A 57,671-nucleotide genomic window follows, 5' to 3' on the forward strand; every position below is an offset into this window, starting at 1 on the left:
CTGCGCTCGAGCAGGGTTACACGATGTCCGCGCAGGGCGGCAATGCGTGCGGCTTCCATCCCGGCAGGCCCGGCACCGACCACGACCAGATGCTTAGGCGTTGAGGTGGGGCTGATAACGTATTCGAATTCATGGCCGGTCATGGGGTTGACCGCGCATTTGACCCGCTCGTTGATGAAGATCTGGCTGACGCACACGTAGCAGTAGATGCACGGGCGGATGCTGGCCTCCTGATCGTTGAGCAGCTTGTTCGGCAGCTCCGGATCGGCCAACAGCTTGCGGGCCATGGCAATAAAGTCGCAGTCGCCGCGTTTCAGTGCCGCTTCACCGGCCTCCGGTTCGATGCGCCCTACGGCAATCACCGGCACTTGCACGCTGCGTTTGATTGTCCCAGTCCACTCCAGGAATCCGTTGGGCTTTTGAACCAGTGGTGCCTCGGTGAACACCACGCCACTGGTGATGCGTGCACTGGCGGACACACTGACCGCATCGACCCCAGCGGCCTCTGCCATGCGCGCCACAGCCGTCGCGTCGTCCAGAGTGATGCCGCCAGGGGTGTGCAGCTCTTCTGCGTCCAGACGCAACCACACCGCAAAGTCGTTGCCGACCCTGGCGCGTACTGCCGCGATGATTTCCAATAGCAGCCGCGCACGGTTCTCCAATGAGCCGCCGTACTCGTCTTCGCGCCGGTTGTAATAGCTTGAGAGGAAGCCGGCAATGATGTAACCGTGGGCCGCGTGCAGTTCTACGCCGTCGAAGCCGGCGCGTTTGGCCCGGTCGGCAGCCAACGCAAACCAGTCGATCATTTGCGCGATATCGGCGCTGTCCATCACCCTGATCGGTGAGCCTTCGGCGCGACGTTTCATGGAGCTGACAAAGTTGGCCAGCTCCTCGGGTGTCAGCGCCTCCATCATGTCGCTTTGCAGCACGGGCGGTACTGAAGGCACCCACAGTTGCCGACCTTCGGCCATGTCGCGCACCGAGGTCTTGCCGGCGTGTTGAAGTTGCATGGCGATTTTTGCGCCGTGCTGGTGGACGCGTTCGGCGAGGCGGCTTAAACCGGGGATGAAGTCATCGCTGGACACGCCGACCTGGAACGGCTCGGCGGTCCCGGCCGGAAACGCCACAGAGCACACGCCCATGATCAGCAGTCCGGCGCCGCCTCGGGCGCGGGCTTCGTAATAGGCTTGAATCCGTTCGCCGCACTGGCCGTCGGCTTCGGCAAAATTGGAACCCATGGGCGCCATGATGATGCGGTTGCGCAGCTCAAGAGAGCCAATACGACCGGGTGCCAGCAACTGAGAGTATTTTGTCATTGTTATTTCAGCCCGAGCGGGTGTCTGGAAGGGGGTACGGCCGCCCGCAGGCAGCCGTGAGTCATGCGTGGTTCGCGGTGATGATTCAGCCGCGTAGAAATTCCAGGCACGCCTTGTTGAAGAGTTCACGGTGTTCAACCTGCACCCAGTGGCCGCACTGGTTGAGCATGATAAAGTGTGCTTTGGGAGCGTGATTCAGCACTTTAAGCGCGCCACTTGCAGGGTTGAAATTGTCATCGGTGCCCCAGAACCCCAGGATCGGTGCTTGCAGCTCCTCCAGTCGTTCGGTCATGTTCGGCACCATCATGGTGGTGAACAGATTGCGCGGTTGGTGCACGGCCACGGCCACACGTTCAGCCAGCAGGCTGTCATCCAGCTGCGAGCTGTCGAACAATTGCAGGCTCATGATCCGGCGCATTTGCTCGATGCCCAGGGGGCCAGCGTTGTACAACTCGACCATGCGTTGAATGCCGATCATCTTGAAGTAGGTTTCGCGATCTTCAACGCCGCCTGGGGCCATAAGGATCAGTTTTTCGACGCGCTCCGGTTCCGCCAGCGCCAGGCCCAGGGCAATTGCACCGCCCAGGGAATTGCCGAGCAGGGTTGCGCGCTTTACCCCGACCGCCTTGAGAAACCCCGACATGGCATTGACGAAAAATTCCAGGTTGTACTGGGCATCTTCAGGCTTGTCGGAGCGACCGAACCCCGGCAAGTCCACCACCAGATTGCGAAAACCTGCGGCAGCAAACTGCGGGTAGTTGCCTTTGAAATTGCTGTAGCCACTGGCACCCGGACCGCTACCGTGCAGCCACAACACCACCGGGCCGCTGCCTTCATCGAGAAAGTGCAGGCGCAGGCCGCTGTCCAGTGTCACAAAGTGGCCGATGGGCAGTGGAAGGTCTTGTTCTGTCATCACTCAATCTCCAAAAGTCAGGCAGTGGCCGCATCAGCCAGCGATGCTGGGGTTGGGGTCTTGTTCATCAGGTAGTTGCGATAGCGTGGCAAGGCCATGGCCAGAAACAACGAAGCCAGCACCAGCAGCGAGACGCAAGAGGCCAGGGCGTAGCGCAGGCCTTCGTTGCCCAGGCTATGGGCGAAACCGTCACTGAGCATGCCGATCAGCAGCGGACCGACGCCCACCCCGAGCAAGGTCATGGACATCACAAAAATCGCGGTGGCCTGGGCCAGTCGAGTTGCCGGGAACAGATGAGAAATGGCGCCCAGGCAGGGTGTTGCCCACCACGTCCCGAAAAAGCTGAACACGCTGTAAAACAGAAAGGCGGTGGGTACAGGGGTACTCCCCACATAAAACGCGGTGCCAACCGGCCACAAAAAGTAAGTCAGGGCGAACGGGATGCTGATCAGCGTGCCCAGCAGCGGAACGCCGATCTGCCAGCCTTTGTCACGGCGCGCCAGACGGTCACACAAAATGCCGCAGGTGAGGGTGCCAAATGTGGCCCCGGCGCCACCTGCCACACCGGCCAGCAGCCCGGCGTCCTGCAGGCTCAAACCGTGGGAGCGGATCAGAAAGCTTGGGCTCCAGGTGCCGATGGCATAACCGGCGATGGCAGCAGAGCCGCCGGTGAGCACAATCCAGAGGAAAGAAGGGGTCTGGAACAGCTCGCGCACCGTGACGGCCCAGTTCGCCTGCGCCACTTGATTGGGGCTGACCAGCATTGCAGGTTTCGGCGCCCGTACGGTGAGCAGCAACAGCAACCCGAGAAAAATCCCCGGCGCGCCGATCACTACAAATGCAAAACGCCAGCCGTAATGTTGAGCGATCCAGCCGCCCAGCCCCAGCCCGAAAATCGCCCCCAGGCTTGAGCCCAGCATCAGTACCGACAGAGCGGTAGAACGGCGTTCAGGCGGATACAGGTCCGAGACCATTGCCATTGACGGGGCGGTGCCACCGGCCTCACCGATCGCTACCCCGATCCTGGCCACCACCAGCATCGCAAAGCTGGCCGCAAAGCCGCAGAAAATGGTCATCACGCTCCAGGCAATACAGCTGAATGCGATGACTTTCTTGCGTCCGATACGGTCTGACAGTCGCCCCAGAGGAAAGCCGAAGAGGGTGTAAAACACCGCAAAGGTCACCCCTGAAAGCAGGCCTATACCGGTGTCGGAAATGCCGAATTCGGCTTTAACCGGCTCGATCAAAATGGCCATCAGCAGCCGGTCGATGTAGTTGAAGATATAGATGGCAGCCAAAACGCCTAGTGCGTAGTGAGTTCGCCAGGTGGGGCGCAAGGGTATGGACACGACGGGCTCTCCCGGTTTTTGTTCTAGTGGTTCCGTTATTCCATGAAGCGCGTGGCGAGTACATCGTCCATTTAGACCAGCCGGTCATCTTGTCGCCGCTGACGAGCGCCGCGAGGCTGCGTAGCAGTCGTAGAGTCAGCTTTCACGGTGAATCAGACAAACCGCGTGTGCCGGTTTTACGACCGCTTCGCGCTCGGACGTAGCCTCGTTCTACTCGTCAACGGCTACGAGGCGGGGTAAGCGTGAGTCTGTAGCAGCTGACGAGCCGTGCGAGGCTGCGTCCGGCTGCGCAGCAGTCGTAGAGTCAGCTTTCACGGTGAATCAGACAAACCGCGTGTGCCGGTTTTACGACCGCTTCGAGCTCGGACGTAGCCTCGTTCTACTCGTCAACTGCTACGAGGCGGGGAAAGCGTGAGTTTGTAGCAGCTGACGAGCCGTGCGAGGCTGCGACCGGCTGCGCAGCAGTCGTAGAGTCAGCTTTCACGGTTAATCAGGCAAACCGCGCGCTCCGGATTTGCGACCGCTTCGCGCTCGAACGTAGCCTCGTTCTACTCGTCAACGGCTACGAGGCGGGGTAAGCGTGAGTCTGTAGCAGCTGACGAGCCGTGCGAGGCTGCGACCGGCTGCGCAGCAGTCGTAGAGTCAGCTTTCACGGTTAATCAGGCAGACCGCACGCTCCGGATTTGCGACCGCTTCGCGCTCGAACGTAGCCTCGTTCTACTCGTCAACTGCTACGGAGCGGGAAGGGCGGCGAAAACCGTAGCAGCTGACGAGCCGTGCGAGGCTGCGTCCGGCTGCGCAGCAGTCGTAGAGTCAGCTTTCACGGTGAATCTGGAAAAAGCGGGGGGGGGCAGGTTTGGCGGTCGCTACGCAACCGGACGTAGCCTCGTTCTACTCGTCAACGGCTACGGAGCGGGTAATGCGCCAACACGGTGTGAGTGCTGCTTAGTCCCATCGGACGATGTTCAGCTTTTTTCTCCAGTCAATGATTGGTCCCATACACCGCCCAGTCTTAAGGGCGGTCCGGAATCGGGCAGGCGGGAGAACTCTATGAAATTGCTGAATAAAGTGGCGTTTGTAACGGGCGCAGGTCAAGGCATGGGGCGGGCCATCGTGCGTCATTTTGCCGAGCAGGGGGCAAAGGTTGTCGCAGCCGACATCAATCTGGACGCCGCACGCCAAAGCATTGAAGGGCTGGGCGACAGCGCTCTTGCCGTCAGCTGCAACGTCGCCGACAGCGATTCTGTCGCCACCGCGATGGCTGCCGTTCACGCGCACTTCGGTAGCCTCGATGTGCTGGTCAATAACGCAGGCATCGGTTCGATTGATGCGTTCGCGCAAACACCGGACGAGAACTGGCAGCGCGTTATCGGCGTCAACCTTACCGGGACCTTCTTCTGCAGTCGTGAAGCCGTAAAACTGATGCTTCAGGCCGCCACCCCCGGTGTGGTGATCAATATCTCCAGCACCTCCGCCCTGACGGGTGAAGGTCCAAGCCATTACTGCGCGGCCAAGGCTGGCGTAATGGGCCTGACCCGCAGCATGGCCCGCGAACTGGCAGGCAATGGCATTCGCGTCAACACCATCGTTCCCGGCCCGACCAACACCCCGATGATGGCTGACATCCCGGAAGACTGGATGCAAAGCATGCTCAAGGCCATCCCTCTGGGTCGCATGGGTGAGACCGATGAAATCGCTCGCGTCGCGGCCTTCTTGGCCAGTGATGACGCGGCCTTCATTACCGGGCAAAACCTGGCGGTCAACGGCGGCATGGCGTTTATCTAAACGCCGGGCACAGCAATGGGAGAGCAGGTCATGGGTACTCGTTTACACAACAAGATTGCATTTATCACCGGTGCCGGTTCCGGGATTGGCGCCGCCACGGCACTGCGGTTCGCCGAAGAGGGCGCCCTGGTGGTGCTTTGCGGTCGTCGCATCGAGCCGCTGCAAGCGGTCGCCGCACACATTCGCGACAGCGGTGGCCGTGCGGAATGCGCGGTGGCCGATGTCAGCAATGAAGCCGCCTATGTCGCCGCCATCAGCGAGGCGGCACAACGCCATGGCCGGCTGGATATTTTGGTCAATAATGCGATGGCCTACAGCTGGGGTGCGATTGACAGCACCTCCACCGCTGACTGGCACTCCAACTTTGCGACCACCGTGGACGGCACCTTCTGGGGTACGCGTACGGCGATGGGCCTGATGCGTGCTCAGGGCAGCGGCTCAATCATCAATCTGGCCTCGATCTGCGGCCAGTTCGGTACGCCATGGATGGCTGGCTACAGTGCAGCCAAGGCCGCGGTGATCAATTTCAGCCGCGCCGCCGCCAGCGAAGGCGCCAGCCACAACATTCGGTGCAACGTGGTCAGCCCGGGCGTGGTAGAGACGCCCGCCACGGCCGGCATGCTCACCGACGACAAGACCCGCACCAATACCGAAAAACTGATCCCGCTCAGGCGCGTCGGCCAACCCGTGGAAGTGGCCAACGCCATTCTGTTTTTGGCCAGCGACGAAGCCTCGTATATCACCGGCGCCTGCTTGCCGGTCGATGGCGGGCGCAGCAGCGAGCTGTACACGGTATTGGAATAAGGACCCTTTTATGGAACAGAACGCCTTGCTAGCCCGTCTTGACCGGCTGGAGTCGATTGAAGAAATTCGCCAGTTGGCCGGCAAATATTCGTTGTCGCTGGACATGCGCGACCTCGATGCCCACGTCAATCTGTTTGCCGAAGACATTCGTGTCGGTCGCGAAAAAACCGGGCGTGCACACCTCAAAGCCTGGGTCGATGACACGTTGCGTGACCAGTTCCATGGCACCTCGCATCACCTGGGCCAGCACCTCATCGAGTTCATCGACCCTGATCACGCCGTGGGTGTGGTGTATTCCAAGAACGAGCACGAGACCGGCCCCGAGTGGGTCACCATGCAAATGCTCTATTGGGATGACTACGAGCGGATGCAGGGGCGCTGGTATTTCCGCCGCCGCTTGCCGTGCTACTGGTACGCCAGTGACCTCAACAAGCCGCCGATCGGCACGCAAAAAATGCGTTGGCCGGGGCGCGAACCCTACGCCGGTACTTTCCACGACCTGTTCCCGTCCTGGACCGAGTTCTGGGCCCATCGCCCAGACAAGGACCAACTGCCCCAAGTGGCGACAGCGGCACCGGTCGAACACTTTCTTGCCACCCTGCGCCGAGGGGCTGGCGCACCGAAAATTCGCGTGCGCTGAGGACTATCCATGAGCATTTTGTTTGAACCTGTGCGCCTCGGTGAGCTTGAACTGGCCAACCGTATTGTCATGGCACCGATGACCCGCAGTCGTGCGGATCAGTACGGCGTGCCCACCCCTGAGATGGTTGAGTACTACCGCCAGCGTGCGTCGGCCGGGCTGATCGTCGCCGAGGGCACCGCGCCTTCTGCCAACGGCCTGGGCTATTGCCGGACCCCGGCGATTTACAACGAGCAACAGATCGCGGCCTGGAAGGCTGTGACCGACGCGGTACACGCCGAAGGCGGCCTGATTGTGCTGCAACTGATGCACGTCGGCCGTGCTTCCAGCGCCCACAACAAACCGGCCGGGGCCGCTACGGTTGCGCCTTCGCCCTTGCGCGCACGTACTCAGTTGTTTACCGACACCGCCGGCATGGTCGATACCGACGAGCCCCAGGCCTTGTCCCTGCAAGATATCGCCCTGGTGATCGAGGAGTATCGCCAGGCTGCATTGAATGCGCGCGAAGCTGGGTTTGACGGGGTTGAGTTGCACTGCACCAGCGGTTACCTGCCGATGCAGTTCATGGCGTCGGGCAGCAACCTGCGTGAAGACCAGTACGGTGGCAGTGTCGACAACCGCGTGCGCTTCCCGGCTCAGGTGCTGGCGGCCATGGCTTCAGCCATTGGTGCCGGGCGTGTGGCGCTGCGCCTGTGTCCGGGCAACCCATTCAATGACATCGATGACGAAGACCCGTTGGCCACCGCAGTAGCCCTGTGCAAGGCCGCCGAGCCTATGGGCCTGGCTTACGTGCACATCATGCGTTCGCCTCTGGCCGAACTGGATGCCTTTGCCCTGGCCCAGCGCCATTGCAGCAACGGCCTGATCCTGAATGACGGGTTTGACGGTGAGTCGGCCGAGGCTGCACTGCAGGCCGGGCAGGGTGACGCGGTGTCGTTTGCCCGTCACTTTATTGCCAATCCTGATCTGGTGGAGCGTCTGCGCAAGGGGCTGCCTCTGGCCCGCTTCGACCGCAAGACTTTGTACTCGCCGGGCCCCGAAGGGTACAGCGATTACCCGCTGGGCGAGGCGGTGGCGCAATGAACGACATGTCACGAATCAGCGCTCTAACTGCATCCAGGCAGCAGCCCGTGCCACGGGAGCACACTCAGGCATTGCTCGATGTACGTGCAGCGGCCAGTGCCCAGATTAAACCGTCAGACCTGTACACCCTGGCTGATCGTCTTGAAGCTCAGGCGCAGGCCTTGCCTGGGCACTGCTTTCTGATCGACGGCGAGCAGCGCTTCAGTTACGCCACCGTGAATGCACAAGCCGATCGCATGGCTCACGTGTTCTACGCCAAGGGCCTGCGCCCCGGTGACGTGTGCGCCATTGCCATGGAGAACCGTCCGCAGTTTTTCTTCAGCTGGTTCGGGCTGGTCAAACTCGGTGTCGTGGTGGCGTTTATCAATACCCAGGTCAATGGCAAGCCGCTGGTGCATGCCTTGCAATCCATCGCTGCCAAGGCAGTCGTGGTGGGCGAAGAGTGCCTGGCTAACCTGTTGAACACTGAAGGCTTGCCAGACGTACCGCTGTGGTTGGTCGAAGACCCGTCCAACCCTTTTGAGGGTGCGTTGCCAACCTGTGTCGACAGCCAGTTTGGCGAGCAGATCGCCCGTGCGTCGGGCACTGCATTTACCCGTGAAGTGCGCGCCGGGATTACGGCTGAAACCACTACGTTGCTGATTTTTACCTCAGGCACCACGGGCCTGCCCAAGGCGGCCCGTTACAGCCATATGCGCTGGATGTCGTCGGGTGACGTAATGGAAGTCACCCTGGGCGCCACCTGCGACGACGTGTTTTATTGCTGCCTGCCGCTGTACCACGGCGCGGCGGCTACTTCGGTGACGTCCACGGCGTTGCGCGTGGGCGCGAGCATCGTGGTGCGGCGCAGGTTCAGTGTGCGTGAGTTCTGGCCTGATGTGCGCCGTAACCGCATCACCGTGTTCCAGTACATCGGCGAGATCTGCCGTTATCTGCTCAATCAGCCCGTGGCGGCCGGCGAGCGTGAGCACAGTTTGCGCTACATGCTCGGTGCAGGCCTGACGCCTGAATCCTGGCAGCGCTGGCTTGAGCGTTTCGGTCCGGTCCAGGTCTTTGAAGGCTGGGGCGCCACCGAAGCCAACGCCAACCTGATCAATGTCGACAACTACGTGGGATCGTGCGGGCGAGTGCCGGACTGGAGCCGCACCAATCTGCGCCTGGTGCGCTACGACGTTGAAAGCGAGAGCCATCCGCGGGACGAAAACGGTTTTTATCAGCTGTGCCAACCCGGTGAATTGGGTGAGGCGATGGGCTTTATCGTTGACCACCCGCAGATTGGCGGCGGGCGTTTCGAGGGGTATACCAGCGTAGCTGCCAGCGAGAGCAAAATCCGCCGAAATGTGTTTCAAACCGGTGACGCCTACTGGAGTTCGGGCGATCTGTTGCGCTATGACGACGACGGCTATTTCTATTTCGTCGACCGTATTGGCGACACTTTTCGTTGGAAAAGCGAGAACGTTTCGACGCTTGAAGTGGCAGATACGCTCAGTGACATGCCAGGGCTTGAGCTGATCAACGTATACGGCGTTCAGGTGCCTGAGCACGAAGGTCGCGCCGGGATGGCAGCGATTCTGATGCAACCGGGGCATGCGTTTGATCCGCAGGCTTTCTTTGATCTGACTCAAGCCCGGTTGCCACGTTATGCGGCGCCGATGTTTGTACGGGTTTCGGCGGCGGCAGACCTGACCAGTACTTTCAAGTTGCGCAAGGTTGACCTGCAGCGCCAGGGCTACGCACCGGGTTTGTTTGCCGATCCGCTGTTTGTGCGTGACGAAAGCACCGGCACTTATCAGCCGTATTCGCTGCAAGTACTGGCCCGTGCCGGTTTGCTGCCTTTTGCAGGCCGCAGCCATGAGTGAATTCGACGTTCAAGGGCATGAATGGCGTGACGGTCTGCGTTACCCGTGGCCACAGGCTCCGGTCAGCGGCCAGGTGCAGGAAGTCGCCGAGGGCGTGCTGTGGCTGCGCATGCCGCTGCCGTTCGGGCTTGATCACATCAACCTGTATTTGCTGCGCCATGGTGACGGCTGGGTCGCGGTCGATACGGGCCTCAACAGCGATCAATGCCGCGAAGTGTGGGAGCGCGTATTTGTAGAGGTGCTCTCGGGTTTGCCGCTCAAGGCGGTGATCTGCACGCATTTTCACAGCGATCACACCGGCGTGGTCGGTTGGTTGGCCGAGCGTTTCCACTGTCCCGTATTGATGACTCGGGGTGAGTTTCAGGCACTGCATCACGGCCCGCCAAAAGCCGCTGAGCCGGACTGGGCGTTTCTCGATTTTTATCAAAAGGCCGGGTTCAGTTCAGAGCGCGCCACATCGTTACTGCCACTGATCCAGGGCGAGCACTTTCGTCCGCAACTGGTCGCCGGTTTTACCCGTTTGAGCCATGGCAGCCGGCTCACCATCGGCGGTCGCCGTTGGGAGGTGGTGATGGGTAACGGGCATTCACCGGAGCATGCGTGCCTGTACGCGCCGGACGATGGGTTGCTGATTTCGGGCGATCAAGTGTTGCCCCGTATTACCTCGACCATTGCGGTGTATGTCCCGGAACCAGAAGCCAATCCATTGCGTGACTGGCTGGACTCCATCGAACGGCTGCGCGTGATCCCCGACAGCGTGCTGGTGCTGCCGGCCCATGAGCGGCCGTTTTTCAATCTGCATCTGCGACTGGATCAGTTGCGCGATCACCATCTCAAACATTTGCAGCAGTTGCTCCAGGCCTGCGAGGAACCGCGCACGGCGCTGGAAATGATGGCGGTGTTGTTTAAGAAACTGTCAGGTCGTTTTGACGAACTGATGGCGCTTGGGGAGACGTTGGCTCACGCCAATTACCTTATGGCCGAGGGGGCGCTCGTTCGTGAGGAACAAGGAGGGCTGCATCGTTATCGGGTAGCCCCGACAGGAGTCGTGAAGTTCGACCCGCTTGAGTTGTTTTGAGCAGTGGCTATAGGCGCGGTATGCAGAACGCAATGACGCTTGAACCCATCGAGGCGGCCACCGAGTCGTCAATCAGGAGAGGCAGAGTGATCAATAAAAACAACAATAAATATCAAGGGCCGCGCCCGCACAGCTATCAGGTCAGTGGCCTGGCTGTCGCTGTGGCACTGGTGTCCAGTCCGCTGTGGGCAGGGGAAACCATCGAGTTCGATGACGGCACCACTATTGATTGGACGGTCACCACAAGCTACGGCATCGGCATGCGCCTGGGGCATCCCAGCGACAGGCTGATGGGAATTAACGCCGATGATCCGAACCGCAACTTCGAGCAGCACAGCCTCACCACCAACCGTGTGGGCGCGCTGGGCGAGATGATCCTGCGCAAGGACAACTATGGTGCCGTCGTGCGCGCCAGCACCTTTTACGACGATGTGTACCACCGTAAAAATGACAACGACTCACCGGCCACGGTCAACAAGTACGGCAGCAATGACGAGTTTACCAGCGACACGCGCTACTACAGCGGTGGCCGCACTAAGTTGCTCGACGCCTACGTGTTCGGCGGCTGGCGTTTTGAGAACGACACCATGCTCGACGTCAAGGCGGGTCGCCACATCGAGTCGTGGGGCGAGAGCCTTTACTACCCTGGCGTGAACGGCGTACAAAACCCGTCCGATGCGGTCAAGGCGGCTCAGCCAGGGGTCGAGGTCAAAGAGGTTTTGCTGCCGGTCGGGCAATTCTCGGCGTCCTACCGGATCAATCCTGAAATTACCCTGGGCGGCTACGTGCAGTATGAGTGGAAGGGCACTGAACTGCCGCCGGTGGGCAGCTTCTTGTCGACCTCCGACGTGATTGGCCCGGGCCGCGAGTTTTTGTACATGGGGGCCAATAAAGTGCCGTACCTGGGCACCGATGAGCCCCGTGACAGTGGTCAATGGGGTGCTCAGATACGTTACCGCCCGGTCACGGACCTTGAAGTGTCGCTGTTCCATGTGGTGTACCACGATAAAAACCCGGCCACTGCGCTGGTGGGCTGGGACCCGATTCCGGCTGGCGCTGGTGGCCTGGCTTACAAGGCCAACGGCTATCGGGTCAAATACTTTGAAGACATCAAGCTGACCGGCATCAGTGCCACCACCAAGCTGGGTGACGTGCAACTCGGTGCCGAGTGGTCGTATCGCGACGGTGCGCCGGTGATGGTCAATACCGGGTTGGGGCCGGTGCCTGCCAAGGGCAAGGGCCAACAGTTCCAGTTGTCGGCGATGCGAATTCTGGGTGACCGTCCATGGGCCAGCCAAACCACGTTGACCGGTGAAATCGTCACTGTGCGTGCCGACCACGCGGATGCAACTTCGGCAGCGCCCAACCTTGAAGGTGTAGGGCTGTTGCCGTCACTGGTGCCGTCTGTTCAGCCGTCCAATGACTACACCTACAAGACCGGCAGTGCGTGGCGTACCCGCTCATCGAGCGCGTACACCGTGGGGGCTTCGTTCAGTTATCCGGGTGTGTTCCAGGGCTGGGACCTTGAAGTTCCGTTCACTTACTCGGACGTTTTCAGCGGTGCTGCACCGATGTCGGGGACTATCGCCGGGGTGGCCGGGGATCGACGCCTGAGCGCAGGCACGACCTTCAAGTACCTGAGCAACCTGGAAGTATCGCTCAAATACATCGGGTATCTGGGTTCGCCCGATCCGATCAACCGGCCGCTTGCTGACCGTGACTACGCCACGTTCTCTATGAAATACACCTTCTAAAACACGCCCCTGTAGTCGCTGCCGCAGGCTGTGAAGGGTTGCCTGGCAACCCGTTTCCTTGAAGGCCCTTAGGTCCTCATCGCAGCCTTCGGCAGCGACTACAAAGTTGGATGAACTGACTAAAGAGAGATAACCATGGGTCTTAAAGGTCACGCGGCCATTGTGGGCAGCGCACAGTACAAACCTGAGAAATACGCCACGGCGCCGCGCATGTTCCATCTGGAGCAAGTGGCTGATTTGGCGGCCCAGGCGTTGCGCGATGCCGGTTTGCAGGCATCCGATATCGACGGGCTGGTGATTAATGGTCCGCAATTTCATGAGGCTTCGGTGTTTGTACCGGCCATGGCCGCTGAATACCTGGGCTTGCGCCTCAATTTTGCCGAAGTCGTCGACCTTGGCGGCTGTACCTCAGTAGGTATGGTCTGGCGCGCAGCGGCCGCCATTGAACTGGGTTTGTGCCAGGCGGTGCTGTGCGTATTGCCGGCACGCATGGCGCCTATGGGCCCGGATGAAGACGCCAGCTGGATGGCCCGGGCCATGCGCTTTGGTGGCCACAGCACGGCGTTTGGCGCTCCCGAAGCCGAGTTTGACTTGCCTTACGGTCACATGGGCCAGAACACCGGTTACGCGATGATTGCCCAGCGTTATGCCGCGCAATATGGCTATGACCCTCGGGCGATGGCAAAAATCGCGGTGGATCAGCGCACCAATGCACAGTACAACCCGGATGCCATGTTTTACGGTCAGCCGTTGACCATCGAGCAAGTACTGGCCAGCAAAAAGGTAGCCGACCCGTTGCACGTGCTGGAAATCGTCATGCCCGTGGCGGGTGGTGCAGCCATGATCATCGCTTCTAAAGAAGTGGCTGCCCGCGCTCGTAAACGACCGTCCTGGATCACCGGTTTTGGTGAACACCTGGCGTTCAAATCGCCGTCTTATGCCCAGGACATGCTGCAAACCCCAATCGGACCTGCTTCGCGCCGTGCGTTTGAGATGGCGGGGATCAAGCCTGCGAATGTAGACGCGGCACAAATCTACGATTGCTACACCATCACCGCCTTGCTGACCCTGGAAGACGCCGGTTTTTGCGCCAAGGGTGAAGGCATGAGTTTTGTGCGTGAGCACGACTTGACCTGGCGCGGCGATTTCCCGATGAACACCCACGGCGGTCAGCTCAGCTTTGGCCAGGCCGGTTCAGCGGGCGGCATGAGCCAGGTGATCGAAGCCGTGACGCAAATTGCGGGTGAGGCGGGTGAACGCCAGCTCAAGCAATGCGACACGGTTTATGTCTCAGGCACCGGCGGGGTGATGAGTGAGCAGGGCGCATTGATACTTCAGGGAGCATGAATCCGATGTCGAATAACAAACCAATGCCGGTGCCAACCGAGATCTCTGCACCGTTCTGGGAAGGCCTGAAGGCTGAGCGCCTGTTGATTCAGCAATGCAACGAATGCAGTCATTGGGTGTTTTACCCGCGCCGGCATTGTCCGGCGTGTTTGACTCATTCACTGGCCTGGCGTGAAGTCAGTGGCGGGGCAACGCTGTATAGCTTCACCGTAACGCGTATCGCAACTTTGCCGGACTTCGCGGATGAGATGCCGCAAATGCTGGCGGTGGTCGAGCTGGATCAGGGTGTTCGTATGAACACCAACCTGGTGGGACTGGACGAGTCCGAAGTGAAGATCGGCATGCGCCTGCAACCTGTGTATGCCGAGATAGACGGCAAGGGTAATCGGCTGCTGCGCTTTACAGGTGTCGATAAGGATGCTGATGCCCTCAAGGCGTTGCGAGCGGTTGAGCAACCGGCGCAAGAACAGGTCGCCACCGTGCGCCAGATTGCTCTGGATGACGAGGCGGCGCTGCAGGCCCTGGTCAGCGAGGAATTCAGCCCGTGGAGCAATCAGGTGGTGGTCGATCAGGCCTTGATTGACACCTTTGCCCAGCTGTCCGGGGATGACTACTGGATCCACACCGACCCTGAGCGTGCGCGCAAGCAAAGCCCGTTTGGCGGCACCATTGCCCATGGTGCGCTGGTGCAGATCCTGCAGTCGCGCATGAAGCTGAATCTGGGTTACGAGATCACCGGTTTCAGCAACATGATCAACTACGGATCGGATCGTCTGCGTTTCCCGGCACCGGTGCCCGCAGGCTCGACGATTCATGCCCGGGCACGGGTCAAGCGGGTGGAGCGGGTCAAAAGCGGCACTCAACTGACCCTTGAACTCAATACCCACGTGCTGGGCAGCGAGCGGCCGTCGGTGATCAATGAGCTGGTGATTCTCTATATGTAATCCCGTGGGAGCGAGCCTGCTCGCGAAAGCGATCATCCAGTCAACACGCTTTCGCGAGCAGGCTCGCTCCCACTGTTTTATGTGTGTTGCGCCAATCGAGCTTTAGTCTCAACGGACGATGAGCCCCGGCGCCATCCTTCCCATACTGCCCTCAGCCAATAAATACAGGCATTGAGGAGCAGGCACATGATCGACATTCGTGGTTTGAGCTACTTCGTTGCAGAGTCCCGGGACCCCGTCCAGTGGCAGCGTTATGCCCAGGACGTACTCGGGATGATGGTCAGCGAAGCACCCGCCGGCGGCGTGTACGTGAAGATGGATGAGCGTCCGTTTCGCATGCTGATCGTGCCTGGTGGCGAGTCGCGCTATCTGGCATCCGGCTGGGAACTGGCCAGCGAAAAGGCATTCAATGCTGCCATCCAGGTGCTGGATCAAGCCGATGTCAGCTGGCGCCCGGGCACCGCAGAACAATGCGATCAGCGCGGTGTGCAAGCGCTGCTGCATGTCACCGACCCTTCGGGCAACCGCCATGAATTGAGCTGGGGCCATCGCTCCGATTGCCAACCCTTTGTCTCGCCTCAAGGTGTACCGGGCTTTATCACGGGTGAAATGGGCCTGGGCCACACCGTGCTGCCCGCGCCAAATTTCGATGCCACCCTGGCGTTTGCCAAGGACGTGCTGGGCTTTGAACTGTCGGATATTTTCAACTTTCGTCCCGACCCTTCGGCACCACCGGTGCGCATCCACTTTCTGCATTGCAAAAACAGCCGTCACCACAGCCTGGCCCTGGCCGAATACCCGGTGCCATCGGGCTGCGTGCATGTGATGGTCGAGGTCGAGTCCATGACCGAAGTGGGCCGCGCCCACGATCGGCGTATCGCTCACAACGTGCCGTTGTCGGCCACTTTGGGTCAGCACCTGAACGACCGCATGACCTCTTTTTACATGAAAACACCTTCGGGCTTTGACCTGGAGTACGGCTATGGCGGCTTGCTGGTGGATTGGCAAGACCACAGCGCTTTTGAATTCACCCGGGTAAGCCTGTGGGGCCACGATTTTTCCGTCGGCCAAGAACAGTAAGGAGTCACGATGAACAAGCAAATGACAGCGGCAGACGTGGTTGGCCAGTTGCGCGACGGCATGACCATCGGCTTTGGCGGCTGGGGCCCGCGGCGCAAGCCCATGGCGATTGTGCGCGAGATCCTGCGCTCGGACGTCAAGGACCTGACCGTGGTGGCCTATGGCGGCCCTGAAGTCGGCATGCTCTGCGCTGCGGGCAAGGTCAAGAAACTGGTGTTCGGCTTTGCCACCCTCGATGCGATCCCTCTTGAAGCCTACTTTCGCAAGGCCCGCGAGGCCGGCGAGCTGGAGCTGATGGAGCTGGACGAAGGCATGCTGCAATGGGGCCTGCGCGCCGCGGGCATGCGCTTGCCGTTTTTGCCGACCCGTTGCGGGCTGGCCACGGATGTCAGCCGCCTGAATCCTCAAATCAAGCAGGTGCAGTCGCCTTATGACGATGGCGAGGTGCTGCTGGCCATGCCGGCGCTGAATCTGGACATCGCCTTTTTGCATGTCAACGTTGCCGACCGGCTGGGTAATACCCTGGTTACCGGCCCTGACCCGTATTTCGACCATCTGTTCGCCCGTGCCGCCAAGCAGTGCTTTGTGTCTTGCGAGCGGATTGAGCAGCGCTTGAGCCTGGATGCTGCACAGGCCCGCTTCAATACCTTTGAACGCTACCTGGTCAGCGGCGTAGTGCATGCACCGTTTGGCGCGCACCCGACCTCGTGTCCGTCCGACTACGGCTGGGACATGAGCCATTTGAAACGCTACAGCGCCAGCGCCGCCGAAGAAGGTGGCTGGGAAGGTTATGTAGCCGAGTTCGTGACCCCGGGCGAAAGTGCCTATCAGGCCAGCAATGGCGGTGTCGATCGCCTGAGCGCTTTGCCGCTGCCAGTGTTTTAAGGAGTTTTGACATGACTGCTACTAACGAATTTACCCTGGCTGAATTGTTGATCGTGGCCGCCTGTGAAGCCTGGCGCGGCAACGGCGAAGTGATTGCTTCGGGCCTGGGCGTGATCCCGCGCCTGGGTGCGAGTCTGGCCAAACTGACCCATAGCCCTGAACTGCTGATGACCGACAGTGAGGCATTCCTGGTGGAAGAGCCGATCCCGCTGGGCCCCCGTGGTGATTATGTGCCGCGCTACTCGGGCTACCTGTCGTTCGAGCGGGTGTTCGAATGCGTGTGGGGTGGACGCCGACACGCGATGATCGGTCCGACCCAGATCGACCGCTGGGGCCAGACCAACCTGTCGTGCATTGGCGATTATCAAAAACCCAAGGTGGCAATGCTCGGGGTGCGCGGTTTGCCGGGCAACAGCATCAACCATATCAACTCGTTTTTCGTGCCTTCCCATAACACCCGGGCTTTTGTTTCGGGTGAAGTCGACATGGTCTCGGGTGTCGGTTTTAAGGACGAGCGTTGGGAAGAAGGTATGCGCCGCGACCTGATGGATATCCGCCTGATCGTTACCGACCTGTGCGTGATGGACTTCGGCGGGCCGGATCGCGCCGTGCAAGTACGTTCCCTGCACCCGGGCGTGAGCTTTGAAGAGGTACAGGAAAAAACCGGCTTCCCGCTGCTCAAGGCTGCTGACCTCAAGCAAACCGTGGCGCCCACGACGGAGCAACTGGCGCTGATCCGTCGTCTGGACCCCCATGACTATCGCGCAGCTGCGCTCAAGGGTAATCCGCCCGGCATTCGCCAGGCCTGAAGGCAAGGAATTCACATGAGCCGCGATAGCGAATTTGTACAGCGGGCTGATACCGCTGTGTATGAAACCGAAGAGCCGGTGCTGTATGGGGTGGCCGATGGTATTGCCACGCTGACCATGAACCGGCCCACGGTAAATAATGCGCAAAACTCGCAGATGACCTATGCCCTGGACGATGCCTTTCGCCGCGCCGTGAATGACGACGCGGTGAAGGTCATTGTGCTGCGCGGCAATGGTAAACACTTCTCTGCGGGGCACGATATCGGCACGCCTGGGCGTGATATCAACAAGTCCTTCGACCGGGCCAGCCTGTGGTGGGATCACACCAACAAGCCGGGTGGCGAGTACCTGTATGCCCGCGAGCAGGAGGTGTACCTGGGCATGTGTCGGCGCTGGCGAGAGTTGCCCAAGCCGACCATCGCCATGGTGCAGGGCGCGTGTATTGCCGGTGGGTTGATGCTGGCGTGGGTCTGCGATTTGATCGTGGCCAGCGATGATGCGTTCTTCCAGGACCCGGTGGTGCGCATGGGTATCCCCGGGGTGGAATATTTTGCCCATCCTTACGAGCTCAATCCGCGTATTGCCAAGGAATTTCTTTTTACCGGTGATCGCATGAGTGCCGAGCGCGCTTATCAAATGGGCATGGTCAATCGCCTGTTTGCCCGCGAAGCACTGGAAGCAGGTACTTACGCGCTGGCTGCCGCTATTGCCAAGCAACCGCGCATGGGCCTGGCGCTGACCAAGCAGGCGATCAATCACGTTGAAGACTTGCAAGGCAAGCGCACGGCGATGGATGCGGTCTTTGCCTGGCATCACTTTGCTCATAGCCATAACGAGTTGCTTTCGGGGGACAAGCTTGGTGGTTACGACGCCAAGGCCATGATTGAGGCGAACAAGACGGCTGCGGGAGAGGGGCGATGAGCGAGTACCTGCAAACGGCGTTGACCGATGCCTTGGGCTGTCGCTACCCCATCGTGCAAACCGCGATGGGCTGGGTGGCGGACGCCAATCTGGTGATTGCCAGCACCCGGGCCGGTGCCTTCGGGTTTTTGGCGGGTGCGACCCTTGCAGCGGATCAGTTGGAGGCTGAAATACAGCGGGTGATCGAGGCTACGGGGGGGAGCAATTTCGGCCTCAATTTTCATATGTTCCAGGAAAACGCCGCGCAGTGCGTGGATCTGGCCATCGAGTACCGCTTGCGAGCCGTCAGTTATGGCCGGGGGCCGGATCGCCAGACCATCGAACGCTTCAAAAAGGCCGGGGTGCTATGTATCCCGACCGTGGGCGCGTTGAAACATGCGATCAAGGCAGTGGAACTGGGCGCGGACATGATCACTGTGCAGGGCGGTGAAGGCGGGGGGCATACCGGTGGCGTGCCGAGCACCATATTGTTGCCGCAGGTACTGGATGCGGTGCGGGTGCCGGTGATTGCGGCGGGGGGTTACTCCACCGGGCGCGGGCTGGCCGGAGCCTTGGCCACCGGTGCGGCCGGTATCGCCATGGGCACGCGGTTCCTGATGACCCAGGAATCGCCTACCCCCCTTGCCACGCTGGAGCGCTATGTGAAGGTCGCCGATCCTCAGCAAATCCGTGTCACGACAGCGGTGGATGGCATGCGACACCGAATGATCGAAAACGCGTTTATCAATCGCCTGGAAAAGGCCAGTGCCTTTGGCCGTCTGCGCATTGCCCTGGGCAGTGCCTGGCACTGGAAGCAACAGACAGGCATGAGCCTGGGTCATATGCTGGGGGTGTTCGTTCAATCCGTGAAGGAAGACCCCGGCGCCTTGTCGCAAACCGTGATGGCGGCCAACCAGCCGGTGCTGCTGCAGCGTTCGATGGTCGATGGTGTGCCGGATGAAGGGATTTTGCCCTGCGGCCAGGTGGCGGCAGCGATTGGCGATCTTAAAAGCTGCCAGAGCCTGATTGACGAGATGGTGCAGGAGGCAGAGCGCTGCCTGATGGCGGTTAACGTGCGTCATCAGGCTTTGGGCGACCTGTATCAGCGTTGAGTGACACAATCTGTGGGAGCTGGCTTGCCTGCAATGCAGACGCTGCGTTCTGGCAGGAAAGCTGGGTGGATGCCATCGCGAGCAAGCCCGCTCCCACAGGGATCAGGACAGAAACCCGCCATCCACATTCAGCGAAACCCCGGTGGTGTAGCTCGATGCATCACTGGCCAGGTACAGCACCGCTCCGGCCATTTCACTTGGCGCCGCCACACGCTTGAGTGGAACCTGCTGCAGGACTGACTTGAGAATGGCCTCATTACTGACCAGTGCCGATGCGAATTTGGTGTCGGTCAGCCCCGGCAGGAGGGCATTGCAGCGAATACCAAAGGCTGCACATTCCTTGGCAAACACTTTGGTCATGTTGATCACCGCGGCCTTGGTCATCGAGTACACGCCCTGGCATTCACCCGGCGTTACGCCGTTGATCGAGGCCACGTTGATGATGCTGCCACCGCCGTGCTCGCGCATCAGTTTGCCGGCCTCGACCGACATGAAGAAATAACCCCGAATGTTCACGTCGACGGTTTTCTGGAAGGCGCCGAGGTCGGTGTCCAGCACGTTGCAGAACTGTGGGTTGGTGGCGGCGTTGTTGACCAGAATATCGATGCGCCCGAAGTCCTGGCGAATCCCCGCGAAGGTCCGGGTGATCTGTTCCATTTCGCCGATATGGCAAGCGATGGCCGTTGCCTTGCCGCCCTCGGCGATGATCGAGTCGGCCACTGGCTGGCAGCCTTCGAGTTTGCGGCTGGACACAATCACATGGGCGCCTTGCTGGGCCAGCAGTTTGGCAATGGCCTCGCCGATACCGCGGCTGGCACCGGAAACAAAGGCGATTTTGCCATCGAGGTCGAACAGTTGAGTCCTGGGCATGTGGATTTCTCAGTGAGCACGAGTTTTGGGGGCGATGACCTTGAGGCTCATCTGCTCAAGCAGGGCGTTCATCTGCACAAATTGAGCAAAGCGTTTGTCCTGGGTCTGGCCATGGTAGTAGCGGTAGTAGATCTGCTGAACGATACCGGCCAGACGGAACAGGCCATAGGTGTAGTAAAAGTCGTAATTATCTATCTGAATGCCTGAGCGTTCGGCGTAGTAGTCGACGAATTCGCGGCGAGTCAACATTCCGGGGGCGTTGCTCGGCTGGCGGCGCATCAACTGCACCGGTGCCGGGTCGTCAGCTTCAATCCAGTAGGCGAGGGTGTTGCCCAGGTCCATCAGCGGATCACCCAGGGTGGTCAGTTCCCAGTCCAGCACGCCGATGATTTGCAGCGGCTCGGCGGGATCGAGGATCACGTTGTCGAAGCGGTAGTCGTTATGAACGATGGCGGGGGTAGGGTGGTCAGCAGGCATATTGGCTTTGAGCCAGTCCTTGACCGCCTCCCAGCGCGGCGCATCGGGGGTCAGGGCTTTTTCATAGCGTTCACACCAGCCGCCGATCTGGCGTTGCACATAGCCCTGGGGCTTGCCCAGATCACTCAGGCCGCAAGCGGTGTAATCAACCTTGTGCAACTCCGCCAGCGTGTTGATAAAGGTTTGGCACAGGGTGCGTGTAGGGTCGGGGCCCAGGCCCAGCTCTGGCGGCAGGTCGGCGCGCAGGATGATGCCCTTGAGCCGCTCCATGACATAAAACTCGCTGCCGATCACGGACTCATCGGTGCAGAGGGCATAGGCTTTGGGGCAGTAGGGAAAGGCGTCCTTGAGCTGATTGAGGATGCGGAACTCGCGGCCCATGTCGTGGGCCGACTTGGCCTTGTGGCCAAACGGCGGACGGCGCAGTACCAGCTCAACGCCGGAGTATTCGATCAGATAGGTCAGGTTAGAAGCACCACCAGGGAACTGGCTGATCATGGGCTGCCCCTCAAGCCCCGGGATATGGGCCTTGAGATAAGGATCAATGCGGCTGGCGTCGAGCTCTTCGCCAGAACGGATGTGGGTGGACGAGTCGGTAAGCGCCATGTTTATCTCTTCTGCTTATATTTGTGACCTGACAACATTCGCTAATCTAATGGGCAACCCGGGTCTCGACAAGGCAGGCGCGGCCTTAATAGGCAGGGGTGTTAATGGGGAATCAGCCCCCTTGATAACCATTGCCTGAGTGAATCACAAGGCAAAAAAAACCGAAGCGCGTGGGCTTCGGTTTTGGGTGCTGCCTGTGGCTTAAGCCGGGAACAGTTCGCTCAGCTTCATGGCCAGCATCATGTCGCCTTCAGCGCGCAGTTTGCCGCCCATGAATGCTTGCATGCCGTCGGTTTCGCCGCTGACGATGCCTTCCAGGGTTTCGCCGTCCATGACCAGAGTGACCTGGGCGTCCGGGTTTTCGCCTTCTTTGAGTTCACAGGTGCTGTCTTTGACGATCAGCGAGAAGTGTTTGTCGTCATCAATGCGAAAACCAAATACCAGATCCAGGCCTGCAGCAGCGGCTGGGTTGAATTTTGCTTTCATTGCTTGAACGGCATCAGCTACAGAAGTCATGGTTCGATCCTTATATAGGGTGGATTACAGCGGCCCGTAGGTCGCGGTTGCCGACGCTCAACGATAGGTGATGAGTGACGGCGTCTTCAACAGTTGCAAATGCACATGACTGTTGAAGGAAGCCAGGGTCACTTCGCGGCCATGAAACTTGAGCTGGCTGAGCGAAGTGTTAGCAATTTGCCAGGTCAGCTTGAAAGCATCGGTGGCCGGAATTTGGGTCAGTATGTGGAGCAAGGCAGTGATGGTTCCGCCGGAGGTGAACACGGCGATGGTGTGCTGATTGTTTGCCAGGTCGAGAATGCGATTAAGTCCCGCCTGAACCCGTTCGACAAAAGCCAGCCATGTTTCCAGACCCGGGGTGTCGTAGGTGCCACTGAGCCAGCGGGCGATAACCAGTTCAAAGATACGCTGGAATTCTGCCGGGTTGTGGGCGGCGTTGTTCATGGCCTCCAGCGCATCAGGTTCGTCCGGCAGCAGGCCAGGAAGCAAGGTGCGAAGCACGGCGAAAGCATCGAATTCGTCAAAGGCCGCGTCAGTTTCCAGCGATGGAACGGGGAGGCCGGCAGCGTGGAACTGATCTGTGGCGTGACGTGCGGTGTCTTGCTGGCGCTGCAGTTCGCCTGACAGGCAGCGATCAAAGCGCAGACCCAGATCCACCAGATGCTGGCCGGTGAGGGTCGCCTGACGCACGCCCAGTGGCGACAGCACGTCGTAGTCGTCTGCACCGAAAGAGGCCTGGCCATGTCTTATCAAATAGATGCTGCCCACGTCCGCGTCATCCCGGTCCGCTGAAAGTCTGGCGAGGTTAGGAGGATGGCAAGTGGCTGTCAATGAAAAAACATACGCTTGTTTGAATTCCTGCCTGTCGCTGAATGCGAGGCGTTTCACGGCTGGCAGGCCCCGGTTGGCGCCGGTATGCTGAGTGCCATTGCGCAGCCCTGACCCGAGGGCTGCAGACGTTTTAAGGAGAGGCTGTGGAATTTCTTGCCGAGTACGCCAGTTTTCTGGCCAAGACCGTGACCCTGGTGGTTGCCATTGTGGTTGTCCTGGTGACCCTTGCAGCATTGCGTGGCAAGGGGCGCCGCGCCACCGGGCAATTACAGGTCATCAAGCTCAACGATTTTTACAAGGGGCTGCGTGAGCGTCTGGAACAGTCTCTGTTGTCCAAGAGCCAGCTCAAGGCACTGCACAAGCAAACCAGTAAAGCGGACAAAAAGCAGAAAAAGCAGCCGGATGACAAGCCTCGGGTCTTTGTCCTGGATTTTGTAGGCGACATCAAGGCCTCTGCCACTGAAAGCCTGCGTCACGAAATCACCGCGTTGCTGACCCTTGCCAAGCCGACTGACGAAGTGGTCGTGCGCCTGGAAAGCGGCGGCGGCATGGTGCACAGCTATGGCCTGGCCTCCTCGCAACTGGCGCGTATTCGCCAGGCAGGCATCCCGTTGACCATCTGCATCGATAAAGTCGCGGCCAGTGGCGGCTACATGATGGCGTGCATTGGTCAGAAGATCATCAGCGCACCCTTTGCCATTCTGGGCTCCATCGGCGTTGTTGCGCAGATACCCAACGTCAATCGCCTGCTGAAAAAGCACGACATTGACTACGAAGTGCTGACGGCAGGTGAGTACAAGCGCACGCTGACGGTGTTTGGCGAAAACACCGAAAAAGGCCGTGAGAAGTTCCAGCAGGACTTGGACATTACCCATGAGTTGTTCAAGAACTTCGTGGCCAAATATCGTCCGCAACTGGCGATTGATGAAGTGGCGACCGGTGAAGTCTGGCTGGGTGTCGCCGCGGTCGATAAACATCTGGTCGATGAACTCAAAACCAGCGACGAGTACTTGTCCGAGCGGGCCAACGATGCCCAGCTCTATCACCTGCACTATGCCCAGCGTAAAAGTCTGCAGGAGCGCGTGGGGCTGGCGGCAAGCACCTCGGTGCAACAGGTGGTTGACTCGCTGTGGAGTCGCTTGACCCAGCAGCGCTTCTGGTAAAGGTTGTGCTCTGCTGCGACAACCCATGTCGTGGCAGAGCGTGGTATCGAACGCGGCCTTGCAGGCAAAACATTCACTCATCAATAGGTATGGCTTTACTGTTTTAAGGGGTAGTTATATATAGTTTAGTTTCAATTTTTAGTGGCTGTGTCACACGCCTCGATCAGGTAATTAACAGTGTTTCAAGCAAGGCTGCGTATAAGCTTGTTTCCTGACTAATTATCTGGATGTTAGAAATGTCTACACTTTCTTTGCCGCCTGCATCCGCGAGCGAATTGGCTGTTGTCGAGTGTTCTGCAACCTATGCTGATTTGCTGGCAGAAAATAAATATGAACACTATATAAAGCCCTTGTTGCCGTTGTGGTTTGTGACGGCGCCAGCTGATGTGCGTCAGGCTTTGCGCGACAGCATGAAGCACGCCCATGAAACACACGCAGTCGTCTCGGCTGTATTGGCACAAATATCGCCCATTGAGCAGTTTGCTGAACCGTTACTTATACAAGCGCTGACCGCCCACGGTCATTGGGATGTTAACCCTCGGGCCTGTGCGATCAAGGAAGTTCATCTGCTGAACAATGTCGTGATTTACATTGCCAATCAGCAGTTGCGCTTGGCCGATGCCCTGGTCTGGTTGCTGATTCCTGATGTGCTCGAGCCTCAGTCACTGGAGCTTAATCTGGTGTCGAGTATTAACCGGCACAGCTTGCTGCAGGCGGCGATGCAAAATTTCCAGCAGGCACAGACCGTGGCTACAGGCTTTGCTTCAGGGAGCATGATCTATGTGGTCAGTGATAAGAATCAACGACCCCATGCTGCACTTACGCCTGAAAAATTTGCAGTCATATGCCGTGATCTGAATGTGGGGCTGCAGTATCAATTGCATCTGGACAGGGTCTTTGTTCCTCTCGGAGATGAATGGCCTGCAGAAGATTCACGTTCGAAAGCCTACAGAATTAAAACTGCATTCTGTATGAATAAACGTTATGAGTTTGCTTCGGCATTGCACATTGCTTATATGAAGTCTGAAGTCACATCTCGCCATTACGCGCTAATGGTTAATCAGCTGCTTTCGCCTTCACCTGAGACAAATACTGGCGGGGCAGTTCATAGCACATTTGAAATGCTGGGTTTTGAAGTGCCCGGGATTATAGTGTTTTGGCTGGATCGAAAACCACGTGAACAGGACCAGTCCTGCATCGTGTATTTGCCGGACGGACCACAACGGTCGTTTTATCATTTCGAGACGTTTGAACGCTTCAAGTTTCAATTGAGGGAATGGTTAAAGACTTCGCTTTTTGCCGACTATTTTATCCAGCGGGTACCGCTGCGCCATCGTGCCGAGTTTGTTCGTCGCACCAATATCAGGCAGATGAGCTGGGACTCACTCTTGCTGAGACGTCCACCTATCGTTAACGAACCCGCGCTGTTGGGAGTGACCGGCCATAAGTTACAGGCGGGCGATCCATTCGAAGTGGCGTGGCTGTTGCAGTTGGCCCAGATAAAAGACGACGCCCGACAATTATTGGTACCCACGGAGGATGAGGACACTAGAAGCCGCCTGGAACGCCAGGCTATGTACCTGAATCTGGGGATGAGTTTGCTGGGGTTGGCGCTGGGATTTGTTCCGGTTTTGGGCCAGGTCCTGCTGGTAGGCAGTGTGCTGCAGTTGGGTGTTGAGGTGTATGAGGGCATCAGGGCCTGGCAGCACGCTGATCGCGTCGCGGCCCTTGAACACCTGTTTGATATTGCGCAAAACATTGCGCTGGTCGCCAGTACCAGCGCTGGCACCAAAGCGCTGAAGACCGAGCCGGTGGTTGATGCTCTGGTGCCGGTCAAGTCGGTAAAAGGGCACAACCGGCTGTGGAAACCCGACTTTATACCTTACGAGTTCAAGCATGTGTCCCTTGCAGGCTTGGTCGCTGATGAACAAGGACTGTACAAGGTCGGCGATCAGTCCTTTATCAAGCTTGACGGCAAGGTGTTTGAGGTCCGCATCGAGTCGGACAAAGGCCGTTGTCATCTGTTGCATCCCACAGATCCTGATGCCTACACGCCCCGGTTGATTCATAACGAGCGCGGGATGTGGACCCCTGAGCTGGACAACCCGATACACGCTTCTGGATTGCAGTTGTTCCGGCGCCTTGGACACCAGTCCGAAGGGCTGTCAGATGCTGGCGCAGAACAGGTGCTTGCCGCGACCAATACATCGCAGACCATGATGCGCCAACTGTTGATGGACAACTTGCCCCTGCCGCCTTTATTGCTCGACAGTCTCAAACGTGTACGCCTGAGCGAACGAATCGAGACCTTTATCATGCAGATGAAGCAGGGCAGTACCGGCACTGTTGATCAGGCGGACTTGCAGCTGGAACTGTTGACCCGCCTGCCGGGATGGCCTCCAGAGCGGGTTTTGCGTGTTGTTGACGCAGAGGGTGTGAATTACAAAGAGTACGGTGTTGATCTTACGTCGCTGCATTCCAGGCTGCAGCTTGCGCAGGCGCAAATCAACAACGGGGATTTGCTCAAAGTCACCCTTGAGAGTTTGTCATCGTCGCAGATCGAGGGTCTGCTGGGCGATGGGCTGCCTTGGCTTGATCAGCAGGTTGCAGCGTTGGCGCGCAAACTGGGTGAATATGCCGAAAGCACCCGGGGGGGATTGCTTGCCCGGCTGTATAACAGCTCAGAGGTGCTGGGCGCTGATACGGCAGGCCTTAAAGGTCAGTTCCCCAGTTTGCCGGTGGCGGTGGTTGAAGAGCTGCTCGATCAGATGACAGCCGGGCAAAAAATGCAGTTCGCAGCCACTGGGGCCATACCGCTGGTAGTGTTGGAGGAGGCTCGCAGCTATGTACAGACCTTACGCGTTAACCGCACGATAGAAGGTATTTTCCATCTGGCGCTGGGTAATGCTGATAGCACTCTAGTGGGATGGGAAACCTTGCCTGACGTACCAGGATGGCCACGGAATGTGGGGTTTGTGGTGAGAGATAAATTCACTCGCCAGGTGCTGTACAGTCTTGGTCGAACTACTGCGTCTGGTCGTGAGATTGTAAAAAACGCCGAGGTCTACGAGTTTCAGAATTCGGCCGGGGAGGTTTACAGCAATCCAGCTCTTTTGAGCTGTGTACCCCACGTGTTGACCTCAGAGGAGCGATCAGCCACTGGGCTGGGGACCACTGATCTGGGCACCCAGTTGCACTTGAAAGTGGCCAGCCAAGCGGCGATTCAGCGCAACAGTGTCGCCAAAAGCCTCGGGATGCACAGCATAAAACCATGGTTCAAATCGCCGTTGCGCCTGGCCGATGGCCGTTTGGGTTACACCCTCGGCGGGCGCGCCGGGCGTATTTTGCCTGCAGGCGAGCCGGCACTGCTCAAGGATCTGGTTGTCGAGCTTTACCCGTTGATGAGCGACGTGCAGGCAGGTCAGTTCTTGTACCGGCTTAAAATACCCGGGGCACTCATGACCCGGGCGCTGGTGAATCTCAAGACTGAACTCACGGCCCTGCGCAGCGATCTTGATGAGTGGGTTGGCTCTGATGTCTGGACCCAACCCCACAATAGGCCGCGCACCCTCCTGGCGAAAAGGACCAAGCGGGCAATCAGCCAGGCCTTGATCCGCGCCTGGCGCAGGCAAACCCCCAGCGTCCAGATTGAGGATCACACAGGCTATGAGCTGGATCTTGAAGCCTGGCCTGTCGATGGGCTCCCGGCGTTATCCGCTGATTTTGGACATGTCAGCGCATTGCATTTGTCCCACTCGGGCAATGCTCAATTTCCAGTCGGCTTTCTCGACCGTTTTCCCAATCTTCGAATACTGTCACTTAAAAACAGTCACTTGGCCGAGCTGCCTGCTTCACTCGGGCGCATGTCGCAGCTACGGGATCTCAACCTGCAAGGCAACCGGATTGCCCTGAACGATCAGGCCGTGGCTGTTCTGTCTGGCCTGACCCGGCTCAAATCATTGAATCTTACCGGCAATCTGCTGGGCAGGCGTTTAGCGGTATGGCCCATGCGTGAGCTCAAGTACTTGCTGTTGCGCCACACAGGTACTACGCAATGGCCGGACGGGATTGAGCATCTCTTGAGCCTGCAGATACTGGATCTGCGAGATAACGCCATCAGCCATATCCCGCCTGAGGTGCTGGCTGCGGACCGGGCCGCTCTTAACCGGGTAACGTTTTTGCACGACAACCCGCTGAGTGCTGATTCGCAGCGTCGTCTGCAGGTTTATCATCGGGAACACGGGATCAACTTTGGGGTTGATCTACAGCGTCAGCACGTAGCTCCACAACGCGGTATCGAGCATTGGTCAACCTCGCCTACCCGTGAACAAGCAACTCATTGGAGCGGCTTGATGAACTCTTCAGGGGCAACCGATTTTTTCCGGGTGCTGGAAGACATGACGACTTCTGCGCAGTTCCTGCAACAGCGAGAAAACCTTACCCAGCGGATCTGGGCTTTGCTTGGTGCAATGCACGATCACCTGGAATTGCGCGACCGTGTGTTTGAGATTGCCTCGAATCCACGGACCTGCAGTGACGGGATTGCGATGATTTTTGCCGATATGGAGTTGCAACATCAGGTGTTTATTGCACAAACCGGAGTCAACACCGAAGAGAGCCTGTTGAAGCTGGCCCACGGCTTGTTCCATATCGATTTGCTGAACCAACATGTGAATACCATCATCGAGGCGCGCTTGGCCGCCATTCAGCTACAGCAGCAGGCTTCTGTGCGTGAGCTGCAACAGTTGGTGGATGAGCTCGGGCCGCACTTGGCATCTGTCCCGGTGAGCAGCATGGACGCCGTTCAGCAGCAAGGCGTGGCCTACCGATTGGGGACCCCTCAATCGTTGAGCCTGGCTGAGCAACTGAGTCCGGCAAGCATCAGTCGTCAGATAGCCGAACTTGATCCGCTACAGGTGCAGATGTTCTATCAGGTCAAATTGGCCCGGGCTCTGGATTTGCCGGCAAGGCCCAGGAGCATGCGTTTTGAAAGGATTGCGCGGGTGACATCGGCTGAGCTTAAAACCGCTAAAGCCTATGTGCTCGCGCAGGATAAACCTGAAGCCATGATGGCTTCGATCGGCAGCAGGGATTTCTGGACAGCGTTCCTGGAGAAAAAATACCCCGAGGCGTTCACTGTAGCCGACGAGCCTCTGGACGAGCGCATGGACGTTTTGTATATGGCCCGCGAAAGCATGTCGAGCAACGACTATGTCGCGCAGTCGAATGCGCTGGGTGATGCACGGGGAAGGACAAGAGCCTCGGTGGTCACACAGCTGACTCGCCTGGAGCTCCAGCAACACCCCCTGGGCAGCGATCAATCAACGACTCAGGCCTGAACCCAGGGGAGGATCAGGCCTGAGTCATGTAATCAACGCCGGCGGAACAACGGCATGGGTTCGTCGGTCGAGGACTGGTAGGTCACCGAAAAATCTTTCAGGCCTTCCAGGGCTTCATACGGGTCTTTGTCGGCGCGAATGGCGAACGCGTCGAAACCGCAACGATGCAAATAGAACAACTGGTCGCGCAGCACATCGCCAATGGCGCGCAATTCACCTTTGTAACCATAACGGTCACGCAGCAAGCGGGCATTGGAGTAGCTGCGACCATCGGTGAAGGCCGGGAAGTTCAGGGCAATCACCTGAAAGTGCACCACGTCTTCGCCCAGTTCTTCGGCTTCTTCATCGCTGTCCAGCCACACACCCAGGCCGCCATCACGGGCCTTGAGTGCATGCCCGTGCTCGCGCCACATCACCAACGGGACGATGAGGTCGTCGCAGTTGGAGATTTCGTCAAAGGTGGTTTCCTTTGGCAGCAAGTGCCAGGTTTCGTCGATGACCTGGTTGTTCTTAATGATTCGCTGCATAGACGCGCTCCTTGAAAGGGTCAATGCCGATACGTTGATAGGTGTCGATGAAACGTTCGTCTTCGTTACGTTTTTCAACATAGACGTCGATCAGCTTTTCAATCACATCCGGCATGGCGTCTTGAGCGAACGAAGGACCGAGGATTTTACCCAGGCTTGCGTCACGACTGGCACTGCCACCCAGTGACACCTGGTAGAACTCGGCGCCTTTCTTGTCCACACCCAGAATCCCGATGTGACCGACGTGGTGGTGACCACAGGCGTTCATGCAACCGGAGATGTTCAGGTCCAGTTCGCCGATGTCGAACAGGTAGTCCAGGTCTTCAAAGCGGCGCTGGATCGATTCGGCAATCGGGATCGACTTGGCGTTGGCCAGCGAGCAGAAATCGCCACCCGGGCAGCAGATCATGTCGGTCAGCAAGCCAATGTTAGGGGTGGCAAAGCCGTTTTCGCGCAACTCGCCCCACATGGCGAACAACCGGTTCTCTTCCACATCGGCGAGGATGATGTTCTGTTCGTGGGAGGTGCGCAGCTGGCCAAAACTGTAGCGATCGGCCATGTCGGCAATGGCATCCCACTGCTTGTCGGTCACATCGCCCGGTGCGACGCCGGTAGGCTTCAGCGACAGGGTGACTGCGACATAACCCGGCTTTTTATGGGCCAGGGTATTGCGGGTACGCCAACGGGCGAAGCCCGGGTGCTGCTTGTCGAGTTCGGCCAGTTCAGCACCGAAGTCGGGCAGGGCTTTGTAGTCCGGGTCCACGAAGTGCTTGGCGATACGCTGCACTTCGGCTTCGGTCAGGGTGTTGGAGCCGCCGCGCAGGTGAACCATTTCGGCTTCAACACGCTCTGCAAACACTTCAGGCGTCAGGGCCTTGACCAGAATCTTGATCCGGGCCTTGTACTTGTTGTCACGACGGCCATAGCGGTTGTAAACCCGCAGGATGGCTTCGAGGTAGCTCAGCAGGTCCTGCCAGGGCAAGAACTCGTTGATGAATGCGCCGATGACCGGCGTACGGCCCAAGCCGCCACCCACGAGTACGCGGAAGCCCAGATCGCCGGCTTCGTTGAGCACTGGCTCAAGGCCAATGTCATGCACTTCAATCGCGGCACGGTCAGAGGTCGAGCCGTTGATTGCAATTTTGAATTTGCGTGGCAGGTAGGCGAATTCCGGGTGGAAGGTCGTCCACTGACGCACGATTTCGCACCAAGGGCGCGAGTCGATCAGTTCATCAGCTGCGACACCGGCGAACTGGTCGGTGGTGACGTTGCGCAGGCAGTTGCCGCTGGTCTGAATGGCGTGCATCTGCACGGTTGCCAGCTCTTCCAGGATGTCCGGAATATCTTCCAGCGCGGGCCAGTTGAACTGCACGTTCTGGCGGGTACTGATGTGGGCATAGCCCTTGTCATAGTCGCGAGCGATTTTGGCCATCATTCGCGCCTGGCGCGAAGTCAGTTGGCCATAAGGCACCGCCACTCGCAGCATCGGGGCAAAACGTTGAACATAAAGGCCATTTTGCAGGCGCAGGGGGCGGAACTCTTCTTCGCTCAGCTCACCTGCCAGATAGCGTCGGGTCTGATCACGGAACTGCTTTACGCGGTCCTCGATGATCCGCTGATCGTACTCGTCATATACGTACATATAGGTCCTGTTCTCAGGCTGCTAACAGCTTATCTGCGCGCACGGCCGCGCACTCCCCACGGAGCGAGGCACGATACCAGTTTGTAGTTATGCGCAAAAGTGATGTTTAAGCATATGCAAAGAACCAAAACGACTATAAGAGGTTGATTCTCAATCCCTTACTTGTGGTTGGGGCATTGCTGGACTTAACTGTTTGGAAGTCTTCAAGCAATCACCCATAAAACCGAAAAGAGGCGATGCGATGAGTACTCCCGTGAAAGTGCGTAAAAGCGACAGCAAGGTCGATGCGTGGGCGATTTTTTTTCTGATCATTCTGGTAGTTGCTACAGCGGTGTTCTGGGTCGGTCACCAGTAGCCGCGCCGCTCTGGAGTTGACGTTGTCCTGTAGATACTCTGTTGCCAGCCGACCTGTTCAGAGCAATGTGCTCCGCTAAAAAGGTCGGCCTGTAGGCCGCCTCGGCGGGCCGTTGATCTTGTTTTTGCACTGGTTTTTGATCTGCCTGCCCTTCGGGAGGCCGAGCGCAGGTTCTGCGTAGTGGGTCGACCGGCATGGATGCCGGGAGAGCCGTGTTGGGCCATGGATGGCCCGTCACGGCGTGCCCACGGAGCGGGGCCGGAGTGAGGGACACCTGAGCGCAGCGAGGGCCGTACGCTGGGGCAAGGCCTTTTTGGGTACTTTTGTGGCTGTTTGACAAAAGTGCCTCGCTGTAAAAGCGAAACCATCATTTCAGTTAACCGCGAATGCCGGATATGTACCCCGTGTGCCCGTTGTTTTGCGATGCGCCCGCAGCGATGCCGAGTACATATCCATTCGATATGTCACGACTTTCTACGGGTTCCGCCCTTACGGCGGGTCACTTTTTCCAAACGCCGAAAAAGTAACCAAAAAGGCTTGCCCTACCATACGGCCGCCTCGCCCAGGCTCGGTGGTTCCCTCACTCCGGCACTGTCATGGGGGCACGCCGCGACGGGCCATCCATGGCCCATCGCGGCTGGCGCGGCGTCCTGCCGCGCCACCCCCATAACAGCACCTGCGTTCGGCCTTCTGTGATGGGCATTCGCGTCGTCTGGACATTCGTGTGGCTCCAGCAAAAGCAAAAGCAAAAGCAAAATCCATCGCAGACGCCACAGAACCTTGCGCAAAACGTTTTAGCGCCAACATACAAGCCGCAGCCTCGTTCTACTCGTCAGCGGCTACAACGCGGGCGGGTAGTTATACTCCCGCCACATACAGCACCAGTTTGACGATCCCGAACAGGGTCAACGCAAATACCCCGGTAAACAGTAGGCCCAGGAGTAAAAACTGGCCGGGTTTGCCGTGGGAAAAATCCCGGGTTCTATTTTTTGCGCTTTGCACGCCAAACGCTGCCGCCATCACGCTGTGCAGCACTTGCCAGAAGGTAGGTGGTTTGTTTTGGGCTGGATCGTCCATAGGGCCCTCGGCTATCCGGTAGGGGGACTGCTAAACACAGCGTAGCTAATACCCATACAAATGGGCGGGTATTTCGCCAGGTTGTACATATCTAACGCCCGCTGCGCGCGGCCTTTGGTTGTAGTGAAGCTCATTCAAACGGGTTTCAGGAAGGCTACTCAATGGGCAATTCTTACACACGCAACGGCCTGGGGCCGCACGCTGCATTGATCAAAGGCAAGCTGCCAGGCTGGATCAAACACACTCATGTGAACGATATCAAACGTCTGTCGCCGGGGTTGGCGTCCCGGGATGAGCCGCCCGAGTGGTTCACCCTTGCGCCTCGGTGGTTACGCCAGGCACTGATTGCCAGCCAGGATCGCAGTCGTCGGGCGAATACGGCCCTGGCCAAAACCCTCGGGGGGCTGCAAGGGATCACCGAATTTGCCGAACCCAGGCTCAAGGAGGCTTTGCACAGTCATAGCGCCGCCGGCCAGGCCATGGATGTCAACAAGAACCGGCTGTTCTATCTGCGGCGCAACCAGCCCGTGCAGCATCAAAGCCTGTTGCAAGCCGCGCTGATGAACTTTGAAGGCAATGAAGCCTTTTCGTTGGCGGTCAACGGTCAGGTCAGTGCCCTGGCACCTGAAGGTGCTTTGCCGCTTGATGTCTGGACACCAGTACCGGCTTATCCCGTTTCTCTCCAGATCGCAGATGTGCTGGTTCGGGGGTTAAAACCCGTTATCAGTACGTTCAAGCAGGCGCAGGACAACCTCAAACCTGTGCCCGGTTTTCGTTATCGCGAAAAGCTGGCCATGACTCCCCAGGTGTTTTCGCAGATATGCCGCGCCCTGGATTTGGGGCAGCAGTATCAGGACCATCTAAGCGAGGTGTTCGACGCACCCAATCGAGCATCCAGCGTGCGCCACCACCTGCAGGAGGCGCAAAAAGCCTTGTTGGCTGTCCACTTGCACGCGGCACTCATGCAACAGCATGTCTCTACGCAGGCTTATGACATGGTACGTGCCGTGCTGGATGGCGACCCTGGCCCCATGCTTAACGCAAAGCCGGTGGTCTTCAGCCAGCTGCAACTGTATGGATTTACCCTGGATCAGGTGTTGATCATGGGGCCGTATCGCTCAACGCTGCCGGTGACGGAGTGGGTGGACACCGACTTCGGGGTCCAGTTGCCCGTCATGAAAAAACCCGATATGGAACGCTTGGTGGTCTGGATTCCCGGTGCCCCCCTGTATCCACTTAAGGAGTACCCGTCGCTGGAAGCGTTTCAGTATGAGTTGGGCCTGAACCTGCGCACCCCGGCTTACCAGGAACTGTTCGCCCAGCGGGTGCCCCAAGGAGATGCTCAGGCATTTGTTTCACGGCTTAACCATCAGCTTTACCGCAAGACACCCGACCCCAAGGGAAAAGAAGCGCCGGTGTATGTAGATGAGGTGGATCTCAAACTGGGTCAGGCTTACATCGAGCCCCGACCCGGTGAACTGTTTGCAGCGTTGTATGACCTGCATCTGGAGCGGCTCAAGGCCAACGCCCGGTTACTCGCGGTGCCCACGGCGGATGCAGACAGCGCATTGCTTCAGCAGCGTCTTGATTACTGGCTGGGTTTGGGGATGGACGCGGTCAATGTGGCCGCGTTTTTTATTCCCGGCGTGGGCGAGGTCATGATGGCTGTGATGGCCCTGCAAATGGGGATGGAGATCTATCACGGCATCGAATCTTGGAGTGTTGGCGATGTGGAGGGTGCCTGGGCGCATCTGCAGTCAGTCGCCATCAATGTAGGGCTGGCGGGTGCCATGGGCGGCGCCGGTTATGGGGTGGGGAAAATTCCAACGGCAAACCTGAGCAAATGGTCCGACAAACTCACACAAATCATACTGCCCAATGCTCAAACCCGGCTCTGGATGCCCGACCTTGGGCCTTATGAATGTGATGTGACGTTCGGCCCACAGGTTAAGCCCAATGCGCTGGGGCAGTACCTGGTCGATGGCAAAACCTGGGTGCGGATCGACCGGCACGTCTACGAGCAGACATTCGATCCCGCGCTCAAAGCCTGGCGGATCAAACACCCTACAGACAGCACGGCGTATCAGCCGCTGCTCAAGCACAATGATGGCGGGGCTTGGCGGCATCATCATGAACAGCCCTTGCAATGGCCGCGCGAGACGCTGCTGCGCCGTCTGGGTCACGAGACCGAGGCGTTCGATGACCAGATACTGGCCCAGATTGGCGATGTGAGCGGTATCTCCGACGATGAACTGCGCAAGATCTATATTGATGGCCTGCCGGTACCCGCAGTGTTGATGGATACCCTTGAACAGTTCGGGCTTGAGCACGTACAGGGCCGCTTGGGTGATCAGCCTGTGAACCGGTCAAATGCCGATCTCGACTGGCTTCGCCGCAGGCATCCCATGCTCACGGAGCGCACGGCCCGGGAGGTGATTGAACAGGTCGGGCAACATGACTTGGCGCGCCTGCGCGAGACCCGGCAGGTGCCGGGTAAAATCGACGATCTGGCCCGCGCCCTGGCTCAGCAAGGTCGTTTGAACCGCGCGTTGGCGGGCCTCTACCGGCAGAGTCTGGCGTCCCTCGACAGTGAACGACTGGCATTGCACTGTCGCGCGCTTTTGCCGGGCATATCAGGCGCCGAACTGCCCCAAGCCATTGGGCGATATGCGACCTCCCATCGCAGTGAGATGGCCCGGGTTTTAAAACTGCGCATGCCCAAGTCCAGCCCAAGGCTGCAAAAGCTCAATGGCCAGATCGGCTACCCGTTGTCGGGCAGAGGTGAGGTGTCGCAGGTTGATGCCTCATTGGTTTCACGGATGCGCGATGTCTATCCGAACATGACTGACCAGGAGGTGAGTCATTACCTTCTAAGGCGCCTGGATGAAGGCCAGTCCGATCAACAGATTTATCATTTTCTGACGACCCAGCAGCGCGAACTGGAGACCTTGCGCACCGCGCTGGATCAGTGGGTCGGCGGCGCCAGGGACGCATTCAGCCAGAGGATGCGCCGCCATGCCACCGACAGGCTGGTAACGTGTTGGCGGGAAGGCCTGCTGCGCAACGGTGAGCCTTCTTCCTACCTCAACCTTGAGTTTGACCTTGGCTGGGTCAGCGATTACCCGGTACTGGAGGCAGACTTTTCGCACGTCAGGACCTTAAAACTGGACACTGGCTTGATGCTGAGCGAGCCGCAAATGGGCTTCGTGAAACGTTTTAGCGGCGTGCAGCGCCTTGAAATGAACCTCCACCACTCAGATCAACTGCGAGTGGCCGAGGGTTTGAGTCTGTTACCCGCAGTCAAAGAATTGTCCCTGGACGCGGGATGGCAAGGGTTCTCGCAGCTCTTTATCAATCGACTGCAGACGGTGCCGCAGATCGAGCGGTTGTCGCTGACGGGCCCCGTAGGGGTGCTGGACGTCAGTGGTTGGCCACAGCTGCGTGCCTTGCGCCTTGCAGGCACTCTGGGGCAGTGGCCCCTCGGGCTATTTGAGCTGGAGCATCTGGACGTCCTTGACCTGTCTGGCTCGATAATTGAGTCACTGCCCGAGCAACTGTTTTTGGGGCACCCGCGTGTGTGGCGCGGATTGCGCCTTGAGTGGTCAAAGATCCACCCCCGGGCTGTCCGTCGAGCCTATGAGTACCTGCGCGATAACCCGGGGCATTTGATGGATGTCGAGCAGTGGATAGCCGGTTACTGCCAAGGTTGTCTGAAGCGGTTTATCCCTCACAACCAGCCATTTGCCGAGAGAGTAGTGGCCCAATTCGCCCTCAGAGAGCAGGGGATGACTGAGTTGTTTGGGCGCGTAAATACACTCCATGAAGAGAATCAGGCACTCAACGTTGCGCTGGATGCCTGGTTGAGCAGCAGGCCATTGACCGCCGATGTATTTTTTCGCCGCCAGGTGGTAGACAAAATCCAACACTGCTGGAGTCTCGGTATTTCCCGCCGACTGGGGTTTGAAGCCGTGAGCGCAGGCCCTTCGTGGCGGCACATTTCAAATGCCGGACACCTGGACCTGTCGGGAGGTCGGCTGGATGAATTGCCACAGCTGCCCGAGAGCGGGTTTGCCCATGTGCAGCATCTGGACTTGAACAACCTGGGCATGCCTCTGGACGTGCTAGATCGATTTCTGGGTTCGTTTGCCAATGTTCACGTGTTGAACCTCAGTCGTAACGGTCTGACTTCACTGCCTACTGTGCTAAGACGCCTCACTCGGATCACTGACCTGGACCTGACCTATAACGAGCTGACGGTAACACCCTCGATGCAGGGTCTGCTGGATTGCCTGGGCGAACTGAAGAAGTTGAGTTTGCAGGGTAATCGCGTCACGGCATTGGATGTCAGCGCCATGACGCGCCTGGAGTCACTGGACCTGAGCCACAGCGCAATCAAGCAATGGCCCGCGGGCGTCTTGCAGTTGCCGCAGTTGCGGCAATTGAACATGAGTCGCAGCGCCATCACCGATATTCCGGCGGCAGGCTTGCAGGGGCATGAAGACCTGATGTCGGGCACGCAATTGCGCGGATGCCGATTGACCCCTGAAAGCTGCGCCCGACTGCTCGCTTACGCGCAACGCACAGGGCGCCAGAGTGCTGGCGATATCAGTCCGTTTTTGCTGGCGACCGGGAGAACCGGTGGCTCACCCGAGTTTTTCCCCGAAGAGGTTTCTGACAACCCCGAATTGTTGTTACCCGGACGTCAAGCGTCCGAACGCGGTGACTCGCCAGTGACCCCGGCCGCTTTGTTGCAACGGTTGAACCCCGATTTAGCGCTCAGTGAGGCGATTGACCGTATCGAGCAAATACGTGGGCAAGGAGTGGGCGCGCTGCAAATCGATGCCCAACTGCTTGAGTGGAGCCGCCAGCATGACGGTTTGATCCTGCGGCTCAATCGCTGGATAGACATGCCCAGCTACAGGGAAGGTGGGCGCTGGGTCAGCGCAGTCGACCGCAGGCGGGCAGCAGACCGAATCATCCGGTCGTGGCGCCATACATTGGGGGCTGAAGCAATCTCGGACGAAGACGAAATCCACACCCTTGATTTCTCGGATCTGTGCCTTGGCGATCTGCCGCAACTGGATCAGCCGCTGGCCCATGTCACCACACTGAACCTCAATGGGGTCAGGCTCAGCGCCCAAGGCTCCAACGGGTTTATCAGCGGATTTACCGGGCTGCACACCTTGCGACTCAATAACAACGCCTTGAGCCACTTGCCCGATGCCGTTGGCTCATTGGGCACCTTGACCCGGCTTGAGGCGTGTTACAACCAGTTGGAAGATGCCGAGCATTTGCACCATCAGTTGCAGTCGCTGACACGGCTTGAGTGGCTGGACCTGAATTACAATAGGTTGGAAAACTTTGACCTGACGGGCTTGAACCGGCTGCACACCCTTTTATTAAGGGGTAACCGGCTGGTGCGCTGGCCCATGGGTGTACTCAATACGCCAACCCTGAGGAACTTGAACCTGAGCAACAACCAGATTGAGTACATCCCTGTCGAGCTCTTTGATGGCGACAATGATGAGCTCATGGCCAGTACCGATCTGACCGATAACCTGTTGTCGGCCTCAGGGTTCTCGGAGTTGCGGGACTATCTGGACCTTTCGGGCAATAGCCTTGGTTACGACCGTGAAGATATTGAAAGCGCATTGAGGGAGGAGGGTGAAGCCGTGGACTCATCCGATGAGTCGGATGAAGATCTGGTTCACCCAAGCGCCGAGCCCCAGGATCAGCAGAAGGCGCGCTGGTTTGAAAACATCCCTGCGGACTCGCCAAGGCATGGGGTCTGGGATGCCCTGCGCGCCGAGGAAGGGAGCGAAGGCCTGTTTCATTTACTCGCGCAGTTGAAGCACAGCCGTGACTTCATCCAGGACAAGGCTGATCTTGCCCGTCGGGTGTGGAGTGTTCTTGAAGCTGGCGAGATGGATTCAATGCTACGCAACGAGCTGTTTATCATCGCCCGCTCGCCCATGACCTGCGGGGACGGGCGAATCCTGTTGTTCAGCGATCTTGAAGTGAAGGTACATGAGTTCAACGCGCTTCGCTCAGTCGTCCCCGGTGCAGAAGGCCCGGTACTGCTCAAGTTGGCCACCGGCCTGTTCCGTCTGGGCCAGGTGGAAGAGATTTCCCGTACCGACATCAGCCTGCATCCTGAGCGTGACCCTGCAGAGATTCGTCTGGCCTATCGCATTGGCTTGGCAAAGCGCCTGGATTTGCCCAAGCAGCCAACGGACATGCTGTTCAGAAATGCCTCTGGCGTGACAGATCAAGATATCGACACGGCTTGTAGCAAGGTGCTTGCGGCACAAAACTCGCCGCTCTTGATGGAGCAACTGATCAGTCAGGATTACTGGGTGAGCTATCTGCAGCGAAAGTACGCATCGGCGTTTTCACGGCTTGAGCTGCGATATGAGCAGGAGGCTGAAGCCCTGCAGGATCAGCACCCGGAGCTGGATGAAGCCTACAGTCGCGAAATAGTCGCCATGGGCGAGAGAAGGAAAATCGAACAGCGGGCGCTACTGACTCGCTTGTCGCAGCGTGAGCGCGATGAGATCGCGCCGGTTTGACAGACAGCCCCCGCAGGAGCTGTCTGTAGCCGGGTTACTTAGTTGTCATAGCCAAGGTTGGGTGCCAGCCAGCGCTCGGTCACGCTCAGGTCCTGACCTTTACGTGCCGTGTAGCTGTCGATCTGGTCCTTGTCGACCTTGCCCACTGCAAAGTATTGCGCTTGCGGGTGAGCAAAGTACCAGCCGCTGACCGCTGCCGCGGGGAACATGGCGTAGTGCTCAGTGAGGAATACCCCGCTTTTGCCAGCGCGCATTTCTTCAGCTTCTGGGTCGAGCAGCTGGAACAAGGTGCCTTTTTCAGTATGATCCGGGCACGCCGGGTAGCCGGGAGCAGGGCGGATGCCACTGTATTGCTCCTTGATCAGCTCATCGTTACCCAGTTGCTCGTCCTTGGCATAACCCCAGTATTGGGTTCGAACTTGCTGGTGCAGCCATTCAGCGCAGGCCTCGGCCAGACGGTCGGCCAGGGCCTTGACCATGATCGAGTTGTAGTCGTCACCTGCGTCCTGGTAGGCCTTGGCCACTTCTTCGGCGCCGATGCCGGCAGTGGTAATAAAACCGCCCACGTAGTCCGTTACGCCGCTGTCCTTGGGTGCCACGAAATCGGCCAGCGAGAAGTTCGGCTTGCCATCGGTTTTGATGATTTGCTGGCGCAGGTGATGGAGCTTGGCCAAGGGGTGGCCATCGTCACCGTACAGCTCCAGATCGTCATCATTGACTTGATTGGCGGGCCAGAAGCCGAACACCGCCCGGGCGCTGATCAGCTTTTCGTCGATCAGCTTGGCAAGCATTTCCTGGGCATCGGCGTACAGCGCCGTTGCCGCTTCGCCGACCACTTCGTCAGTCAGGATGCGCGGGAACTTGCCCGCCAGGTCCCAGGAGATAAAGAACGGTGTCCAGTCGATGTACTCGGCCAAGACCTTGAGGTCGATGTTGTCCAGGACCTTGGCCCCGGTAAAGGTGGGTTTGACGGGCTGGTAACTGGCCCAGTCGAACTGTGGCTTTTTGGCAATGGCTGCGGGGTAGCTCAAACGCTCGGTACGGGCGCTGCGGTTGGCGGTACGTTCGCGGACTTCAACGTACTCATCGCGGGTCTTCTGGACAAAGGCCGGTTTCAGCTCCTTGGACAGCAACTGCGTGGCTACACCCACGGCGCGGGAGGCGTCAGTGACATAGATCACCGCATCGTTCTGGTACTTGGGTTCGATCTTGACCGCAGTGTGCGCCTTGGAGGTGGTGGCACCGCCGATCATCAGAGGCAGATGGAAGTTCTGACGCTGCATCTCTCGCGCCACATGGACCATCTCATCCAGCGACGGCGTGATCAGGCCCGAGAGGCCGATGATGTCGCACTTCTGCTCCTTGGCGACCTGCAGGATCTTTTCTGCGGGCACCATCACACCCAGGTCAACAATGTCGTAGCCATTGCAGCCCAGTACCACGCCGACGATGTTCTTGCCGATGTCGTGTACGTCGCCTTTCACGGTAGCCATGAGGATCTTGCCCTTGGCCTCGGGTTTGTCGCCTTTTTCCAGTTCGATAAACGGGATCAAATGCGCCACGGCCTGCTTCATCACACGGGCGGATTTCACCACCTGCGGCAAGAACATTTTGCCCGCGCCAAACAGGTCGCCAACGATGTTCATGCCCGACATCAGCGGGCCTTCGATGACTTCGATCGGGCGTTTGAAGGACAGGCGCGACTCTTCGGTGTCTTCAACGATATGAGTCGTTATGCCCTTGACCAGTGCGTGCTCCAGACGCTTGTTGACGTCCCAGCTGCGCCACTCTTCAGTTTCAGCCTCTTTGACGCTGCCATCGCCCTTGTACTTGTCGGCAATGGCCAGCAAATTGTCGGTCGCATCGGGGGTGCGGTTGAGCACTACATCTTCCACCGCGTCGCGCAGCTCGGTCGGGATCTGGTCGTAGATCTCCAGCTGGCCTGCGTTGACGATACCCATGGTCAGGCCGTTGCGGATCGCGTACAGCAAAAACACCGAGTGGATCGCCTCACGCACCGGGTTGTTGCCACGGAACGAGAACGACACGTTGGACACGCCGCCCGACGTCAGGGCATAAGGCAGCTCGTCGCGGATATAGGCACAGGCGTTGATGAAGTCCACAGCGTAGTTGTTGTGTTCTTCAATGCCGGTGGCCACGGCGAAGATGTTCGGGTCGAAGATGATGTCTTCCGGCGGGAAGCCCACTTCGTTGACCAGGATGTCGTAGGAGCGTTTGCAGATTTCCTTTTTGCGCGCTTCGGTGTCGGCCTGACCGGCTTCGTCGAAGGCCATCACTACCACTGCGGCGCCATAGCGCTTGCACAGTTTGGCGTGTTCTTTGAACTGCTCGACGCCTTCTTTCATGCTGATCGAGTTGACGATGCCCTTGCCCTGAATGCACTTGAGGCCCGCTTCGATCACTTCCCACTTGGAGGAGTCGATCATGATCGGTACGCGAGAGATATCCGGCTCGCCAGCAATCAGATTGAGGAAGGTCACCATGGCCTTCTTCGAATCCAGCATGCCCTCGTCCATGTTGATGTCGATGATCTGCGCACCGGCCTCAACCTGTTGCAGCGCGACTTCCAGGGCTTCGGTGTAGTTGTCTTCGCGGATCAGGCGGGCGAAGCGGGCAGAACCTGTGATGTTGGTACGTTCGCCGACGTTGACGAACAACGAACTGCGATCAATGGTAAACGGCTCCAGACCTGAAAGGCGGCAGGCCTTGGGGATGTCCGGAATCTGGCGCGGGGCGTAACCGGCCACGGCATTGGCGATGGCCTGGATATGGCCCGGGGTGGTGCCGCAGCAACCGCCGACAATATTCAGGAAGCCGCTTTGGGCGAACTCTTCAATGACCTTGGCGGTTTCGGACGGCAGTTCGTCGTACTCACCGAATTCGTTGGGCAGGCCGGCGTTCGGGTGAGCCGAGACGTAGGTGCTGGCCTTGTTCGACAGCTCTTCAAGATACGGACGCAGCTCGCTGGCGCCCAGGGCGCAGTTCAAACCGACCGAAATCGGCTTGGCGTGGCTCACCGAGTTCCAGAACGCTTCGGTGGTCTGGCCTGACAAGGTACGGCCCGACGCATCGGTGATGGTGCCTGAGATCATGATCGGCAACTCGATGCCCAGCTCTTCGAATACGCCTTGTACAGCGAAGATTGCGGCTTTGGCATTGAGCGTGTCGAAAATGGTTTCGATCAGAATCAGGTCAGAGCCGCCTTCGATCAGGCCCTTGGTGGCTTCGGTGTAGTTCTCCACCAGTTCATCGAAGGTGACGTTCCGGTAGCCCGGGTTATTGACATCCGGCGACAGCGAACACGTACGGCTGGTAGGGCCGAGCACGCCTGCGACAAATCGTGGTTTGTCCGGTGTTTCGAGGGTCTTGGCATCTGCCACCTTGCGCGCAAGGCGTGCGCCTTCTACGTTTAGCTCGTAGGCCAAAGCCTGCATGCCGTAGTCGGCCTGTGAAACCTGGGTGGCGTTGAATGTGTTGGTTTCGAGAATGTCGGCGCCGGCATCCAGATACGCCTTCTCAATGGCCCCGATCACATCGGGGCGGCTGAGGATCAAAAGGTCGTTGTTGCCTTTGACGTCGCTCGGCCAGTCGGCGAAGCGTGTGCCACGATAGTCGTGTTCCTCTAGGCGGTAGCTTTGGATCATAGTGCCCATGCCGCCATCGAGAATCAGAATGCGCTCTTTGAGGGCTTGCTGAAGTGCTTGGAGACGAGCGCTGCGGTCAGACATAGGACTACCTGTTAGAGCCATGCAAAAGATGCGAAATCATAACAAACCTGCGTGGGATTTGAGCGTTCGCTGATTTACATGAATTTCATTCACGTTGTAGCGGGTCAGCGACAGGTAGAATCGCGACATATTTTTGATATCAGGACACTGGCACATGTTTTTTCGCCTACTCGCCAGCGCCGTGACGCTGGTGGCGTGCAGTACAGCGTTGGCACAGGCCCCGTTGGTTAGTCCGGCAATCTCCTACACCCGGGACATTCAGCCGATCCTCACCGAAAAGTGCGTTGCCTGCCATGCATGCAACGACGCAGCCTGCCAGTTGAACCTGGGGAGCGCGGAGGGCGCGACCCGGGGTGCCAGCAAGGTGCCGGTCTATAAAGGAGATCGTGTCGATGCGGTTGAACCGACGCGAATTTTCTATGATGCCGATGGCCAGCAGGAGTGGCGGCTAAAGGGTTTCTATTCGGTGCTGGACGCCCAGGGAGCCCAGGCTTCCTTGATGGCGCGGATGCTGGAGTTGGGCCACAGCACCCCGTTGACCCCTAATGCCAAGCTGCCTCAGGAGATCGTCCTGGGCCTTAATCGCGAGAACGTCTGTGCGGCGCCAGGGGAGTTCAATGCCTACGCGCAGCGCCATCCGAAAGAAGGCATGCCGTTGGCTGTGACTGGGCTGACCGACAAACAATACACCACCGTGCAAACCTGGCTGGCCCAGGGTGCACCCGTGGATCAACATGCGATCAAGCCCACCGCGGTCGAGGCGGCACAGATCAGCGAATGGGAGGAGTTGCTCAACCGTCCGGGCTCAACCGAAGCCCTTGTGGCGCGCTGGTTGTATGAGCATTTGTTTCTGGCCCATACCTATTTCGACAACGGTGTACCGGGGCATTTCTTCCAGTGGGTACGTTCACGCACCCCAAGCGGCCAGCCGATTGACCTGATTGCCACCCGCCGTCCAAACGACGATCCGGGCACCCTGTTTTACTATCGGTTGATGCCCGTGCAGGGTGTGATCGTGCACAAAACCCACATCACCTATCCGATGGGCGCGCACAAGCTGGCGCGGGTCAAACAGCTGTTCTACAGCGGCGACTGGCATGCCACGAGCTTGCCGGGCTATGGGCCGCGTGGCCGGGCTAACCCGTTTGCAACCTTTGAAGCGATACCGGCGGTGGCGCGTTACCAGTTCATGCTCGACAACGCCGAGTATTTCGTACGCACCTTTATCCGTGGGCCAGTGTGCCGTGGGCAAATTGCAACAGACGTGATTCGCGACAACTTCTGGACCGTGTTCCAGGAGCCTGCTCGTGATCGCTATGTCACCGATGCGGCCTACCGAGGCGCTGCGACGCCGTTGCTGGCCATGCCGGGCCAGATCGACGACGTCGGCAGCGTTATTTCGCTGTGGCATAGCTATCGCAACAAGCGCAATGACTATGAAAAACTGCGCCAGCAAGCCTATGCCGACATGCCGCCGCCGAGCTGGTCGACCCTGTGGGCGGGGAACGACAACGCCTTATTGACCGTTTTCCGTCACTTCGACAGTGCCAGCGTCAGCAAGGGCCTGATCGGCGAAATCCCCAAGACCCTGTGGCTGTTTGACTACCCCCTGCTTGAGCGGACGTACTATCAACTGGCGGTCAACTTCGATGTGTTCGGCAACGTCTCGCACCAGGCACAGACGCGCTTGTACTTTGACTTGATCCGCAACGGCGCCGAGGTCAACTTCCTGCGCCTGATGCCCGCTGACTCCCGTTCAGGCATCTTGAGCAGTTGGTATCAGAACAGCGGCAAGCTGAAGATGTGGATGGACTATCAGAAAATTGATAACGACACACCGAGCGGCATCAAACTCGATCCCGTCGACCCCAAACGGGACTTTGCTCTTAAGCTGATTGAGCGCACCGGCACTCTGAATGCACGGCCAGACCCGATCAACCGTTGCACTGGCGCGTACTGTTCACGTCCTGATATCGCGCAAGAGTTCAGATACGCCGAGCAGGCCCTGAGCCGTTTGACCTCGCGCCCTGCAGCCGGGCTCGCGGTGATCAATCAACTGCCAGAAGCCAGCATGCTGCGGATCGAAGGCACTGACGGCAAGCGCGAGATGTACAGCATGCTGCGCAATCGTGCGCACACCAACGTGGCCTTCATGCTGGGTGAGGAATACCGCCTGCAGCCGGGGCTGGACACCCTGGCCATTTACCCAGGGGTGCTCAGCAGCTACCCGAACTTTATGTTCAATGTCCCGACCGGGGATGTGGAGGCCTTTGTTGAAGCCATGGAAAAATCAAAGGATCAAGCGAGCTTTGACACCATCGTCGAGCGTTGGGGGATTCGCCGCAGCCATCCGCAGTTCTGGCAGTACTTTCACGATATTGGCCAATACATCAGCGAAACCGACCCGGTGGAGGCAGGTGTGCTGGATATGAACCGCTACGAAAACCTGTAATCAGCCACTAGATTTGGATACATGGGGTGTGGCTTTCCTGACAAAAACACTAGGACTTTGTCAGGGGCGCCGATTGGCGTAAACTGCGTCCCATGTCTGCGAGGAGATTCCATGAGCGCCATAACGATTACCGACGCTGCCCACGATTACCTGGCTGATCTGCTGTCAAAGCAGAACACCCCCGGTATCGGCATCCGCGTCTTTATCACCCAACCCGGTACCCAGTACGCCGAAACCTGCATTGCCTACTGCAAGCCGGCTGAAGTCAAATCTGAAGATACCGCCATCGGCCTTAAAAGCTTCACTGCCTGGATCGATTCGTTCAGCGAACCCTTCCTTGACGATGCCGTGGTGGATTACGCCACCGATCGCATGGGTGGTCAGTTGACCATCAAGGCGCCCAACGCCAAAGTGCCGATGGTCAATGCCGATAGCCCGATCAACGAGCGCATCAACTATTACCTGCAAACCGAGATCAATCCCGGTTTGGCCAGCCACGGTGGTCAGGTCAGCCTGATTGAAGTGGTAGAAGACGGTATCGCGGTGCTCAAGTTCGGTGGCGGTTGCCAGGGCTGCGGCCAGGCGGACGTGACCTTGCGTGAAGGTATCGAGCGCACCTTGCTTGAGCGTGTGCCGGAGCTCAAGGGCGTTCGTGACGTGACCGACCACTCGCAGAAAGAAAACGCCTACTACTGAGTTATCGGTAACAGGGTGTTCGCTGCGAAGCTGAAGAAAAAACGGTGCCCCGTGAGCACCGTTTTTTTATGGCTGCGAGATTCGGATTGTGCGGGCGCAGCAGAACCTGTTGGAGCTGGCTTGCCTGCGATGGCAGCAATGGGGTTTACCTGACAGACCACGCCGTCTGCATCGCGAGCAAGCCCGCTCCCACAGGGGCGAGAGCGTTCAAGGCCGATACAAATGCGCATGTCCCGCGCGGTACAGCGACGAATCCGAAAAGCTGTCGCTGGCCAGGACCCGGCCCACCAGAATCAGCGCCGTGCGCTTGAAACCTTTGGCCTGGACTTTGGCCACAATGTCTTCAAGGGTCCCTTGCACCCAGTCCTGATCAGGCCAGCTGGCACGATGAATCACTGCAATCGGGCAATCGCTGCCGTAGTGCGGGGTCAGTTCGGCAACGATGCTCTCAAGGTTTTTGACCCCCAGGTGAATGGCCATGGTCGCCTTGTGCTGCGCCAGACTGGCGAGTTCTTCTCCGGCCGGCATGACGGTTTTTTCTGCGTAGCGGGTCAAGATTACGGTTTGCGAGATATCGGGAAGCGTCAGTTCTGCGCCCAGGATGGCCGCGCAGGCTGCGGTGGCCGTTACGCCCGGAATAATCTCAAAGGCAATTTTCAGCTCGCGCAGGCAGCGGATCTGTTCGCCTATGGCCCCATACAGGCTGGGGTCGCCGGAGTGTACGCGGGCGACGTCCTGACCTTTGGCATCGGCGGCCTTGATCAGCGTGATGATTTGCTCAAGGTGCAACGGCGCACTGTTGATCACCTGCTCGGCCTGATGGCCTTGCAGTACCGCTTCGGGGACCAGTGAGCCGGCGTAAATGATCACCGGGCAACTGCGTATCAGGCGCTGGCCCTTGACGGTAATCAGCTCAGGATCGCCGGGTCCGGCGCCGATGAAATAAACAGTCATGGCAGTCTCTTGAAAGGGTCGAGATAGAGCTGTTCTTGAACAACGCTCATAGTGAGGCGGGTGATTATCGCGGGTTTTGCTCAAAAGAGGCCAACGCAAAGGTCGCCCCGGGTGATTTTTGTCGCGTAATCCGCAGGGTCGCGGGTGCGCCTGCGAGCTGCTCGGCCAGGGCCAGTGCGGCACTTTCGGCAACGCCGAAACAACCGGTGTGCTCAAACGCAATGTTGGAGCGATGACTCAGCTGTGACGCGTACGGGGCAAGCTGTTCAGCATTGAAGACCTCAAACCCCAGGTTCAGTTGGGCTGCCAGTTGCAGCAGCGAGGGTTCCTGGCGCTTGAGATCGATACTGGCCAAGCCACTGACCGCGCTCAGTGCGATCCCGGCCTGAGCCAGGGAGCTTTCGATCAAACTCAAAAGCTGCGCAACGCTGCATCCCTGGCGGCAGCCCAGACCCATCACCAGGATTGGCACTGTGCCCGTTGCCGTCATGCCGAGTACTGGCCTTCAGACTTGCGGCGAAACAGCCAGGCGCTAATCACGCCCAGTGCCAGCCAAAAAGCGAAGTTGGTCAGCTGCGAGGCAATCTTGAACTGAGATTCCAGTGCTTCAGGAGCCAGGCTTGAGTGCACCAGTGGCTGCGGCGCCCCAAAAATATGCGGTACCACCAGAATCGCCACGCCCAGCACTTTCAGCGCCCAATGCTTGCCAAAGACCAGCAATGCGATTGCCACTGCGGTCGAGGCTGCGGTGCTGACCCACCAGAGTTGGCGTTGCAGCAAGTCGGCCGCTGCAGTGCCCGGCAGCTCGGGCGGCAGGCCCAGGGTTGGGGCCAGGCAGAACACCGCATAACCGGCAAGCCCCCAGAGCAGACCCTGGGACGTGCGGGTCGGGGCACGCAAGGTGTAAAGACCCGCCAGCATCAAGGCAAAACCGACAGCCACCACCAGATTGCCGCCAGTGGTGGACAGCACGCGCTGCCAGCCATCTTCCGGCTCCCAGGCCTCGGCGTCGTGTTCATGGGCAGGCATGGCCATGTCGGCATGCTCGTGCACTTCTGTGGCGGCAGGTTTTTCATAGGTTTCGGCCTGCAAAATCAGCGGGGAAACCCACAGGCTTTGCATCAAGGTCAGCAGCAGGGCGGCCAGCAAGCCGGTGAAGCCTGCGGTTTGAGCGATACGCTTAATCATGGCAGGCAGTCTCAATGGCACGGGAAGGCGGAGCTGTGACGGGTGTCATGGGCCGCATTGTGGACCGCATCGATATGCGAGAACCCGGCGAAGTAGACAAGAAAGGCTCCCAGCACCGCAGCGCCGACAGCAGCCACAATGCGTTGGCTTTGAGTGGCAGTGGTAGCAGCGGAATGGGTACGGCTGGTGCTAATGGACATGGCGCTTGCCTCTGGTCAGACGACGGGCAGCAAAGCGCAAGAAAACCCCACGAACGAAGCCCGCAGGGTTAAACAGCGCCCGCCCACCGCGGGTTTGTCATTCAAATAACCAGGCCGGTCTCCGGGCTTGCGAGGGGCTCAAGGGTTGAGCCTGCAAACATCTCCTTCCCATGCACACGGCACAGTGGATCTGATGTTTCTCTCGCTTACCGTTGCGGGGGCAGCGCCGGACTTGTCAGGACTGAACGCCTGACGCACCGGTTTCCCGTTTCACCCTGTGAAGGGCACCTGATACAAGATGTGTAGGAAACCACAGCCCGTTGGAAGCGTCAATTCAAGGGCGATAGATACACCTCTACTGTGGGAGCGAGCCTGCTCGCGAAAATCATTCGCTAGCAGGCTCGCTCCCACAGGGCCTTGTCCAATAAGAGAACAGCTACACGTCAGGCGGTCAGCATGCTTTTGACTTTGTCACGCAGTTGGTCAATGGAAAAAGGTTTGCCAATCACCGCCATGCCCTCTGCAACCTCAAGGGTTTCGGCATAGCCGCTGGCGAACAGGATGGGCAGTTTTTGGCGCAATTGGCGGGCCTTGCTTGCCAGCTCCCGGCCGTCCATGCCCGGTAATCCGACGTCGGTCATTAACAGGTCAATGTGCTGGGCCGCATCCTCTAGCATTTCCATGGCCTGCTCGCTGCCATCGGCCTCAAGCACGCTGAACTCCAGTTCTTGCAGCACGTCAACGATCAGCATCCGAACAATGGCGTCGTCTTCAACCACAAGGATGGTGGAGGGTGTGGCGGACATAATCATGATCTCGATAAAAATTTAAGCGTGGGTCTGGCAAGCAGCAAGGATAGCCTTGACCTGCGTTTGAGTGTGTCTGTTTGTACGAAAAAGTGCTTTATGAGGGTAAGAAAATAGAACTATTGCTCGGTAATCCGGCAAACTCCAGTTTTTTAAGACTGCTCACAGGCCTGAAAATGAACTCACCTGCATCAATTGATGAGCGAAGCTTTCGCAAGCTCCTGAGTCGCAACGTTGGCTTGCCCCTGGCGGTTGGTGTGCTCAGTGCCGCGTTATTCGTGATCATGGTCAGCTATTTGCTGTCAGTCATCAGGTGGGTTGAGCATAGCGACCGGGTTATCAGCAATGCCAACGAAGCCGTTCGGCTGACAGTCGATCTTGAAACCGGCATGCGCGGGTTCCTGATTACCGGTGATGAGCATTTTCTGGACCCCTACGCCGTGGCCAAGCCGCAAATCGGGGTCCAGTTGCAGGGGTTGCAGGAACTGGTCAGTGACAACCCGCAGCAGATCGACCGCCTGAAACGCCTTGAGGCACTGCAAAACGAGTGGAACACCTACGCGCAATCGATGGTCGATATCCGCCGCCAGGACGGTGATTACCGGTCCGCGATACAAGCTGGCCGTGGCAAGCGCCTGAGTGATGAAATTCGCAAGGAGTATGACGACTTCATCCAGATGGAGCAGCAATTGCGAGTGGCCCGCAGTGAGGAGGTCAGTCGCACCACGATCATCAGTATTGGCCTGTATCTGATTTTTGTACTGGGTCTGGGGGGCTTTTTAGCCTATATCGGTCGTCGCGATTTGCTTGAACTTTCAAAGAGTTACAACAATGCCTTCGAGTCACAAATCAAGACCGCGCAGCGCCTGGAACAACAGGCATGGTTGCGCAACGGTCAGACTGAACTGGCTGAACAGGTGTTGGGGCGTCTGACCCTCAATATGCTGGGTCACAATATCCTGCAGTTTTGTGCCCAGTACCTGGGGTCTGTAGTGGCTGCCGTGTATGTGCGTGAAGATCACGGTGACCTCAAGCGTGTAGCCAGTTATGGCTTTTCCCGCGAGCAAGAGGCTCAGGGCCAGTTGATCCACAATGGTGAAGGCATTGTCGGGCAGGCAGTGCGCCAGGATAAATTGATTCGCCTGGACGATGTGCCCGCCGATTATTTCTTCAAGGTCAGCTCCGGGCTGGGCGAAGGCAGTCCGCGCAGTGTTCTGGTGGTGCCCACCAGTGACGATGATCGAGTCAACGGGGTCATTGAGCTGGGCTTCCTGAGGCCTTTGAGCGAGCGGGACATAGAGCTGTTCGAGTTGATCGCCGACAATATCGGCATGTCGATTGAAGCGGCCCGTTATCGCCAACGTCTGCAAGAGGTATTGGCCGAAACCCAGCAGCTCAACGAGCAGCTGCAAGTGCAGCAGGAAGAACTCAAAACCGCCAACGAGGAGCTCGAAGAGCAGTCGCGCATTCTTAAAGAGTCGCAGACCAGCCTTGAGACCCAGCAGGCCGAGCTGGAGCAGACCAACGAGGAGTTGGCCGGTCAGCGAGATGCCATGGACCTCAAGAACAGCGAGCTTAATCAGGCGCAAGTGCAGCTCGAAGAGCGGGCAGAAGAGCTGCAACGATCCAGCAAGTACAAGTCCGAGTTCCTGGCCAACATGTCCCATGAGCTGCGCACACCGCTCAACAGCTCCTTGATTTTGGCCAAGCTGCTCTCCGAAAACCCGCACCAGAACCTCACTGCAGAACAGGTCAAGTTCGCCGAATCGATTTACTCGGCGGGCAACGATTTGCTTAACCTGATCAATGACATTCTGGATATTTCCAAGGTAGAAGCCGGAAAACTCGAAGTACGCCCCGAGCACACCAGCGTGGCACGTGTGGTCGAAGGCTTGCGCAGCATGTTCCAGCCGCTGGCGGGCGATAAGTCCCTGGACTTTGAGGTCCAGCTGCAACCTGGCACGCCGCCGATGATCTACACCGACAGCCAGCGTCTGGAGCAGATTCTTAAAAACCTGCTGTCCAACGCGGTCAAGTTCACGGAAAAAGGTCAGGTCAGCCTGACGGTATCCCGTCAGCCGGGCGAAGGTATTGCCTTTACGGTGCGCGATTCCGGAATCGGGATTTGCGAGGAACAACAGGACTGCATCTTTGAAGCCTTCCGTCAGGCCGATGGCACCACTAACCGCCGTTACGGCGGCACCGGGCTGGGCCTGTCGATCTCCCGTGATCTGGCGACTTTGCTGGGCGGTTCGATCAAAGTCAGCAGTGAACCAGGTAAAGGCAGCCTCTTTACCCTGACCCTGCCTGAGCACTATGTGGAGCACGAAGAGGAGCCCGTGCAACTGCCTGCAGGCCACTCACCCCGGGCTGTGTTGCAGGTGACCGAACCCCGGCCATTGCTGGCGGTGGATGCACCCGTTGAAATCGAGCGATTCCTGGATGACCGCGAACAGGCGCCATTTACCACACGCTGTATTTTGGTGATTGAAGATGAACCCAACTTTGCACAGATCCTCTTCGATCTTGCGCATGAGTTGGGCTATCGCTGCCTGGTTGCCCATGGTGCGGATGAAGGTTTCAGCCTGGCGGTGCAGTTCATTCCCGATGCCATCCTGCTCGACATACGCCTGCCGGATCACCCGGGGCTTACGGTGTTGCAGCGTCTTAAGGCAATGGCACCGACCCGGCATATACCGGTTCATGTCATTTCCGCCGAGGACCGGGTCGAAGCCGCCATGCATATGGGCGCGGTGGGGTACGCCTTGAAGCCGACTACCCGTGAAGAACTGAGGAACGTGTTTGCCCGCCTGGAGGCCAAGCTGACACAGAAGGTCAAGCGGGTGCTGCTGGTTGAGGATGATGACCTGCAGCGCGACAGCATTGCCCGCCTGATCGGCGACGATGACATTGAAATCACCGCAGTTGGCTTTGCCCAGGAGGCGCTTGACCTGCTACGCACCACTATCTACGACTGCATGATCATCGACCTCAAGTTGCCCGACATGCTGGGTAACGACCTGCTCAAGCGCATGTCCACTGAAGATATCTGCTCGTTCCCACCGGTGATCGTCTACACCGGGCGCAATCTGACCCGGGATGAAGAGGCCGAGCTGCGCAAGTATTCGCGTTCCATCATCATCAAGGGCGCCCGCTCACCCGAGCGTTTGCTCGATGAAGTGACATTATTTCTGCACAAAGTTGAATCTCAGTTGTCCCATGACCGGCAAACGATGCTCAAGACCGCTCGTAGCCGCGACAAGGTGTTCGAGGGGCGCAAGGTTCTGTTGGTGGATGACGATGTACGAAACATCTTTGCCCTTACCAGTGCCCTGGAGCAAAAGGGCGCCATTGTGGTGATTGGGCGCAATGGCCGCGAAGCCATCGAGCGCCTTGAAGAAATGGAAGACATCGACCTTGTGTTGATGGACGTGATGATGCCGGAGATGGATGGCTACGAAGCGACCGTGGAAATTCGCAAAAACCCGCGCTGGCGCAAGCTGCCAATCATTGCGGTCACGGCCAAAGCAATGAAGGACGATCAGGAGCGCTGCCTGCAAGCAGGCTCCAATGACTACCTGGCCAAACCGATTGATCTGGATCGACTGTTTTCGTTGATCCGGGTCTGGCTACCGAAAATGGAACGACTCTAAGTGCAACGAAACACTGACATCGAGTTAAGGCTGCTGATCGAAGCGATCTATCTCAAATACAGTTATGACTTTCGCGATTACTCCGGCGCTTCGATCAAGCGCCGGGTCAATCATGCGTTGCGTCAGTTCGACTGCAGCACCATCTCGGCCTTGCAGGAGCGCATCCTCCATGATCCGACGGCCTTTATGCAGTTGCTGCAGTACCTGACCATTCCGGTGAGCGAGATGTTTCGTGACCCGGAGCATTTTCTGGCCATCCGCCAGGAGGTGGTGCCGATCCTCAAGACTTACCCGTCGCTGAAGATCTGGATTGCGGGTTGCAGCACTGGCGAGGAGGTTTACTCCATGGCCATCTTGCTGCGCGAAGAGGGCCTGCTGGACCGTACGATCATCTATGCGACCGATATCAACCCGCGGTCTCTGGAAAAAGCCAAGCAGGGGATTTTCTCCCTGGACAATATTCGGGCCTATACCCACAACTATCAAAAGGCCGGCGGTCAGCGTTCGTTTGCCGATTACTACACCGCAGCCTACGACTACGCCATTTTTGACAAGTCGCTGCGCGAGAACGTGACGTTCGCCGATCACAGCCTGGCAACCGACAGCGTATTCTCAGAAACCAATTTAATTTCATGTCGTAACGTGTTGATTTATTTCAATAAAAATCTTCAAAACAGAGCCTTCGGTCTGTTCGAAGAGTCGTTATGCCATCGCGGTTTTCTGATGCTTGGAAGCAAGGAGACCCTCGATTTTTCGGACTACAGCAAACAGTTTTCCCCCGTGCTCAAGCAAGAACGGATCTACCGCAAGCTATGACAAAAAAGGACCGTTACATGACTGATCGCAGACCTGTAGAGGCTGTGGTAATCGGTGCCTCTGCGGGCGGGGTTGAAGCGTTGCTGACAATTTTTTCCGAGCTGAAGCCGGGTTTCAGGCTGCCGATTATCGTGGTTCTGCACTTGCCTGAAGAGCGTCGCAGTCAATTGGCCGAAGTCTTTGCCCGGCGCCTGCCACTGACGGTCAGGGAGGTCCGGGACAAACAGCCGATTGTGCCGGGTACCGTGTACTTTGCAGGCCCCGGCTATCATGTTTCAGTTGAGCACGATCACAGTTTTTCCTTGAGCCAGGAGGAGCCGGTGCATTTCTCGCGACCTGCCATTGATTACCTTTTTGAGTCCGCGGCCGATGTGTATCAACAGCGGCTGGCCGCGATTTTACTGACGGGCGCCAATCGGGATGGTGCGCGGGGGCTGAGTGTGGTCAAGCAGTTGGGCGGTCTGACCATCGTCCAGGATCCTGACGAGGCGCAGGTAGCGACCATGCCGCAAGCGGCACTGGATCTTTGCCAACCGGACTGCGTCCTTCCTTTGCACGGCATTGGCCGTCTGCTTGTCGAGCTGGAACATACCGAATGCTGCTAAATGATATTCAAGCCAAGCTGCTGATCGTCGACGATCTGCCGGAAAACCTGCTGGCCCTCGAAGCGTTGATCAAGCGCGAGGATCGCATCGTGTACAAGGCCTTGTCTGCGGATGAGGCACTGTCGCTGCTGTTGCAGCATGAGTTTGCGATGGCCATTCTGGACGTGCAAATGCCCGGCATGAACGGTTTTGAACTGGCTGAGTTGATGCGCGGCACGGCGAAGACCAAAAACATCCCGATCGTGTTCGTCAGTGCCGCAGGGCGCGAGATGAACTATGCCTTCAAGGGCTACGAAAGCGGCGCAGTGGACTTTCTGCACAAGCCGCTGGATATCCACGCGGTCAAAAGCAAGGTCAATGTATTCGTCGAGCTGTATCGCCAGAGCAAGGCCATGAAACAACAGGTCGAGGCCCTGGAACAGAGCCGTCGCGAGCAGGAAACGTTGCTGGCGCAGTTGCAACTGACCCAGGTCGAGCTTGAGCGTGCGGTGCGCATGCGCGATGACTTCATGTCGATCGTCTCCCATGAAGTGCGTACACCGCTCAACGGGCTGATCCTGGAAACTCAGCTGCGCAAGATGCACCTGGCCCGAGATAACGCAGCGGCGTTCACCATGGAAAAGATGCACGCCATGGTTGATCGTGATGAGCGCCAGATTTTGAGCCTGATCCGTTTGATCGAAGACATGCTCGACGTGTCGCGTATCCGCACCGGCAAGCTGTCGATCCGTCCTGCAGAGTTTGATCTGGCCCGTACGGTCGATCGCTTGCTGGAGAATTTCTCGGCACAGATCAGCGCTGCACAATCGAGTGTGAATTTCACCGCAGAGTACCCGGTAGTGGGGCAGTGGGATGAGTTCAGGATTGAGCAGGTGATTTCCAATCTGCTGACCAATGCCCTGCGTTATGGTGCCAATAAGCCCATCGATGTAACGGTCTATATCGAGGGGAATCAGGCGGTGGTCGATGTGCGCGATCAGGGCATTGGCATCAGTCAAGAAAACCAGCAGCGTGTCTTCCAGCAATTTGAGCGGGTTTCAGCCAGCCAAGTGGCTGCGGGGCTCGGTTTAGGGCTGTTTATTTCGGAACAGATCGTTGCGGCACATAGCGGCACAATCAGCGTGCAGAGCGAACTGGGTGAGGGCGCCTTGTTCAGGGTTTGCCTGCCGCTTGCACAAAAGACTTAAATTCGGCGCAACCTATGACCGCATGCGGGGTCATACTGGCAGCGACGGCATGAATTAAGGTTCCCCATGAGTGAAGATGCGCAAGATGTTGTTCTGATTGTCGAAGACGATCCCTCGATTCTAATGGTCCTCAGCGCCTACCTGTCAGGCGAGGGCTACAGGGTCTTGCAGGCCGAAAATGGCGAGCAGGCGTTCGAGATTCTGGCGAGCAAGCCGCATCTGGATCTTATGGTGACTGATTTTCGTCTGCCGGGCGGTATTTCCGGGGTGCAGATTGCCGAGCCTGCGCTGAAGCTGCGACCGGACCTGAAAGTGATCTTTATCAGCGGTTACCCGGCCGAAATCCGCGATACAGGCAGCCCGATCACCCTGACGGCACCGATCCTGGCCAAACCGTTCGATCTCGATACCCTGCAAGAGCAAATCCAGAAGCTGCTGGCCTGATACTGCACTCTGTTACCTGTAAAGCCCCCCAGTATGGAGAGTGCTCGCAAATGCTCTTCGCGAGCAGGCTCGCTCCCACAATAACTCCTGCAAGGCTTGAATTCAGTGGGCGCCGAAGTCCCAGTGGGAGCGAGCCTGCTGGCGAATTGCTTCGCGGCTGGCCCGCTTGACGTTGAAGTCAGCCTGCGGCAGCGGCTACAGGGTTTGGGATGCCTTGAGTCAAAGCCCCTGCTGCAACGCCGGATCATCCGGATTTTGCTGTTCCAGCTGCGCCAGCAGCACTTGCACATTCTGTAATTGCCCGGCCTCTTTCCAGTAGCTGATCAACAATACCCGCGCCTTGCGATTGGCCGGTTGGCGTTGCAGCAGCTCTTCGAGCTGGCGTTGCGCGGCTTCAAGCTGGTCGAGGTCATGCAGTGCGGTTGCCAGCTTGTACCGGTAATCACTGTTGTCGGGGTCCAGCTCAACGGCTTTGGCCAAGCCCAGCAGGGCGTACTCCGTCTGACCATGATTTAGCAGCCAGATCCCAAGCGCATGTTGCAGGTACGCTGAGTCGGGATGGGCTTGCAGCTGTCTGGCCAGTAATTGACGGGCCTGTTCTCCTTCGCCGCGCTTGTCCAGCAGCTCAATCTGCGCCACGACCGCCTTGAGGTTATTCGGGTCCAGGCGGGTCACGTGTTCCAGTGCAGCCTGGGCATCATCCAATTGACCTTCGTGCAAATACAGGCGGGCGAGCTGACCCTGAGCCTGTGGATCGTCCGGCTTGGTTTTGAGCTCGCGCTCGAACTCGTCGATCACTTGCTGCAACGGGCCGAAGTACAGCCCCTGTTCATCTGGCGACAGGCCGAGCAATGCATTGGCGGCAGCGAAACGCACGCTCTGATCGGCGTCATCCAGCATCGGGCCCAGCAGCAAAGTGCGCTGGGCGCTGGGCACCAGGCCAACAATGCTCTGGATCGCGGCCTTGCGCACCAGGGGCGAGGGGTTTTGCAAGTCAGCGTCTGCCAGTTTCAGTGCCTGTGGGCTTGGGTAGTTGGGCAGCTCGGCATGCAGGCTGGCGCGCCGGGTCTCTGACAAGTCATTGCGGGCCAGTTGTTGATACAGAACGCGCGCGGCCCCGGGCTTGCCGTTATGGGCCATCTCAAGGGCGATGGAGTAGCGCTGGCTTACGGACGGCGTGGGAAGGGCAGGATCAGGGCGCATCGAATACCAAAGACCGGCGGCGATAAGCGCTGACAGAAAGCTGATTGCGAGGTAGCGGCGAGGCTGGGTCATCCAATATCCAGAAGCA

General features: G+C 58.3%; 41 protein-coding genes and 1 riboswitch (1 of these 42 running past the window's edge). Of the genes, 24 read left to right on the plus strand and 17 right to left on the minus strand.

The window, feature by feature from the left end; all coding sequences use genetic code 11:
* The 3 genes from RGV06_RS00725 to RGV06_RS00735 form a co-directional block, all read right to left on the minus strand.
* Positions 1 to 1,316 carry the 5' portion of an FAD-dependent oxidoreductase gene (locus tag RGV06_RS00725; RefSeq protein ID WP_322149078.1) on the minus strand. The gene continues 814 nt to the left of window position 1, outside the view, so 1,316 of the gene's 2,130 nt are visible here — the first part of the coding sequence; it begins with the start codon at positions 1,314 to 1,316; its stop codon lies off the left edge, out of view.
* Between the two features lie 85 nt (positions 1,317 to 1,401).
* Positions 1,402 to 2,229, minus strand: coding sequence for an alpha/beta fold hydrolase (locus RGV06_RS00730; RefSeq protein ID WP_322149079.1), 828 nt, complete (start codon positions 2,227 to 2,229; stop codon positions 1,402 to 1,404).
* A 17-nt stretch (positions 2,230 to 2,246) separates the two neighbouring features.
* Positions 2,247 to 3,578, minus strand: coding sequence for a spinster family MFS transporter (locus RGV06_RS00735; RefSeq protein ID WP_019826405.1), 1,332 nt, complete (start codon positions 3,576 to 3,578; stop codon positions 2,247 to 2,249).
* 1,050 nt (positions 3,579 to 4,628) lie between these two features.
* Here RGV06_RS00735 and RGV06_RS00740 point away from each other — a divergent pair.
* From RGV06_RS00740 to RGV06_RS00805, 14 genes are all read left to right on the plus strand, one after another.
* Complete coding sequence (locus RGV06_RS00740; RefSeq protein ID WP_019826407.1) at positions 4,629 to 5,363, plus strand: SDR family NAD(P)-dependent oxidoreductase; 735 nt, start codon at positions 4,629 to 4,631, stop codon at positions 5,361 to 5,363.
* A 30-nt stretch (positions 5,364 to 5,393) separates the two neighbouring features.
* The gene (locus RGV06_RS00745; protein ID WP_046810600.1) at positions 5,394 to 6,167 is read left to right on the plus strand and encodes an SDR family NAD(P)-dependent oxidoreductase; all 774 of its coding nucleotides are present in this window, start codon (positions 5,394 to 5,396) and stop codon (positions 6,165 to 6,167) included.
* 10 nt (positions 6,168 to 6,177) lie between these two features.
* Positions 6,178 to 6,807, plus strand: a complete 630-nt coding sequence (locus tag RGV06_RS00750) for a nuclear transport factor 2 family protein (protein WP_322149080.1) — start codon at positions 6,178 to 6,180, stop codon at positions 6,805 to 6,807.
* A 9-nt stretch (positions 6,808 to 6,816) separates the two neighbouring features.
* Positions 6,817 to 7,890, plus strand: a complete 1,074-nt coding sequence (locus RGV06_RS00755; RefSeq protein ID WP_322149081.1) for an alkene reductase — start codon at positions 6,817 to 6,819, stop codon at positions 7,888 to 7,890.
* Positions 7,887 to 9,749, plus strand: coding sequence for a long-chain-acyl-CoA synthetase (locus RGV06_RS00760; protein ID WP_322149082.1), 1,863 nt, complete (start codon positions 7,887 to 7,889; stop codon positions 9,747 to 9,749). The genes RGV06_RS00755 and RGV06_RS00760 overlap by 4 nt, the downstream gene beginning before the upstream one ends.
* A complete protein-coding gene (locus RGV06_RS00765) occupies positions 9,742 to 10,827 on the plus strand; it encodes an MBL fold metallo-hydrolase (RefSeq protein ID WP_322149083.1) in 1,086 nt (361 codons plus the stop codon). Before RGV06_RS00760 ends, RGV06_RS00765 begins: the two co-directional genes overlap by 8 nt.
* An 86-nt stretch (positions 10,828 to 10,913) precedes the next feature.
* Positions 10,914 to 12,581: a DUF1302 domain-containing protein gene (locus RGV06_RS00770; protein ID WP_019826422.1), complete on the plus strand. Its 1,668-nt coding sequence runs from the start codon at positions 10,914 to 10,916 to the stop codon at positions 12,579 to 12,581.
* Positions 12,582 to 12,716: 135 nt separating this feature from the next.
* Complete coding sequence (locus RGV06_RS00775; RefSeq protein WP_322149084.1) at positions 12,717 to 13,928, plus strand: thiolase family protein; 1,212 nt, start codon at positions 12,717 to 12,719, stop codon at positions 13,926 to 13,928.
* A gap of 5 nt (positions 13,929 to 13,933) precedes the next feature.
* On the plus strand, positions 13,934 to 14,872 hold the full coding sequence (locus RGV06_RS00780) for an OB-fold domain-containing protein (RefSeq protein ID WP_019826426.1): 939 nt from the start codon (positions 13,934 to 13,936) through the stop codon (positions 14,870 to 14,872).
* Between the two features lie 186 nt (positions 14,873 to 15,058).
* Positions 15,059 to 15,952, plus strand: a complete 894-nt coding sequence (locus RGV06_RS00785) for a VOC family protein (RefSeq protein WP_019826428.1) — start codon at positions 15,059 to 15,061, stop codon at positions 15,950 to 15,952.
* A gap of 9 nt (positions 15,953 to 15,961) precedes the next feature.
* Positions 15,962 to 16,837 (plus strand): CoA transferase subunit A, encoded by an 876-nt coding sequence (locus tag RGV06_RS00790; RefSeq protein WP_019826430.1) that lies wholly within the window; start codon positions 15,962 to 15,964, stop codon positions 16,835 to 16,837.
* 11 nt (positions 16,838 to 16,848) lie between these two features.
* Positions 16,849 to 17,646 carry a CoA-transferase subunit beta gene (locus tag RGV06_RS00795; protein ID WP_019826432.1) on the plus strand — a complete coding sequence of 266 codons (798 nt, stop codon included), beginning with the start codon at positions 16,849 to 16,851 and terminating at the stop codon, positions 17,644 to 17,646.
* Between the two features lie 15 nt (positions 17,647 to 17,661).
* Positions 17,662 to 18,567, plus strand: coding sequence for an enoyl-CoA hydratase (locus tag RGV06_RS00800; RefSeq protein ID WP_019826434.1), 906 nt, complete (start codon positions 17,662 to 17,664; stop codon positions 18,565 to 18,567).
* Positions 18,564 to 19,658: an NAD(P)H-dependent flavin oxidoreductase gene (locus RGV06_RS00805; RefSeq protein WP_198821974.1), complete on the plus strand. Its 1,095-nt coding sequence runs from the start codon at positions 18,564 to 18,566 to the stop codon at positions 19,656 to 19,658. Before RGV06_RS00800 ends, RGV06_RS00805 begins: the two co-directional genes overlap by 4 nt.
* A 102-nt stretch (positions 19,659 to 19,760) precedes the next feature.
* On the opposite strand, the gene RGV06_RS00810 is transcribed toward RGV06_RS00805, so the two are convergent.
* The 4 genes from RGV06_RS00810 to RGV06_RS00825 form a co-directional block, all read right to left on the minus strand.
* A complete protein-coding gene (locus RGV06_RS00810; protein WP_046810805.1) occupies positions 19,761 to 20,528 on the minus strand; it encodes an SDR family oxidoreductase in 768 nt (255 codons plus the stop codon).
* Positions 20,529 to 20,537: 9 nt separating this feature from the next.
* On the minus strand, positions 20,538 to 21,611 hold the full coding sequence (locus RGV06_RS00815) for a phosphotransferase family protein (RefSeq protein WP_322149087.1): 1,074 nt from the start codon (positions 21,609 to 21,611) through the stop codon (positions 20,538 to 20,540).
* Positions 21,612 to 21,812: 201 nt separating this feature from the next.
* Positions 21,813 to 22,127, minus strand: coding sequence for an SCP2 sterol-binding domain-containing protein (locus RGV06_RS00820; RefSeq protein ID WP_016781113.1), 315 nt, complete (start codon positions 22,125 to 22,127; stop codon positions 21,813 to 21,815).
* 57 nt (positions 22,128 to 22,184) lie between these two features.
* Entirely contained in the window at positions 22,185 to 22,895 is a 711-nt protein-coding gene (locus RGV06_RS00825) for a histidine phosphatase family protein (protein ID WP_019826440.1), read from the minus strand.
* Between the two features lie 206 nt (positions 22,896 to 23,101).
* On the opposite strand from RGV06_RS00825, the gene sohB reads away from it, so the two are divergent.
* Positions 23,102 to 24,121 (plus strand): protease SohB, encoded by a 1,020-nt coding sequence (gene sohB / locus RGV06_RS00830; protein WP_019826444.1) that lies wholly within the window; start codon positions 23,102 to 23,104, stop codon positions 24,119 to 24,121.
* Positions 24,122 to 24,357: 236 nt separating this feature from the next.
* Entirely contained in the window at positions 24,358 to 29,460 is a 5,103-nt protein-coding gene (locus RGV06_RS00835; RefSeq protein WP_322149090.1) for an NEL-type E3 ubiquitin ligase domain-containing protein, read from the plus strand.
* 32 nt (positions 29,461 to 29,492) lie between these two features.
* Here the strand turns inward: RGV06_RS00835 and RGV06_RS00840 are convergent, their stop codons facing one another.
* The 3 genes from RGV06_RS00840 to RGV06_RS00850 form a co-directional block, all read right to left on the minus strand.
* Positions 29,493 to 29,987 carry a DUF934 domain-containing protein gene (locus RGV06_RS00840; RefSeq protein ID WP_019826448.1) on the minus strand — a complete coding sequence of 165 codons (495 nt, stop codon included), beginning with the start codon at positions 29,985 to 29,987 and terminating at the stop codon, positions 29,493 to 29,495.
* Complete coding sequence (locus tag RGV06_RS00845) at positions 29,971 to 31,629, minus strand: nitrite/sulfite reductase (protein WP_019826450.1); 1,659 nt, start codon at positions 31,627 to 31,629, stop codon at positions 29,971 to 29,973. The genes RGV06_RS00840 and RGV06_RS00845 overlap by 17 nt, the downstream gene beginning before the upstream one ends.
* Positions 31,630 to 32,842: 1,213 nt before the next feature.
* Entirely contained in the window at positions 32,843 to 33,061 is a 219-nt protein-coding gene (locus tag RGV06_RS00850) for a DUF2970 domain-containing protein (protein ID WP_019827285.1), read from the minus strand.
* A gap of 161 nt (positions 33,062 to 33,222) precedes the next feature.
* On the opposite strand from RGV06_RS00850, the gene RGV06_RS00855 reads away from it, so the two are divergent.
* The gene (locus RGV06_RS00855) at positions 33,223 to 39,630 is read left to right on the plus strand and encodes an NEL-type E3 ubiquitin ligase domain-containing protein (RefSeq protein ID WP_322149093.1); all 6,408 of its coding nucleotides are present in this window, start codon (positions 33,223 to 33,225) and stop codon (positions 39,628 to 39,630) included.
* Between the two features lie 38 nt (positions 39,631 to 39,668).
* Here the strand turns inward: RGV06_RS00855 and metH are convergent, their stop codons facing one another.
* A complete protein-coding gene (gene metH, locus RGV06_RS00860; protein ID WP_322149094.1) occupies positions 39,669 to 43,379 on the minus strand; it encodes a methionine synthase in 3,711 nt (1,236 codons plus the stop codon).
* A 154-nt stretch (positions 43,380 to 43,533) separates the two neighbouring features.
* Between metH and RGV06_RS00865 the strand changes: the two genes are divergently transcribed.
* Positions 43,534 to 45,831, plus strand: a complete 2,298-nt coding sequence (locus tag RGV06_RS00865; RefSeq protein ID WP_322149096.1) for a fatty acid cis/trans isomerase — start codon at positions 43,534 to 43,536, stop codon at positions 45,829 to 45,831.
* A 111-nt stretch (positions 45,832 to 45,942) separates the two neighbouring features.
* Complete coding sequence (nfuA, locus tag RGV06_RS00870) at positions 45,943 to 46,527, plus strand: Fe-S biogenesis protein NfuA (RefSeq protein ID WP_019827280.1); 585 nt, start codon at positions 45,943 to 45,945, stop codon at positions 46,525 to 46,527.
* Positions 46,528 to 46,734: 207 nt separating this feature from the next.
* Here the strand turns inward: nfuA and cobM are convergent, their stop codons facing one another.
* The 5 genes from cobM to RGV06_RS00895 form a co-directional block, all read right to left on the minus strand.
* On the minus strand, positions 46,735 to 47,481 hold the full coding sequence (cobM, locus tag RGV06_RS00875) for a precorrin-4 C(11)-methyltransferase (RefSeq protein WP_048351864.1): 747 nt from the start codon (positions 47,479 to 47,481) through the stop codon (positions 46,735 to 46,737).
* 64 nt (positions 47,482 to 47,545) lie between these two features.
* Positions 47,546 to 47,971, minus strand: coding sequence for a cobalamin biosynthesis protein (locus tag RGV06_RS00880; protein ID WP_322149097.1), 426 nt, complete (start codon positions 47,969 to 47,971; stop codon positions 47,546 to 47,548).
* Positions 47,968 to 48,669, minus strand: a complete 702-nt coding sequence (locus RGV06_RS00885) for a CbtA family protein (protein ID WP_019827276.1) — start codon at positions 48,667 to 48,669, stop codon at positions 47,968 to 47,970. The genes RGV06_RS00880 and RGV06_RS00885 overlap by 4 nt, the downstream gene beginning before the upstream one ends.
* Positions 48,670 to 48,680: 11 nt before the next feature.
* Positions 48,681 to 48,869, minus strand: coding sequence for a CbtB domain-containing protein (locus RGV06_RS00890; protein ID WP_019827274.1), 189 nt, complete (start codon positions 48,867 to 48,869; stop codon positions 48,681 to 48,683).
* Positions 48,870 to 48,963: 94 nt separating this feature from the next.
* Positions 48,964 to 49,176, minus strand: a riboswitch (cobalamin riboswitch).
* Positions 49,177 to 49,312: 136 nt separating this feature from the next.
* Positions 49,313 to 49,675, minus strand: a complete 363-nt coding sequence (locus tag RGV06_RS00895; protein ID WP_046810714.1) for a response regulator — start codon at positions 49,673 to 49,675, stop codon at positions 49,313 to 49,315.
* A gap of 176 nt (positions 49,676 to 49,851) precedes the next feature.
* Between RGV06_RS00895 and RGV06_RS00900 the strand changes: the two genes are divergently transcribed.
* The 5 genes from RGV06_RS00900 to RGV06_RS00920 all read left to right on the plus strand — a co-directional run bounded on the left by RGV06_RS00900 (position 49,852) and on the right by RGV06_RS00920 (position 56,380).
* Complete coding sequence (locus tag RGV06_RS00900) at positions 49,852 to 53,328, plus strand: response regulator (RefSeq protein ID WP_322149098.1); 3,477 nt, start codon at positions 49,852 to 49,854, stop codon at positions 53,326 to 53,328.
* On the plus strand, positions 53,329 to 54,144 hold the full coding sequence (locus RGV06_RS00905) for a CheR family methyltransferase (RefSeq protein ID WP_019827271.1): 816 nt from the start codon (positions 53,329 to 53,331) through the stop codon (positions 54,142 to 54,144). It begins immediately after the preceding gene.
* Positions 54,145 to 54,161: 17 nt separating this feature from the next.
* Positions 54,162 to 54,749, plus strand: a complete 588-nt coding sequence (locus RGV06_RS00910; RefSeq protein WP_019827270.1) for a chemotaxis protein CheB — start codon at positions 54,162 to 54,164, stop codon at positions 54,747 to 54,749.
* Complete coding sequence (locus tag RGV06_RS00915) at positions 54,743 to 55,936, plus strand: hybrid sensor histidine kinase/response regulator (RefSeq protein ID WP_046810719.1); 1,194 nt, start codon at positions 54,743 to 54,745, stop codon at positions 55,934 to 55,936. Before RGV06_RS00910 ends, RGV06_RS00915 begins: the two co-directional genes overlap by 7 nt.
* A 66-nt stretch (positions 55,937 to 56,002) precedes the next feature.
* Entirely contained in the window at positions 56,003 to 56,380 is a 378-nt protein-coding gene (locus RGV06_RS00920) for a response regulator (protein WP_003445176.1), read from the plus strand.
* A gap of 219 nt (positions 56,381 to 56,599) precedes the next feature.
* Here RGV06_RS00920 and RGV06_RS00925 read toward each other — a convergent pair whose 3' ends face one another.
* Positions 56,600 to 57,655, minus strand: a complete 1,056-nt coding sequence (locus RGV06_RS00925) for a tetratricopeptide repeat protein (RefSeq protein WP_019827268.1) — start codon at positions 57,653 to 57,655, stop codon at positions 56,600 to 56,602.
* Positions 57,656 to 57,671 lie beyond the last annotated feature (16 nt).

This window comes from Pseudomonas sp. CCI3.1 (assembly GCF_034313985.1).
GTDB lineage: Bacteria > Pseudomonadota > Gammaproteobacteria > Pseudomonadales > Pseudomonadaceae > Aquipseudomonas > Aquipseudomonas psychrophila.

Excerpts from the sequence above, each read along its gene's own strand:
- RGV06_RS00730 (WP_322149079.1), bottom strand. The coding sequence starts at position 2,229 with ATGACAGAACAAGACCTTCCACTGCCCATCGGCCACTTTGTGACACTG.
- RGV06_RS00795 (WP_019826432.1), top strand. The coding sequence starts at position 16,849 with ATGACTGCTACTAACGAATTTACCCTGGCTGAATTGTTGATCGTGGCC.
- RGV06_RS00765 (WP_322149083.1), top strand. The coding sequence starts at position 9,742 with ATGAGTGAATTCGACGTTCAAGGGCATGAATGGCGTGACGGTCTGCGT.
- RGV06_RS00895 (WP_046810714.1), bottom strand. The coding sequence starts at position 49,675 with ATGTCCGCCACACCCTCCACCATCCTTGTGGTTGAAGACGACGCCATT.
- metH (WP_322149094.1), bottom strand. The coding sequence starts at position 43,379 with ATGTCTGACCGCAGCGCTCGTCTCCAAGCACTTCAGCAAGCCCTCAAA.
- RGV06_RS00880 (WP_322149097.1), bottom strand. The coding sequence starts at position 47,971 with ATGACGGCAACGGGCACAGTGCCAATCCTGGTGATGGGTCTGGGCTGC.
- RGV06_RS00785 (WP_019826428.1), top strand. The coding sequence starts at position 15,059 with ATGATCGACATTCGTGGTTTGAGCTACTTCGTTGCAGAGTCCCGGGAC.
- RGV06_RS00760 (WP_322149082.1), top strand. The coding sequence starts at position 7,887 with ATGAACGACATGTCACGAATCAGCGCTCTAACTGCATCCAGGCAGCAG.
- RGV06_RS00810 (WP_046810805.1), bottom strand. The coding sequence starts at position 20,528 with ATGCCCAGGACTCAACTGTTCGACCTCGATGGCAAAATCGCCTTTGTT.
- RGV06_RS00805 (WP_198821974.1), top strand. The coding sequence starts at position 18,564 with ATGAGCGAGTACCTGCAAACGGCGTTGACCGATGCCTTGGGCTGTCGC.
- RGV06_RS00775 (WP_322149084.1), top strand. The coding sequence starts at position 12,717 with ATGGGTCTTAAAGGTCACGCGGCCATTGTGGGCAGCGCACAGTACAAA.
- RGV06_RS00925 (WP_019827268.1), bottom strand. The coding sequence starts at position 57,655 with ATGACCCAGCCTCGCCGCTACCTCGCAATCAGCTTTCTGTCAGCGCTT.
- RGV06_RS00790 (WP_019826430.1), top strand. The coding sequence starts at position 15,962 with ATGAACAAGCAAATGACAGCGGCAGACGTGGTTGGCCAGTTGCGCGAC.
- nfuA (WP_019827280.1), top strand. The coding sequence starts at position 45,943 with ATGAGCGCCATAACGATTACCGACGCTGCCCACGATTACCTGGCTGAT.
- RGV06_RS00885 (WP_019827276.1), bottom strand. The coding sequence starts at position 48,669 with ATGATTAAGCGTATCGCTCAAACCGCAGGCTTCACCGGCTTGCTGGCC.
- RGV06_RS00745 (WP_046810600.1), top strand. The coding sequence starts at position 5,394 with ATGGGTACTCGTTTACACAACAAGATTGCATTTATCACCGGTGCCGGT.
- RGV06_RS00755 (WP_322149081.1), top strand. The coding sequence starts at position 6,817 with ATGAGCATTTTGTTTGAACCTGTGCGCCTCGGTGAGCTTGAACTGGCC.
- RGV06_RS00750 (WP_322149080.1), top strand. The coding sequence starts at position 6,178 with ATGGAACAGAACGCCTTGCTAGCCCGTCTTGACCGGCTGGAGTCGATT.
- RGV06_RS00820 (WP_016781113.1), bottom strand. The coding sequence starts at position 22,127 with ATGACTTCTGTAGCTGATGCCGTTCAAGCAATGAAAGCAAAATTCAAC.
- RGV06_RS00815 (WP_322149087.1), bottom strand. The coding sequence starts at position 21,611 with ATGGCGCTTACCGACTCGTCCACCCACATCCGTTCTGGCGAAGAGCTC.
- RGV06_RS00840 (WP_019826448.1), bottom strand. The coding sequence starts at position 29,987 with ATGCAGCGAATCATTAAGAACAACCAGGTCATCGACGAAACCTGGCAC.
- RGV06_RS00920 (WP_003445176.1), top strand. The coding sequence starts at position 56,003 with ATGAGTGAAGATGCGCAAGATGTTGTTCTGATTGTCGAAGACGATCCC.
- RGV06_RS00910 (WP_019827270.1), top strand. The coding sequence starts at position 54,162 with ATGACTGATCGCAGACCTGTAGAGGCTGTGGTAATCGGTGCCTCTGCG.
- RGV06_RS00740 (WP_019826407.1), top strand. The coding sequence starts at position 4,629 with ATGAAATTGCTGAATAAAGTGGCGTTTGTAACGGGCGCAGGTCAAGGC.
- RGV06_RS00845 (WP_019826450.1), bottom strand. The coding sequence starts at position 31,629 with ATGTACGTATATGACGAGTACGATCAGCGGATCATCGAGGACCGCGTA.
- RGV06_RS00780 (WP_019826426.1), top strand. The coding sequence starts at position 13,934 with ATGTCGAATAACAAACCAATGCCGGTGCCAACCGAGATCTCTGCACCG.
- RGV06_RS00855 (WP_322149093.1), top strand. The coding sequence starts at position 33,223 with ATGGGCAATTCTTACACACGCAACGGCCTGGGGCCGCACGCTGCATTG.
- RGV06_RS00850 (WP_019827285.1), bottom strand. The coding sequence starts at position 33,061 with ATGGACGATCCAGCCCAAAACAAACCACCTACCTTCTGGCAAGTGCTG.
- RGV06_RS00800 (WP_019826434.1), top strand. The coding sequence starts at position 17,662 with ATGAGCCGCGATAGCGAATTTGTACAGCGGGCTGATACCGCTGTGTAT.
- RGV06_RS00890 (WP_019827274.1), bottom strand. The coding sequence starts at position 48,869 with ATGTCCATTAGCACCAGCCGTACCCATTCCGCTGCTACCACTGCCACT.
- cobM (WP_048351864.1), bottom strand. The coding sequence starts at position 47,481 with ATGACTGTTTATTTCATCGGCGCCGGACCCGGCGATCCTGAGCTGATT.
- RGV06_RS00865 (WP_322149096.1), top strand. The coding sequence starts at position 43,534 with ATGTTTTTTCGCCTACTCGCCAGCGCCGTGACGCTGGTGGCGTGCAGT.
- RGV06_RS00900 (WP_322149098.1), top strand. The coding sequence starts at position 49,852 with ATGAACTCACCTGCATCAATTGATGAGCGAAGCTTTCGCAAGCTCCTG.
- RGV06_RS00835 (WP_322149090.1), top strand. The coding sequence starts at position 24,358 with ATGTCTACACTTTCTTTGCCGCCTGCATCCGCGAGCGAATTGGCTGTT.